The sequence below is a fragment of the Bartonella silvatica genome, from assembly GCF_040545155.1.
GTDB classification, from domain to species: Bacteria; Pseudomonadota; Alphaproteobacteria; order Rhizobiales; family Rhizobiaceae; genus Bartonella; species Bartonella silvatica.
Genome location: NZ_JBEPLI010000006.1, coordinates 1 through 57,671, shown reverse-complemented (window position 1 = coordinate 57,671; position 57,671 = coordinate 1). Strand labels below are relative to the sequence as shown.

At 35.7% G+C, this 57,671-nt stretch carries 36 protein-coding genes, 1 other RNA gene and 5 pseudogenes (1 of these 42 running past the window's edge); 29 read left to right on the top strand and 13 right to left on the bottom strand.

From position 1 onward, the window contains the following. From ABID23_RS04040 to ABID23_RS04005, 8 genes and pseudogenes are all read right to left on the bottom strand, one after another. Nucleotides 1-325 carry the 5' portion of a YeiH family protein gene (locus tag ABID23_RS04040; RefSeq protein WP_354189580.1) on the bottom strand. It extends 686 nt beyond the left edge of the window, so the window shows 325 of its 1,011 coding nt (coding positions 1-325); the start codon lies at nt 323-325; its stop codon lies off the left edge, out of view. 61 nt (nt 326-386) lie between these two features. Continuing rightward, nucleotides 387-992, bottom strand: a complete 606-nt coding sequence (gene recR, locus ABID23_RS04035; RefSeq protein WP_354189578.1) for a recombination mediator RecR — start codon at nt 990-992, stop codon at nt 387-389. Between the two features lie 38 nt (nt 993-1,030). Then, entirely contained in the window at nt 1,031-1,354 is a 324-nt protein-coding gene (locus ABID23_RS04030; protein WP_354189576.1) for a YbaB/EbfC family nucleoid-associated protein, read from the bottom strand. Nucleotides 1,355-1,368: 14 nt separating this feature from the next. Further along, on the bottom strand, nt 1,369-3,288 hold the full coding sequence (locus tag ABID23_RS04025) for a DNA polymerase III subunit gamma/tau (protein ID WP_354189574.1): 1,920 nt from the start codon (nt 3,286-3,288) through the stop codon (nt 1,369-1,371). A gap of 168 nt (nt 3,289-3,456) precedes the next feature. After that, an RNA gene (gene ffs, locus ABID23_RS04020) (signal recognition particle sRNA small type) lies at nt 3,457-3,554 on the bottom strand. A gap of 1,093 nt (nt 3,555-4,647) precedes the next feature. Then, nucleotides 4,648-5,016 (bottom strand): annotated as a pseudogene (locus ABID23_RS04015) (hypothetical protein). 535 nt (nt 5,017-5,551) lie between these two features. Beyond that, complete coding sequence (locus ABID23_RS04010) at nt 5,552-6,415, bottom strand: prephenate dehydratase (protein WP_354189572.1); 864 nt, start codon at nt 6,413-6,415, stop codon at nt 5,552-5,554. Next, nucleotides 6,412-7,143: a 3-deoxy-manno-octulosonate cytidylyltransferase gene (locus ABID23_RS04005; RefSeq protein ID WP_354189570.1), complete on the bottom strand. Its 732-nt coding sequence runs from the start codon at nt 7,141-7,143 to the stop codon at nt 6,412-6,414. The genes ABID23_RS04010 and ABID23_RS04005 overlap by 4 nt, the downstream gene beginning before the upstream one ends. Before the next feature lie 124 nt (nt 7,144-7,267). Here ABID23_RS04005 and ABID23_RS04000 point away from each other — a divergent pair, with 124 nt between their 5' ends. Continuing rightward, on the top strand, nt 7,268-7,858 hold the full coding sequence (locus tag ABID23_RS04000; RefSeq protein ID WP_354189568.1) for a c-type cytochrome: 591 nt from the start codon (nt 7,268-7,270) through the stop codon (nt 7,856-7,858). A gap of 1,985 nt (nt 7,859-9,843) precedes the next feature. Further along, nucleotides 9,844-11,014, top strand: a pseudogene (locus tag ABID23_RS03995) (MFS transporter). A 1,394-nt stretch (nt 11,015-12,408) separates the two neighbouring features. On the opposite strand, the gene ABID23_RS03990 reads toward ABID23_RS03995, so the two are convergent. Then, nucleotides 12,409-13,191: a molybdopterin-synthase adenylyltransferase MoeB gene (locus ABID23_RS03990; RefSeq protein WP_354189566.1), complete on the bottom strand. Its 783-nt coding sequence runs from the start codon at nt 13,189-13,191 to the stop codon at nt 12,409-12,411. An 88-nt stretch (nt 13,192-13,279) separates the two neighbouring features. Here ABID23_RS03990 and gshB point away from each other — a divergent pair, with 88 nt between their 5' ends. From gshB to ABID23_RS03895, 19 genes and pseudogenes are all read left to right on the top strand, one after another. Next, complete coding sequence (gshB, locus tag ABID23_RS03985) at nt 13,280-14,236, top strand: glutathione synthase (RefSeq protein ID WP_354189564.1); 957 nt, start codon at nt 13,280-13,282, stop codon at nt 14,234-14,236. A 136-nt stretch (nt 14,237-14,372) separates the two neighbouring features. Next, complete coding sequence (locus tag ABID23_RS03980) at nt 14,373-15,419, top strand: substrate-binding domain-containing protein (RefSeq protein WP_354189562.1); 1,047 nt, start codon at nt 14,373-14,375, stop codon at nt 15,417-15,419. 61 nt (nt 15,420-15,480) lie between these two features. After that, nucleotides 15,481-16,941: a phosphate ABC transporter permease subunit PstC gene (gene pstC, locus ABID23_RS03975; RefSeq protein WP_354189561.1), complete on the top strand. Its 1,461-nt coding sequence runs from the start codon at nt 15,481-15,483 to the stop codon at nt 16,939-16,941. Then, a complete protein-coding gene (gene pstA, locus ABID23_RS03970) occupies nt 16,938-18,230 on the top strand; it encodes a phosphate ABC transporter permease PstA (protein ID WP_354189560.1) in 1,293 nt (430 codons plus the stop codon). The genes pstC and pstA overlap by 4 nt, the downstream gene beginning before the upstream one ends. Nucleotides 18,231-18,272: 42 nt before the next feature. Further along, entirely contained in the window at nt 18,273-19,031 is a 759-nt protein-coding gene (pstB, locus tag ABID23_RS03965) for a phosphate ABC transporter ATP-binding protein PstB (protein ID WP_354189558.1), read from the top strand. 21 nt (nt 19,032-19,052) lie between these two features. Next, a complete protein-coding gene (gene phoU, locus ABID23_RS03960; protein ID WP_354189618.1) occupies nt 19,053-19,775 on the top strand; it encodes a phosphate signaling complex protein PhoU in 723 nt (240 codons plus the stop codon). 510 nt (nt 19,776-20,285) lie between these two features. After that, a complete protein-coding gene (locus tag ABID23_RS03955) occupies nt 20,286-21,134 on the top strand; it encodes a cell wall hydrolase (protein ID WP_354189556.1) in 849 nt (282 codons plus the stop codon). A gap of 35 nt (nt 21,135-21,169) precedes the next feature. After that, nucleotides 21,170-22,417 (top strand): aminopeptidase, encoded by a 1,248-nt coding sequence (locus tag ABID23_RS03950; protein WP_354189554.1) that lies wholly within the window; start codon nt 21,170-21,172, stop codon nt 22,415-22,417. Nucleotides 22,418-22,471: 54 nt separating this feature from the next. After that, nucleotides 22,472-23,347: a bifunctional DNA-formamidopyrimidine glycosylase/DNA-(apurinic or apyrimidinic site) lyase gene (gene mutM / locus ABID23_RS03945; protein WP_354189552.1), complete on the top strand. Its 876-nt coding sequence runs from the start codon at nt 22,472-22,474 to the stop codon at nt 23,345-23,347. Nucleotides 23,348-23,439: 92 nt separating this feature from the next. Further along, nucleotides 23,440-24,834 (top strand): M20/M25/M40 family metallo-hydrolase, encoded by a 1,395-nt coding sequence (locus ABID23_RS03940; RefSeq protein ID WP_354189550.1) that lies wholly within the window; start codon nt 23,440-23,442, stop codon nt 24,832-24,834. After that, nucleotides 24,827-25,447, top strand: coding sequence for a ribonuclease D (locus ABID23_RS03935; protein WP_354189548.1), 621 nt, complete (start codon nt 24,827-24,829; stop codon nt 25,445-25,447). The genes ABID23_RS03940 and ABID23_RS03935 overlap by 8 nt, the downstream gene beginning before the upstream one ends. Nucleotides 25,448-26,752: 1,305 nt before the next feature. Then, nucleotides 26,753-27,067, top strand: coding sequence for a hypothetical protein (locus ABID23_RS03930; protein ID WP_354189546.1), 315 nt, complete (start codon nt 26,753-26,755; stop codon nt 27,065-27,067). 486 nt (nt 27,068-27,553) lie between these two features. Then, a complete protein-coding gene (locus tag ABID23_RS03925; protein WP_354189544.1) occupies nt 27,554-28,390 on the top strand; it encodes an outer membrane protein in 837 nt (278 codons plus the stop codon). A 337-nt stretch (nt 28,391-28,727) separates the two neighbouring features. Continuing rightward, nucleotides 28,728-29,567 (top strand): porin, encoded by an 840-nt coding sequence (locus ABID23_RS03920; RefSeq protein WP_354189616.1) that lies wholly within the window; start codon nt 28,728-28,730, stop codon nt 29,565-29,567. Between the two features lie 119 nt (nt 29,568-29,686). Beyond that, nucleotides 29,687-29,833, top strand: coding sequence for a hypothetical protein (locus ABID23_RS03915; protein ID WP_354189542.1), 147 nt, complete (start codon nt 29,687-29,689; stop codon nt 29,831-29,833). 1,251 nt (nt 29,834-31,084) lie between these two features. Further along, nucleotides 31,085-31,855, top strand: a pseudogene (locus ABID23_RS03910) (tyrosine-type recombinase/integrase); the annotation flags it as partial. A 1,249-nt stretch (nt 31,856-33,104) separates the two neighbouring features. After that, nucleotides 33,105-33,224: an EexN family lipoprotein gene (locus tag ABID23_RS03905; protein WP_354189540.1), complete on the top strand. Its 120-nt coding sequence runs from the start codon at nt 33,105-33,107 to the stop codon at nt 33,222-33,224. Between the two features lie 145 nt (nt 33,225-33,369). Next, on the top strand, nt 33,370-33,639 hold the full coding sequence (locus ABID23_RS03900; protein ID WP_354189537.1) for an EexN family lipoprotein: 270 nt from the start codon (nt 33,370-33,372) through the stop codon (nt 33,637-33,639). A gap of 2,995 nt (nt 33,640-36,634) precedes the next feature. Continuing rightward, nucleotides 36,635-37,039 (top strand): flagellar protein FlgN, encoded by a 405-nt coding sequence (locus tag ABID23_RS03895; protein WP_354189614.1) that lies wholly within the window; start codon nt 36,635-36,637, stop codon nt 37,037-37,039. 3,791 nt (nt 37,040-40,830) lie between these two features. On the opposite strand, the gene ABID23_RS03890 is transcribed toward ABID23_RS03895, so the two are convergent. From ABID23_RS03890 to ABID23_RS03875, 4 genes are all read right to left on the bottom strand, one after another. Then, complete coding sequence (locus tag ABID23_RS03890; protein ID WP_354189535.1) at nt 40,831-41,076, bottom strand: hypothetical protein; 246 nt, start codon at nt 41,074-41,076, stop codon at nt 40,831-40,833. Nucleotides 41,077-41,465: 389 nt separating this feature from the next. After that, nucleotides 41,466-43,799: an autotransporter outer membrane beta-barrel domain-containing protein gene (locus ABID23_RS03885; protein ID WP_354189533.1), complete on the bottom strand. Its 2,334-nt coding sequence runs from the start codon at nt 43,797-43,799 to the stop codon at nt 41,466-41,468. A gap of 859 nt (nt 43,800-44,658) precedes the next feature. Further along, nucleotides 44,659-47,118 carry an autotransporter outer membrane beta-barrel domain-containing protein gene (locus ABID23_RS03880; protein WP_354189531.1) on the bottom strand — a complete coding sequence of 820 codons (2,460 nt, stop codon included), beginning with the start codon at nt 47,116-47,118 and terminating at the stop codon, nt 44,659-44,661. A gap of 859 nt (nt 47,119-47,977) precedes the next feature. Further along, nucleotides 47,978-51,388, bottom strand: a complete 3,411-nt coding sequence (locus ABID23_RS03875) for an autotransporter outer membrane beta-barrel domain-containing protein (RefSeq protein ID WP_354189529.1) — start codon at nt 51,386-51,388, stop codon at nt 47,978-47,980. Between the two features lie 2,342 nt (nt 51,389-53,730). Between ABID23_RS03875 and ABID23_RS03870 the strand changes: the two genes are divergently transcribed. The 8 genes and pseudogenes from ABID23_RS03870 to ABID23_RS03835 form a co-directional block, all read left to right on the top strand. Further along, nucleotides 53,731-54,126, top strand: a complete 396-nt coding sequence (locus ABID23_RS03870; RefSeq protein WP_354189527.1) for a YbfB/YjiJ family MFS transporter — start codon at nt 53,731-53,733, stop codon at nt 54,124-54,126. Further along, nucleotides 54,089-54,247, top strand: a complete 159-nt coding sequence (locus tag ABID23_RS03865; RefSeq protein ID WP_354189525.1) for a hypothetical protein — start codon at nt 54,089-54,091, stop codon at nt 54,245-54,247. Before ABID23_RS03870 ends, ABID23_RS03865 begins: the two co-directional genes overlap by 38 nt. Nucleotides 54,248-54,308: 61 nt before the next feature. Continuing rightward, on the top strand, nt 54,309-54,608 hold the full coding sequence (locus ABID23_RS03860) for a YbfB/YjiJ family MFS transporter (protein WP_354189523.1): 300 nt from the start codon (nt 54,309-54,311) through the stop codon (nt 54,606-54,608). Nucleotides 54,609-54,615: 7 nt separating this feature from the next. Continuing rightward, a pseudogene (locus tag ABID23_RS03855) lies at nt 54,616-54,906 on the top strand (YbfB/YjiJ family MFS transporter); the annotation flags it as partial. 173 nt (nt 54,907-55,079) lie between these two features. Next, complete coding sequence (locus tag ABID23_RS03850; RefSeq protein ID WP_354189521.1) at nt 55,080-55,274, top strand: hypothetical protein; 195 nt, start codon at nt 55,080-55,082, stop codon at nt 55,272-55,274. A 726-nt stretch (nt 55,275-56,000) separates the two neighbouring features. Beyond that, complete coding sequence (locus ABID23_RS03845; RefSeq protein WP_354189519.1) at nt 56,001-56,336, top strand: hypothetical protein; 336 nt, start codon at nt 56,001-56,003, stop codon at nt 56,334-56,336. 36 nt (nt 56,337-56,372) lie between these two features. After that, nucleotides 56,373-56,600, top strand: coding sequence for a hypothetical protein (locus tag ABID23_RS03840; protein ID WP_354189517.1), 228 nt, complete (start codon nt 56,373-56,375; stop codon nt 56,598-56,600). Nucleotides 56,601-57,355: 755 nt separating this feature from the next. Then, nucleotides 57,356-57,610 (top strand): annotated as a pseudogene (locus tag ABID23_RS03835) (phage tail protein); the annotation flags it as partial. Between the last annotated feature and the right edge of the window lie 61 nt (nt 57,611-57,671).

Below are 57,671 nucleotides of genomic sequence, written 5' to 3'. Positions count from 1 at the left end.
ATATAACGAACATGATGCTCGCAAGTAAATTCCAACCGGTTGAAAAAATAGCGTGTATACTAATACTTGTTCCTAAAAGAACAATAGCAATTTCAAGAAGTGTTTTTGCACAAAAAGTTATGCCTTTTTGAAAATATATTGGCAGAGTAAAACAACTACGGACAATGGAGCCCAAGAGAATTGCTAAAACAAGACTTTCAAGCCAAGTTTCTGTAAAAAGCAGTTTTTCTATGATTTCTAAGCCATAGGCCAAAGCGGATATGAGAAGGCATATGAGAATCCCTGGAGCAGAGCTATTGAGGAAAGAGATTTTTTTCTTAAGCACTTTAATATTTTTCCTTTAAAAGAGAAGCGATTGAAAAAAGAGGTGCTCAGGGACAAAGGTTTTAAAGGTTTGTCCTTGCCTGTAGAGCTGCTGCTAAAGTTCCATCATCAAGATAATCAAGCTCGCCACCTACAGGGACACCGTGAGCGAGTCGCGTCACTTTAACTGAAAAATTGGAAAGCTGGTCAGTAATATAATGCGCTGTAGTTTGTCCTTCAACAGTCGCATTGACAGCTAAAATAATTTCTGTAATTGAACTTTGTACAACACGTTGTATTAAAGGTGCTATATTGAGTTCATCAGGACCTATGCCATCTAAGGGAGAGAGACGCCCACCTAAGACATGATAACGCGTTGCTAAAGTTTTTGCACGTTCAAGAGCCCATAGATCAGCAATATCTTCAACGACAATAATTGTTGTATCATCGCGGCGTGGGTCTGTACAAATCGAACAAGGATCGATTGTATCGACATTTCCACAAATGGAACAAACGCGGACTTTGTCGACTGCAGCTTGTATTGCTGCTCCTAAAGGTTCCAGTAATGTTTCTTTTTTTTTGATAAGGTGAAGTGCAGCACGACGAGCCGAACGCGGACCAAGACCTGGTATACGTGCTAAAAGCTGAATAAGGCGCTCAATTTCAGGTCCTGCAATATATTTAGACATATTCATTATCCAATGGGGATGAAATAAAACTTGGACCATTAGAATGGAAGTTTAAAACCTGAAGGGAGTGGTAGCCCCGCTGTTATACTTTTGGTTCTTTCTTCAATAGCTATTTCAATTTTTGTTCTTGCTTCATTATAGGCTGCCATAATAAGATCTTCAAGAATTTCAGCTTCCTCAGGCTTGAGCAAGGAAGGATCAATTTCAATTGCTGTTATAGTATTTTTTCCATTCAAGGTAATGCTGACAAGACCACCACCTGCAACGCCAATAGCTTCCAAATTGGCAATTTCCCCTTGAACTTTCTGCATTTTTTCTTGCATTTCTTTAGCTTTTTTCATCATGCTCATCATGTCACGCATAGGAATCGGTATCCTTATTCATCATTATTATCATTTTCAAAATTATCAGTATTTTTAAAGCTATTGGAAAGTAAATCAAGATTGTTTTCTTGTTTATTCAGACGAATATCGACAATTTTTGCTTCTGGGAAATGATTGAGTATTTTTGCGATATCAGGATCTGTTTGTGCATTAGAAAAAAGAGTTTTTTGAGCCGCTTCACTTTCCTCTTGTAAGGTCGGTCCTCCTCCTTCATTAACAAAAGTTATAGTCCAATGTTTTTCAGTCCATTCAAAAAGCTTTTTTTCTATATCACGAGTAAGTGAGTGTGGAGCATCATCTGAAAGTCTTAAGGTAATATGATTGGTTTTAAAAGAAACAGGATGAACAAATTCTTTAACAAGGACTTTGAAGGCCATTTCATTATGCTGTTCGGCTAAGTTAACAATATCGTGCAAGGAAGTGACAGTGATACTTTGTGGTTTGCTGACCTCTTGTTCTATTTTTGTGTCAGGGTGCGATAAGGCGGCAGTATTTTCAGCGAGTTCAACAGATTGAACATTTTTAAGAGTTTCTTTTGCTTCAGAGGGGGTATGGGTTTCAATAATTTGTTTTTTGACTAAACCTTTTGGTTGTAAAGAATGGCTATGTTCGTTTTCTAAAGATATTTTTAAATCTGACTGGTTGGGTGATGTGTCTGCAGCATCCGAGGAAGAAGAGGCAGTATACAGAGCTTTTTCTTGCGAAAGTTTTTTCAAAGCTTCTCCAAGTGTTGGGAGATCAGCAGTGTGTGCAAGACGAATAAGTAACATTTCGGTTGCTTGAAGTGGGTGTGCGGTTTGACTAACTTCTTGTAAGCCTTTGAGTAACATTTGCCAGTTTCTGGATAAAACGGGAACAGAAAGCTTTTTTGAAAAATCTAAGCTTCTTAAACGTTCATCTTCCGTAAGTGAGAAATCTTCAGCTATCTCTGGAGTAAAACGCAGACGTGTAACCAGATGATTAAAATCGGCTAATTCTGTTAATATAGCGATAGGGTCAGCTCCTGCATCATATTGGCTGCGTAGTTCACGCAATGCATTTACCACATCACCTTTCATGATAAATTCAAAGAGGTCAATAATACGAGCTTGATCGGCTAATCCTAACATTGCACGCACGGTAACAGCACTGATATGACCATGACTATGAGCAATCGCTTGATCAAAGATGGACAATGCATCACGTGCAGAACCTTCTGCAGCACGGGCAATCATAGAAAGCGCTTTATCTTCTACTTCTACATTTTCATATTTTGCGATTTGGCGCAGATGAGTCGTTAAAACAGCTGATTCAATACGTCGTAGATCAAAGCGCTGGCAACGTGAAAGAATCGTGATGGGAACTTTACGAATTTCTGTTGTTGCAAAGATAAATTTTACATGTGCTGGTGGTTCTTCCAGTGTTTTCAATAAGCCATTAAATGCTTGTGTTGAGAGCATATGCACTTCATCAATGATATAAACTTTATAGCGTGCTGAAACAGGACGGTAACGTATTTGTTCGATAATTTCACGAATATCATCAATGCCTGTATGTGAAGCAGCATCCATTTCTATAACATCAATATGGCGTCCTTCAATGATTTGTGTGCAATGTTCACCAAGTGTATTTAATGCGGTTGTTGGTTGGTCAATATCGTTTGTTTTGTAGTTAAGTGCACGTGCTAAAATACGCGCTGTTGTCGTTTTGCCTACTCCACGAATTCCCGTTAGCATCCATGCTTGCGCAATACGACCTTTTTCAAAGGCATTTGTGAGGGTGCGAACCATTGCTTCTTGACCAATGAGGTCAGAGAAGTTTTGAGGTCGATATTTACGAGCAAGAACACGATAGGCTATTTCTACCGGCATATTTTCCATCGATGATTCCAACTTTGAAGTTATTATGCATACACCTCGATAACACGAAAGCATACGTTAACACTGTAATTTAATATAAAAGGATTTTTTCTCAATCAATTTATTTTTTGAAAAAACATAGGCAATTTGCTTAAGGTCAAAAACTCTATCTTCGCTTATTGCAAATACAATGCTGCTTTAAAAATTAAATATACATCACTAAAAAACAGCTTTCTCAGCAAAGTAGGAGGATGGTACGATGACCCGTACCAGAACTCGTTGGGGCTGCTTCTTTCCAGACCTGACCCGGTTGGCGAGCAGTTCGTCCATCACCAACCTCCCAAGTATATATTGTCGATTTAAAATGAAAAATCAAGCTAAGAAACACAAATATGGCACAAACAACGAAAAATTTTTTCTTTAAGCTTAATTCTTGTACGATCGAACGATAAAAAGGATAGATATCATCAATTGTCATAAAGAGCTTCTTACCAAACCCATTGGGGTATAAACCAAGCATTTATTTTATTGGGTATGAAGGGCAGGTTTATTGGCTAAAGAGTGATAAAATCTTCTCGCGGTAAAAACCAAAAAAGAGCAGATAAAACACTTAAAAATCAGATGTAATTTGATATCAAGTTTCGTACTAAGTTAGAAAAATTATGATTAACAAAGGTTATAATATAACTAATAGCTTTTATTATTCATGAGCGCTTTATATTTACCAAATAATATTTTGATACAAATATGGCTGAAAGTCAGAAAAAAGTGTATTTTAACATAAAAATAAAAAAATGTTTTAGAAATTTGTTAAAAGCTATAAAAAAACTTTGAAATCCCGAAAAGTCATTTTTAAAATTAACTATAGAATAAAGCGGACTTTTAAATGAATCAAAGATATAAAAAATAGTTAATTTATGATAAATTAGAGAACATTACAGCTTATACTTGCAGGTATCTTGAAAAACTTTAAAAAAGCAATTGTTGCAAAATATAGTAATAAACAACAATTATTTTCTTTCAATCTCATTAAATAGATATAAAATGAAATTATATCTTTTAGCATGCATAACCAAATATATTAGAGTTTTTTGTTTATATTGAGATATGCAATGACGATGAATGATATGCTTGTTAGATTATCATTAGATCTAATGACAACATGTGGAATATACGTAAAAATATAAAGTAGGAACTTTTAAATGCTTTAACAATACAGATATTTGTCATGCTTTATCTAAAAGTTGTTCTGGTAGAAAGAATACAAACAATGTAATGAGCTAAAAAAATTGTTTAATACTCAACTTTGCATGAGAGTATAAGATTAAGGTCGACAAGAGTTTATATACGCGTACCTGCCGAACTTGACTTTGAAAAGAGGTACATCCCACCAATCGCATTATTCTACGCAGCTTTAGATGCTGATTGGCAATGTTATGAATAGTCTCCTGTATCGCAATCTACTCCAATAACTCTTTTCTTCATAATATTTGTAAAAATATAACTCCCCGATGGTGGGAAGTTTATATCGAGAGATTTTATACCTTTAAGTGTAAAAAACCTTACGTTCTTTGTCATGTATTATTTTTTCTGGTCATCAGCAACAATTCTTAATTTATTTAAATCAGTAGGAGAGGAATACGATAAAGTAAAAGATGTTGTCTTAGGTTTAAATGATTTACAAGAGTACTCAACACCTTATTGTATTGTATCGGATGTACCGATTGCAACACTTTCACCTGGAGAAAAATCCCATTTTGCCTCACCAAATCCAGCAAAGGCAATGTTGGAGCAAACAAGAATAGTGACGGTTAATAATCCTTTTGTGAGATTTTTTTATTATCTTTCCCTCTTATTTTAAAACACAGCTCAGCGCAACTTAGTTTCTGTAAAATGAAATACGAAGTTTAACGAAAAAATCAGAATTAAATTATATTTGTCATATTGATACAAATATTTTTAAGTACTTCCTAACTCCAAGACAATTAAAATCATTATTCTTAGATGTACACTGACAACAGTTTTAAATAATTTTATAACTGTATTTAAAAAAATCAAGTATTCTCAATAAATATTTTCTTTTGCAATGAGAATGAGATGATCGAAAAATGCTGTTTTGGTATTTGTGTTGTTTTTTGTCTGTTTTGAATTCATATGAGCGTGTTATGAGAATAATTTAAATATTCTGTTTATTATCTCCCCCTTACTTATTTTCTTCTTTAGTATTCATTATGACTATTTTAGCACAAAAGAAGACAATTTTTTCAGACAAGTTGTATCATAAGAGTTTGGGATTATTTTTCGATGTTAATAAAAAATGATGTCATTGAACTGTTCTTTATACATCTGATGTTCGCTCATTTTTAGCGGGATAAATGCCGATAATGCGAACTTCGGCAGAAAAGAAAGATAATTCTTCCAAAGCAAGTTTCATCATGGAATCTTCAGGATGTCCTTCAATGTCAACAAAGAATTGTGTTGCATTAAAGTTTCCACCAATTTGATAGCTTTCTAATTTTGTCATATTGATACCATTGGTGGCAAATCCTCCCAGAGCTTTATAAAGGGCAGCTGGTACATTACGGACACGAAAAAGAAGACTCGTGATAATTTTTTCGCCATTTTGTCTTTTTTGCACATGGCGTTGAGAACGAGAAAGGATAACAAAACGGGTAATATTCTGAGGATTATCCTCGACATTTTTTTCAAGAATATCAAGTCCGTAAAGTTCTGCTGCAAGTAGGGGAGCTAAGGCTGCTTGTGAACGTTTTGCATTTTTTTTAATAAATTTTGCAGCACCAGCGGTATCAGAAGAAGTGACAGCAACCCAGCCATTTTTACGTATGATTTTTCGACATTGTGCCAGAGCATGTGTATGGCTGTGAACAGTTTTAATTTCCTCATGTGTCACACCAGGGAGAACCATAAGATGAAAATGGATAGGCAAAAAATATTCATCAATAATGTAGAGGGATGACTGTGGTAAAAGGTGATGAATATCTGCAACACGACCAGCAAGAGTATTTTCAATAGGAATCATAGCAAGATCAGCTTGCCCGCTTTCTACAAGGTTGAGAGCATCTTCAAAAGTAGCAGAGGGGATCGCATCCATATTGGGAAACATGTTAGAACAAGCAATATGAGAGTTTGCCCCATATTCTCCTTGAAAAGAGATTTTATTCGTTTTTTTTAGTGCTGTCATGCTAAAATCTCGCGTACTCTTTCAAGGTCGTGTTGTGTATCAACACCTAAAGGAATGGTGTTGATTATTTCAACATCAATACGCATATTGTGCTCTAATGCGCGTAATTGTTCAAGTTTTTCACGTTTCTCGAGTGAAGAGGGGGGAAACGACACAAATTGTTCAAGCGCTTTACGTCGATAGGCATATATTCCAATATGATGGTAAAGGGGCCCCTCTCCATAAGGTGCTGTTGCGCGAGTAAAATAAAGAGCACGAAGGCGGTTTTGGGAAAGGGGGGTACCAATAATCTTAACGACATTTGGATCTATTTTTTCATTGTCTTCACTAATGTTAGCACCTAACGTTGCAATATCAGTGAATTTATTTTCCAAAGGACGTAAGGCACTGATGATTTCATGAGGTGTTATTGTTGGTAGGTCACCTTGTACATTTAAAATAGCATTGTAGCGTTGTTCAGGATCAATACGCGTTAAAGCTTCATAAATACGATCAGAGCCAGATTGATGAGTGCCACATGTTATAATACATTCATGCCCATAAGTTGTAACGGCTTTGGCAATGTCAGGGTGGTCAGTTGCAACGAGAGTACGTCCTATTGCAGCTTTTTTTGCTTGTTCAGCAACATGAACAATCATTGGCTTTCCCGAAATCTCAGCAAGAGCTTTTTGGGGGAGGCGCGTTGAGCCCATGCGGGCTGGAATGAGAATAATGGGTTCAAGTGCCATTGCAAAACTCCAAATGCCATGTGTTATGCAATTCATAATTGCATCATACATTTATAATGTTGTGTGTTATAAGAAAAAAGCTTAAACTGAAAGTAGTAATGAAAAGATAAATGTTTAAGTTTTTATGAAGCGCTCAACAGTCATCTATTTTATTTTGTCGTGTTTTTTTGTGCTGGTTATTTTGATAGGAATTTCCACAATCAGTGATGTAATCTATAATAAGTCTCTATCAGTTCAGCATTCTCATATAGCTATAAAAAATGATGCGTTTAAGGAAAAACAGAAGGTATCTGATAATTCTCTGTCATTAAAAGATCGTCTTCAACAAGGCAATATCGAAAATGGGCGTAAAATTTTTCACCAATGCGCTATATGCCATACCTCTGGGCGCGATGAATCTGGTCGTGTTGGTCCACCGCTGTGGGATGTCGTGAACCGCCCTTTTGCAGCGATACCAAATTTTGCTTATTCACGGGTGTTGCGTGCAAACTCTGATAAAAAGTGGGATTTTGTAGCGTTAGATCATTATCTGCGATCACCGCGTGAAGCGTTTCCAGGAACAATTATGTCTTTTCGTGGGATCAAAAATGATCAAGAGCGTGCTGATCTTTTGCTTTATTTACGCAGCTTATCAGATCATCCTGTTCCCTTGTTCATGGAGAATAACAAAGAAGATAAGCAGGATCAGACTAAAGATAAATTACTCCAGAAGTAAATCGTTTGAGAAAGAGATATGAGTGGTTTTTAGATTCTTATGGGGCATTTGGATTGCAGTATGTTTTTGTAATCCATTCATCAATCTATTTTTTTGTATAGTTGCATTCGCCACATAACACAAAAATATGTAAGTCTTTATACTTAAACCCATGAGTTTATTCTTGATATACAGGAGTTTTTTAAAGGATATTTTATTCAAATTTTGCGGTTTATGCCGTTTTATGCCCAGAGAAGAAATTAATGTTCTCAGAATGCGTAATTTCACCAGTCGATTTTCATACTCAATAATAAAAACTCATTCTGATAAATGGGCAAAGGGGATACGTTGAATTTTATAGCCGCTTGAACAGTGCCATTTTAAAATTGTGCATTGATGAAAAAATCTCACCTGCGTTTTTGTTCTTTATCATTGATAATGAGACAAAACATGTCTCTGATTGATGAGATCAAAATAATCTGATTAAGCTGGATGAGAGGTATAAATCAGGAAAAGTTTTATTTAGGACTTTACTGAGAAACTAAATCAATATCATATCCAAATTTAAAGCAATATTATGAAAGCGCATGAATGAATAGCTTTATGGTACGTAATTTGAATCTTGTTAAAGTATATCAACTAAGTATGGTAGGGAATAAAGTCCAACAACAATAAGTTTTACTTAAGGGGGTGCTAATAGGAATGGGGTATTTTTTTCTAGAGAAATTCATGAATATTCCTGTAAAAATGCTCATTTTGCATCATAAAAATATATTGACAATAACGATGTTTTGGCAGATATTTTTCTTCCTCTTATATTTGTGGTGAATGGTAAAAATAGAGAAATGAAGGGGGGAAGGTTATGGATTGTATTACTTCTAACTCATAAGAAAAATTCTTTTTCTTAGATTATTTTTCAGAGAAAAGTTGTTTTAGTGAGTACCTAGAGGGAGAAGTAAAACAGCAGTATATTTCAAGAAAATGCGCTTGTGTTATTGTTCGTAAAGAGGATAAAATTTTTTGATGTGAGATCAAAGCGGTTTTTTATTAATAAGAGAACAAGCTAGGAAAACTTTTTACTCTTTGACGTATGATGGATTGAGAGAACGGTGCAAGAAACTGACGGTTGGTGACCAGCCATTATGTTAAGAGAAGACTTTAACCATACATTTGACTTTCTGCGTTTTAACAATTCCCTTTTTTAGCAGAGATATCGAAGCGTATCTTCAATAATTGCTATTCCAGAAATGACGTCCATTATCAAAGTTATAATAAGGATTCAGGGGCACTCAACAGACTTTTTTATAAAAAGAAATCGTCACTTTAGGATATGGTGGAACGCGTAATCATGCAATAGCAATACTCGTTGCCTTTTGTGTAGGAAAATGAATGCTTATTGATAATGACGAAATAGAGATGACAGTCTTATCAGACAAATTATTTTGACTGAATAAGATAAAAGATTTTCTAAGACCGCTGTTCTTCGATGTGTGCTCATACTTAGGAATAGTCAAATAGAGCTGGGTAAACTACAAATATTGATCATTGTAAAGGAAGATATCAATAAATCGCCTAGAGCGGATTTGTGGATTATTCCAGTTGATCTCCCTGATCAACTGAGCACATGGATAAATGAACGATATGTCAAAAAAAACAACAAGTTTATATAGATTCTAGCGCGTTCAATGAGATCGCTATATTGAAAAAATTTTACATATCAGGAAAAACCGGTCTCTATGCATGTGGCGCCTTTATAGGAAATCTCTCCTCAGAAAATGTTTTTGTTATCCAAGATGACTGCACTGTTATCAATAATAATTTCAAAACTGTGATATTTCCACTCGTTAAGGTTCTCTGGGCAGCAATGTGTGTCAAAGATGCTCTTAAATTCTTGGGCGGTTATCACATTCAGCTTTCCACTGATCATTGTGTAGAGATACGGAGTAGCAAACTTTTCACAGAAGAGCGTTACTTAAAAAATATTGTAAAGTTTTTGGAACAGAATAATGAACAGTCCTCGAATACTCGCCGTAACCTATGGATCTTATCACGCAGTAGGCATGCTTATTGGTGTCTACCATGCGACATTTTTAATGTCTATGGGGGGGTTATTCTGTCCCAATTAGCGCTGCTTCAAGTCGCTTTTTCGGTAACTGTTTTGCTTTTTGATTTTCCCTGTGCTGTTTTAGCTGATAGATATTGGCGTAAATACTCAGTCACGGCTGGTGTCTTTATGACGGGATTGTTTTATCCTCTATCCCTTCAAGCTCCCAATATGATGGCACTTATCATTGCACAAATTATTTATGCGGCGGGAATTTGTCTTATTGCTAGCGCCATTGATGGTTGGATTTACCATTCTCTAGACAACAAACAGGATCGTTTTTCGCATTATGCCCATCTCTCTCACCAGATAAACTCTTTCGGTAGCATTATCAGTGGTATCGTAGGAATTGCAACGATCTACTATTCTGGACAATACTTCATAGGATATATCATTTCATGCTTGATGATGGGTATCATTTTTTTAATATTCCTTGTTGTTCCTGAAGAAAAAAAGTCGGAGAGCGAAGGGATAAAAACAAAAACGATTGTGCAAAATGCTAAAGAAACCCTCTGGATTTTTCAAAATACCATGGGAGGAGCATGGTTTATTCTACTGATGTGTCTGTTCAGTGCTGGGATTCAAGTTATTTATCACTTTTGGCAACCAATCATACTCTCAGATAGCAAATTGATCACCTCGATAGCACACAGATGTTGGTGTTAATGTTTTGCCATATTGGAGCCTTTTCAGCGCAATATTTTTCGCTCTTTTCTGCCTTTATGTGCGTTGCACTTTATTTTTTCGTTTATAGTCATCACACCGCTGCGTCAGTGATTGCCTTCTCGTTAATTCATGGGTTTATTTGTACGGTACCGATAGGCGCAAAAAGTTTGTTTTTCTCTGAACTTAAGAAAGAACAAACTCAACATATTTCCGGCATTGTTGGTGCAGTATCTTTTAGCGGAAGAATATTTTCTGTAGCGGTATTAAGTGTTATTTCTTTTCTTCCTGCAAAAATTTCATCGTCTTATTACCTTATACTACCAACGGTAACTTTTTTCATGTGTGGATTGGTCATCATGAGATGGATGAAACATTCTGGTAAATCTATTCTGAAAAAAATTACGTGAAAAATACAATTGAAAAATGAGCGCTTCTAAAGTCTTCTAGATGAGGAAAATAACCATAGTCAGTCTGTCTCATGAAGTAAGGTCATATACTATCAAAAACCTTTCTATATCATCCATTATTGAATGGAGCGTACTGAAATCATACAGAATTTTATCATGTTCCATTTGTGTTATCTTACCGAATATGCTTTCTCATGTTAAAAAACTGCAGCCTTACTTTTATTCAAGAATAGGAAAGAAGAGGTGTTATCAGAAGTTTTAAAGATATAAAAAAGAGAAGGTCATCGATATATTGAAGCCTTGCATGAGGTTGGTCTTATTTCTATCCTATTCACATAAGTTTTCTAGTGGACAAAGATAATGTGTCACTCACATGTAACTATTTTCAACGTTTTTTATGCGTAAGGAAGCAATGTTTTTTTTGGGTATGAATGTGTAGAAAGTCTACGCATCACCTTCAGTTTGATCTTTATAAATATGATGTGGGGGATAATGTGCGAATACTTATGATAATCAGATGCACAAAGCCAAATATGTTATGCCCATTTTTTACAGAGTATTTTACAAAAAAATCTGAATATTTCTTCAATAGATGGCTTTTCAGTTTTTGACTTTGTTACATTGCTTCACGCTTTCATTTTTGACATTTAAGGGGCCGTCTCTCATTTAAAATAGGGCGCTATTGTGATGCCATTGTGTTGTATATTCACATACTTATTTTAAAATGTGTTATCTCAACTCAATATTTTTTAATCTATCTCATAATGCTGTTTGTAAATGGTGTAGTGCAAAAGCCATTGTGCACCAACATCTGTATGCTTATGGAGAAGTAAGCTGTCATCATCATATTTTCTAGCTCGTGGGGAGTTGCGATAGCTTTTACAGCAAAGTTTTTCATAAGGGATCTTTTTAGTGCTTTCTTTCTTCGTTTTTATCCACACATTCATCCCACTTGTTATGTGCAAATAAGTGGTTTTGATTGATTCAAGATAAGCAGGTTTGAAATGAGAGAATCCTACGTTATTCGGGATTCTCATTCAATATGCAAAACAGTGAATTATCATTATAAATCAATGCGTTGCACACATAGGTAAGCAGGGGAAATTGATTCAATGCGCATAGATTTGCAATGAGAGAATTCTGTGGTATCCGAAACTCTTAGCTTTAATATATGCAAAGGAAGCTTGCCATTATAAATCAATACTTGCATGGTAAAGGAGTATGAGCCCTTTTATGTTCATTGGCAACGAAAGTATCATTTAAGTTATCACTTTATGAGACAAGGTTTAAAAGTTATCACGATGCTTCCCTATGAAGGAAGTGTATGGAGTAAGGAAATAGTTGAGCATAATTTTGCTTATTGTATTTTTTCTTGTCTCCAGAACTCTTAATATTTAAGGTTCATCGATGACTGTATTTACACTGGAATCTGATCGTTTATAGGAAATGGTATTAAATTGCGCTGATAAGCCATTATAAAGAAGAATTTTTCCCACCAACGGTTCGCCAATATTTGTAATAAGCTTAAGAGCTTCCATTGCTTGGAGTGTCCCGATAACTCCTGGCAGAATACCAATGATTCCACTTTCAGCACATGTCGAGAAAGTTCCAGGAGCTGGTGGATTAGGGAAAATATCACGATAGTGAGGGTTATTATCTTTATAAGGCATGAGCACAGTCAGTGAACCATCAAAACGTCCCACAGCGCCACTTATTAAAGGCTTTTTGCATTGAGCAGCATGATCAGCAAGCAAATAGCGTGTAGCAAAATTATCACTTCCATCAATAATGATGTGGTAGGCGTTGAGAAGTGGATCTACATTATTTTCATCCAAGCGTATATTATGTGTTTCAACCATAACATTAGGGTTTATTGCTTGTATCGAAGCTTTAGCGCTATCCGTTTTGAATTGATTAATTGCATTGGTTTTATGAATAATTTGGCGTTGTAAATTAGATAATGAAACGGTATCATTATCAATAATTCCAAGGGTACCAACACCTGCGGCAGCTAAATAGGTGAGGACAGGAGAACCAAGACCACCAGCGCCAACAACCAGAACGCGTGCTGCTTTGAGCTTTTGTTGTCCTGCACCACCAATTTCAGGCAAAATAATGTGGCGTGTATAGCGTTCGATTTCTTCTTTACTTAATTTTGTATCCGCTTCTTGTATCATAGGCTTTCTCTTGTCATAGTTCTTTTATTATTTACTAAGTTTGTCGTGCATAAACTAGTCTATTTTGTAGTATAGGGAGGTTTTTTTGATGAAAATTGCTATTCAAATGGATCATATTTCAACTCTTCGCATTCAAGGAGATACGACATTTGCGCTTGCTTTAAGCGCGCAAGAACGTGGGCACTCTCTTTTTCATTATACACCGGATCGTTTATCTATGTGTGATGGTTGTATAATTACACGATTAGAGCCATTGATAGTACATGATGAAGAAGGGAATCATTATAAGTTAGGACAGTCTATTCGTACACAATTGAGTGATATGGATGTGGTTCTTTTACGCCAAGATCCCCCCTTTGATCTCAATTATATTACTGCAACACATTTGTTAGAACGTATTCATCCAAAGACCCTCATTGTAAATGATCCGGCATGGGTGCGTAACAGTCCAGAAAAAATTTTTGTCACTGAATTTCCTGATTTAATGCCAGAGACATTAATTACGAAGGATGTTGAAGAAATAATGGATTTTAAAGCCACATTTGGTGATATTATCGTGAAACCACTTTATGGCAATGGGGGAGCTGGTGTTTTTCATTTGAAACAGGGTGATCGCAACCTGACATCGCTTTTAGAAATGTTTGCACAAATGTATCGTGAGCCTTTTATTATTCAGCGTTATTTAGATGCAGTGAGAAAAGGAGATAAGAGGATTATTTTACTTGATGGTGCTCCTGTTGGTGCAATTAATAGGGTTGTTGCAGAAACAGAGGTTCGCTCTAATATGCATGTTGGAGGTCGAGCGGAAAATACCGATTTAACAAAACGTGATTATGAAATTTGTGAACGCATTGGCCCAATTCTAAAGAAACGTGGTCTTGTTCTTGTGGGAATTGATGTGATTGGAGATTATATAACAGAAATTAATGTAACATCTCCGACTGGAGTTCGTGAAATTAAACGCTTTGGTGGTGTAGATATTGCACATCTTTTCTGGGATATTGTAGAGAGCAAGCGTTCAAATGAAATTTGTTTAAATAAATAATGAAAACGTTGTTTAGCTAGAAAAGTTGTCAATGATGCTTTATTTATTATTTTCTATGCTGAAAATGTGAATTACAATTCAGATTATGTATGATATGAGGGGGGCTATCTTAGCTCAATTTTTAAGGAGATGATAGATGAGCAAAGTGTTAGCAGGTGGAGTGGCACTGTTTTTTGTAGCACTTTTTTCCGTTAATGTTGGTCATGCACGTGAACAGATTCAAATTGCTGGTTCATCTACAGTTTTACCTTATCAAAAAATTGTTGCTGAAACATTTGGAGAAATTTATCCGCACTTTAAAGTTCCAGTTATCGAATCCGGAGGAACAGGAGCTGGTATTAAAGAGTTTTGTCGTGGTGTTGGGGAGAACACAATTGATATTGTGAATGCTTCACGGGCAATGAAGTCAAGTGAATTGCTCTCTTGTTTTGAAGCTGGTGTAAAAGATGTTGAGGAAATACGTATTGGATATGATGGGATTGTCTTTGCAACAGATATAAACGGTTTTGATTGGAAGTTGCGACCAGTAGATCTTTATAGGGCACTTGCTGCTCGGGTTATGAAAGATGGAAAGCTACAGCCCAATAATGTTTCGAAATGGAGCGCGATCAATAGTGCTTTTCCTGATGGGGCGATAGAAATGTATATTCCTGGAGAAAAGCATGGAACACGCGAAGTCTTTGAAGAAAAATTGCTTGCTATAGGCTGTAAAGCCAGTGGAGCAGTTGAGGAAATGAAAGCTTTAGGAATGGATGATAAAACGATACATGCTGCATGTATTTCTGTGCGTAAAGATGGTAAGGCGGTTGATATTGATGGTGATTATTCTGAAACATTGGCACGTTTGACTTCCAATAAAACAGGAATTGGTGTGTTTGGTTTATCTTTTTATCAAAATAATGCTGATAAATTAAAAGTTGCAAAGATTAATGGTTTTTTACCAACTGTTGAGACAATTTCCAGTGGTGGGTATCCAGTTTCTCGTCCACTTTTTTTCTATGTTAAGAAAGCACATTTAGATATTGTGCCAGGTTTGCGGGAATATGTTAATTTTTTCCTTTCTGATCAAATGATTGGTCCAGATAGTCCATTAGCTGAATATGGTCTGGTCGTTGCTTCTGAAAAGGAGCGCCAAGCGCAACGTTCTGCTTTTTCCTCTGGTAGAGTGATGACTGTTCAATAATTTTCTGGATTTGCAGTGTAGAGGTTTTAGATACTCCTTTTTATAAAAATCGAAAGACAATATGCGCATTCCCCTTGTTCTTTTTTTCTTATTGCTTCTTGGTTTTGTAGGGTTTTGTATTTCTTATATGCGGGCTTGCTATCTTGAGTATGCACAATATAAAATGCATTCTCGTGCTTATTATTACGGTTGGTGGACATTGTTAATGACTGTTATTCCAGCCGTTATTTTTTTAATTTTTTGGGATAGTGGGAGTACGATTTATTTAGAGTATAGGGCTTCTCGAGAGGTTGAGCTATACAGCGCACAGGCGGCAGAGCTTATAAATCATGATCTTATTTTAGCAACTGTTCGAAATATGGTCAAAATGATGGATCACTTTGAAGGGGATCTTGCTTCTGCGTCGTATGAAGATGTACGCGCACAGTTATTAGCAAAAGGATTTTTTTTGCCCCATGGAGTATCAGATGATGTGTTAAGGATAGCACAATCATGGATTCACTCTTCTGAAAAGTTACATTTTTTTGGTTATATTTTTCTTTTTGTTATTGCAGTTTGTAGTTTGATTTGTGGTGTCATGCAAACTTCCCCGCGTCAACGTGCACGTAATAAGGTTGAGTATTTAATTGTCAGTGGGTTGGCTGGCGCCTCTATCGTGGCCATTTTAACGACAGTAGCTATTGCACTTTCCTTATTTTTTCAAACAATGAGTTTTTTTCAATCTGTACCTTTTTCAAACTTCTTTTTAGGAACAGTGTGGGATCCTCGTTTTTCAGCGAGCGGTTCGGGGGGTAATGTGGGACAATTTGGTCTCATACCGCTCCTTGCAGGCACGCTTTATATTGCATTTGTTGCTATGCTTTTTGCTGTTCCTATCGGATTATTTTCAGCTCTTTATATGGCAGAATATGCTTCTGTTCGATTACGATCAATTGTGAAGCCATTGTTGGAGGTGCTTGCTGGTATTCCAACCATTGTTTATGGCTTTTTTGCTTTGAAAGTCGTTGGACCTTTTTTACGTGATCTTTCTGTTTCTCTTTCTGGTGGTGTCAGTTTTATTATGGCGCAAAGCGTTTTAACGGCTGGAGTTGTAATGGGGATTATGTTGATCCCTTTTGTTTCCTCTTTGTCGGATGATGTTATAACAGCTGTTCCGCGCATTTTACGCGAAGGATCTTATGGTTTAGGAGCAACGCAATCTGAAACGATTAAGAAAGTGGTAATACCAGCAGCTCTTCCAGGGATTATGGGAGCGATTTTGTTGACGGCATCACGTGCAATTGGAGAGACAATGATTGTTGTTTTGGCAGCGGGTGTTGCAGCAAACTTAACGTTGAATCCATTTGAAGCAATGACCACAATGACGGTTAAGATTGTGAATCAATTAACAGGTGATTTTGAGTTTAATTCTCCTCAAACTCTTGTTGCTTTTGCTTTAGGAATGACACTCTTTGTTATGACTCTTTTGATGAATATTCTTGCTCTTTACATTGTGCGTAAATATCGGGAACAATATGAATGAATGAAGATTTTTTTTCACAACGCCGCAGTATTGTCCTCAAACGTCGATATTGGGCTGAGCGTCGTTTCCGAGCTTATGGTCTCATTGCTATTTTTATTGGTTTATTTTTTTTATTGGCACTTTTATGGTCTATCATAAGTCAAGGTTATACTGCTTTTTTTCAGAGTGAAATGACATTATCGGTTTATTTAGATGAGAAGGTTATTGATCCAAATGGTCAATGTGAAAAAAATCCACAGGTACTCATAACAGCTAATTACCCGCTGCTTGTACGAAATGCTTTGGCAAAAAAGCTTAATATAGATAAAAATGATAGAGCATCGTTACGGGATGTTAATCGTATGTTTTCAAGCGGCGTACGTGTTCAACTTCGTGAAATGGTAACACAGAATCCAAAATTGATTGGAACAACGCAAAAAATCAAGGTTTTAGCGGCTGCAGATCTTGATTCTGCTTACAAGGGACAGATTGATTTACAGGTAGCAGAAAAAAATCGCAAAGTTTCTAATCGTCAAGTAGAATGGATGAGACGTTTAGCCAGTGATGGTACCCTTTATAAAACATTTAATTTCGGTTTTTTTACATTTGGTGCTTCAAGTCGCCCCGAGATGGCAGGATTGGGTGTTGCAATAATTGGTTCTCTTTATATGATCGCTATCGTTTTCGTGATTTCACTCCCAATAGGGATAGCAACGGCTCTTTATTTAGAAGAATATGCACGAAAAAACAAATTTACAGATTTTATTGAAGTTAATATCAATAATCTTGCGGCTGTTCCTTCGATTGTTTTTGGTCTTTTAGGGCTTTCCGTTTTTGTTAATTTTTTTGGGTTACCACGTTCAGCTTCTTTTGTTGGTGGGCTTGTTTTGTCCCTGATGACGCTCCCAACGATTATTATCGCAACACGTTCTGCTTTGCGTGCTGTTCCTCCCTCTATTCGTGCTGCCGCTTTAGGGTTGGGAGCATCAAAAACACAAATGGTTTTTCATCATATTATTCCTTTAGCCGCGCCTGGTATTTTGACGGGTACGATTATTGGTGTGGCCCAAGCTCTGGGCGAGACTGCGCCTCTGCTTTTGATCGGAATGGTCGCTTTTGTTGTCAATATTCCTGCGACACCTTTGGATCCAGCAACAGCTTTACCTGTTCAAATTTTTATGTGGGCGAATGAAGCGGAGCGTGCTTTTGTTGAAAAAACATCAGGGGCAATCATTGTTTTAATGATTTTCCTTGCGCTTATGAATATTTCTGCTGTTTTTTTACGTCGACGATTTGAGCGACGTTCGTAATTTCGATAAGGCTTATTTTTAAAAGTTAGGTGAGTTTTTGTCATGAAAATTAAAATGCGTGGTCAGGATGTAAAGGTTTTTTATGGGGAAAAAGAGGCTCTTCATGGTATTAGTCTTGATATTCCTGAACATAAAGTTACGGCTTTGATAGGGCCTTCAGGTTGTGGAAAGTCAACTTTTTTACGTTGTTTTAATCGCATGAATGATACAATTGAGGGGGCTAAAATAACGGGTCTTATTACCTTGGATGGGCAAAATATTTATGACTCGCGGATTGATGTTGTAGAGCTGCGTGCCCGTGTTGGTATGGTATTCCAAAAGCCTAGTCCTTTTCCAAAGTCTATATTTGAGAATGTTGCTTATGGTCCACGTATTCATGGTTTGGTTAAATCGCGTTCTGAGTTACATGATGTGGTTGAAAGGAGTTTGAGGCAGGCAGGGTTATTTGAAGAAGTGAAAGATCGGCTTCATGAAGCAGGTACAAGTTTATCAGGAGGGCAACAGCAGCGTTTATGTATTGCACGTGCTATTGCGGTCAGTCCTGAAGTGATTTTGATGGATGAGCCTTGTTCGGCCCTTGATCCTATTGCAACAGCACGTATTGAAGAGCTTATTGATGCATTACGGCAAAATTATACAATTGTTATTGTAACACATTCTATGCAACAGGCAGCACGCGTTTCTCAATATACGGCTATGTTTCATTTGGGGCACTTGGTCGAAGTTGGTGCGACTGAAATGATCTTCACCTCACCAAAAGAACAACGTACGCAAGATTATATTACGGGGCGTTTTGGATAGGTGAATTGAGGAGTATAAATTATATCTATGAATCATATTGTTCGTTCTTATGATGCAGAGCTAAAATATTTACAGGCAAGGATCACAGAAATGGGGAGCCATGCTGAAAAAATGATTGAGCGTTCTGTTGAATCCATTGTGTGTAGTGATCTTCAACTGGCGACAACAGTGATTTCTGATGACTTGTTTTTAGATGCAGTCGAGCGTGATATTGATGAAAAAGCGGTTACTATTATTTGTAAACGTCAACCCATGGCCGTTGATTTGCGCGAAATTATTGGTGCCATTCGTATTTCTTCTGATCTTGAGCGAATTGGGGATATGGCAAAAAATATTGCAAAGCGAACAATAGCCATTTCAGAAACACGCCAACCGGCTACTTTTTATCACGGGCTTGAAAAGATTACAGCTTTAGCCCTCAATCAGTTGAAGGAGGTATTGAGTGCTTACACGAGTCGTGTATTAGAACGTGTTGATGCAGTCCGTGAGCGTGATGGTAAAATTGATACTTTATATACTTCTCTTTTCTGTGAACTTTTGACTTATATGATGGACGATACGCACAATATTACAGTTTGTACGCACTTACTTTTTTGTTTAAAAAATATTGAACGCATTGGTGATCATGTGACCAATATTGCGGAAATGCTCCATTATATCATTACGGGTTATCATATGTCTTCCGATCGTCCACGTGATGATCTTACCTATAAGGTTGGAATAGGTGAAAAGAAAATACATTAAAAATTTTTTAAATGTATCAAGTAAATTCGTTATGAGCGTTTTTTTGCATTGTGGTTGCAAGAGAAGGATAAAAGCTGTATTTACGGATCTGTACAAAGAAGTAATGAAGAGAGAATATTGCAGACTTTGCATCTGTATTTTATACAGTTACAAGATATTGTTTACTTAATTATTTTGGCGATAGTTTTTTCTGAGTGGTTCCTTCAATATTAATGTAGGCGATTTAGTATCCAAGCCTTTTTGTTTGTAGAGTTTTTAGAGGTTTTTTAGCGGATATTTTGTTGCGGTTGAGGTGTAAGGAGTCATATTATGTGTTTATATTTAGCTATGAATGATGATAATATTGATTTGTAAATTAAGAGTTTTTTATTTTTTATTTTGCATAAATGTCTTTTAATTGCTACTTGTATTAAAATTTTACTAAGTGGTACCAATTGGCTGTGTACTTTTTTGAAGATACGTTTAAAACGCTATTGAATACTTCAAAGAGACGGGGATGTGTTGTATAAAATGAAGAAAAGTTGTTGGATTTTTTTTATTTCTTGCTTTTTAGTACCATTTGTTATTGTGGGCTGCTCTGCAAATCGCTTCGTTTCTGGTGAAGTAAATAGTAAGAAAAAAGAGGCTGTGAATTATCCTCTGACCGAGCGCCAATGCCTTATACGTGCTATGTATTTTGAATCAAATCGTACAAGTCGTGAAGGAATGATTGCTGTTGGAACGGTTGTTATGAATCGTGTTAATTCAACGGCATATCCCAAAACAATTTGTGGTGTTGTGGGGCAATACAAGCAGTTTGCTCCCGGTGTTTTAACGCGTCCTATGACAGAGCCAGCATCTGTTGCTCGTGCTAGAGAGGCGGCTGATGCTGTTTTACGTGGCAAACGGGATAAGAAAGTTAAAAACGCTAAGTTTTTTCACACTGCTGGTTTATCTTTTCCGTATAAAAATATGCACTATGTTCGTGTTGCAGGAGGGAATGCCTTTTATGAAAAGCGCTCACGCGATGGATCTCTTCAGGTTCCAACAAATGATCGCCCTTATGACGTTGCTTATGCTTATGCGCAAGAACGCTCTGGCAATGTTCCAAGTTTCATGGATACAGGTGTGGACAATAAAGGAATAAAAACAGAAGAAAGGCAAAGTACATCTTCATCGATACAAGTAGCGCAGATGAAGCAGATGCCTTCCTCATCTTTTTTTACAGTAAAACTTAATAAAGTTCCTATTCCGACATCTTCGCCGCATCGTATAGAGCAGACAGAGGAAAACAAAACAATTATGGCTTATGCCATACCTTCATCAGATCAGTTGAACGCAGTTGTTGCAATATTAGAGAAGCGGTACAGAAGCCGGTAATTTTTAAAAGTTAAAGATAAAGAAGGATATTGGCCATGTACTTTGATATTCAAGATGCCGTTTCTCCCGAAATGCTTAATCGTCTTGCGGAGATTACAGTAAAAGTTGGGTTGAATTTACAAGAGGGGCAGGATCTGATTTTAACTGCTCCAGCTTCAGCTCTTCCTTTTGTTCGCCGTATTGCATATCATGCTTATAAAGTTGGTGCTGGTATGATTACGCCACTTTTTAGTGATGATATGTTATCGCTGGCACGGTTTGAAAATGCACATACTGCTAGTTTTGATCGCGCGCCTTCTTGGTTGTATGAGGGAATGGCAAAGGCATTTGAAAATGGAGCTGCGCGTTTAGCTATTGTTGGTGATAATCCTTTACTGCTTTCTAATCAAGATCTTGATAAGGTTGCGCGTTTAAATAAAGCTACTTCAATGGCTTATCAGCCTGCTCTCAAGAAAATATCAAACTTTGCTATAAACTGGTCAATTGTTGCTTATCCAACAGCGGGGTGGGCTGAAGCTGTGTTCCCTTCCTTGCCGCTTGATGAGGCAATTAAGAAGTTGGCTAATGCCATTTTTTCTGCTTCACGTGTTACAGAAGAAGATGCAGTACAAGCATGGGCTACGCATAATGCGACTTTGAAGAAACGGTCATCTTGGCTTAATGATCAGCGTTTTTCTGCTCTGCATTTTAAAGGTCCTGGAACAGATCTAATGGTTGGCTTGGCAGATGAGCATGAATGGCATGGTGGTGCATCAGTTGCTCAAAATGGTGTTGTTTGCAATCCTAATATTCCGACAGAAGAAGTATTCACGACTCCGCATGCTCATAAGGTTGAAGGTTTTGTCCGTTCAACGAAGCCACTTTCTTATCAAGGAACGCTGATTGATAATATTGAGGTGAGATTTGAAGCGGGACGTATTGTTGATGCGCGTGCTTCGGCAGGTCAGGAAGTGCTGCAACAAGTTTTGCAAAGTGATGAGGGGGCAAGTCGATTGGGTGAAGTTGCTCTTGTTCCGCATTCTTCACCAATTTCTAAGAGTGATCTTCTCTTTTATAATACATTATTTGATGAAAATGCTGCGTGTCATATTGCTTTAGGGCAGTGTTATTCCAAATGTTTTTTAGATGGAGCGTCGTTAACGGCAGATGAAATTTCTGCACGTGGTGGTAATAAAAGCGTGATTCATATTGATTGGATGATTGGATCCAGTGATATTAATATAGATGGCATTATGCAAGACGGCACAAAGGTTCCTGTATTTCGTAAAGGTGAGTGGGCTTAATATTTTTTGTTGGTAGTTTATTGGTAAAGTGCATTCATGATGATAAGAAGATAGATGCCTGAGCTTCCTGAAGTAGAAACGGTTCGTCGTGGATTGGAGCCGCTTGTAACAGGCGCAAAGATACTATCTGTTACGCTTAACCGTAAAGATTTACGTTTTCCTTTTCCTAAGGAGTTGCGTGAACGGCTTACGGGAAGTTCAATTACTGAACTTGGTCGGCGTGCGAAATATTTATTATTTCATCTTTCGCAGAATGAGACGATTTTAAGTCATTTGGGAATGTCAGGATCATGGCGTATAGAGGATGGTCTTTTAAGAAAAAACTCTTCTTTTACAGAGAAATTTTCTAAGCATGATCATTTTGTTATGAATGTTCAAGCAAAGGATGGGAAGGTTTATCGTCTTACTTATAATGATACGCGTCGTTTTGGATTTATACTTTTAATCGATACAAATGCGCTTTATGAGCATTCTCTTTTGAAGAAATTAGGACCAGAGCCTATGAGTAATAGGTTTTCTGGTCGTTATTTACAAGAGACTTTTGCTAATAAGAAGACATCACTTAAAGGCGCTTTGCTTAATCAGTCTGTTGTTGCTGGGCTTGGAAATATTTATGTATGTGAAGCGCTTTGGCGCAGCCGCTTATCCCCACAACGTGGGGCATTTACATTAGCATTGAAAACCGCGCATGCGCGTGAGTCTGCAGATTCTTTAGCGCAGAATATACGCGATGTTATTTCTGAAGCGATTTTGTCTGGTGGGGCTTCTTTACGGGATTATATGCATGTAGATGGTTCGCTTGGTTATTTTCAACATGTTTTTTCTGTTTATGGGCGAGAAGGCAAGGAATGTTTGCAATGTAGAACGCTTATTGTACGCATTTTGCAGTCTGGGCGGTCGAGTTTTTACTGTCCACAATGTCAAAAATAAATAAGGTGTCTTGCAAAATCTTACAAGAGGCTTAAAGTCGTCTCTATCATTACATAAAGTTTATAATGAGAGAAGGATTGGGAGGTTTTTTTATGCTAAATAAAGTATTAACACATCTTGATGAGAATATAGAAAAGAGCCTTGAACGTCTTTTTTCTCTTTTACGTTTTCAATCGATTTCGACTGACTCAGCTTATAAAGGTGAGTGCCGTAAAGCAGCTGATTGGCTAGTAGAGGATTTAAAAACTATAGGCTTTGAGGCTTCCCGCCGTGATACGCCAGGTCATCCAATGGTCGTTGGGCATCATCCGGGGCCTTCAGATGATTGTTTGCATGTGTTATTTTATGGACATTATGATGTTCAACCGGTTGATCCTTTAAGTTTATGGGAGGATGATCCATTTTCCCCTTCTCTAAAAGAAAGAGAAGGCGAGAAAGTTATTTGTGCTCGTGGAGCTTCAGATGACAAAGGTCAGCTTATGACATTTGTTGAAGCATGCCGTGCCTTTAAGGAAAAGACAGGGCAGCTTCCTGTTAAAGTAACTGTTCTATTTGAGGGTGAAGAAGAAAGTGGTTCTTCTTCTCTTGTTCCTTTTTTGAAAGCAAATAAGGATGAGCTTAAGGCTGATTGCGCATTGGTTTGTGATACATCAATGTGGGATACGGATACACCATCTGTTGCAGTTTCTCTTCGAGGAATTCTGGGGGAAGAGGTCATTATTACAGCGGCTAATTGTGATTTGCATTCTGGTTATTTTGGGGGAGCTGCAGCCAATCCCATTCATATTTTAGCTAAGATTTTAGCAGGGCTTCATGATGAAAATAATAGGATAACACTTCCTGGTTTTTATGATGGCGTAGAAGAAACACCTCCTCATATTCTACAGTCGTGGAAAGAGCTTAATTGTACGGCTGAAAATTTTCTTGGTCCTATAGGTCTTTCTATTCCTTCTGGCGAAAAAGGGCGGAGCATTTTAGAATGTACATGGGCGCGTCCTACAGCGGAAATTAATGGTATTAGTGGTGGCTATGAGGGAGAAGGAATTAAAACGGTGATTGCTTCTCAGGCGAGCGCAAAAGTATCTTTCCGTTTAGTGCATAAGCAAGATCCAGAGAAAATACGCCAAGCTTTTCGTGATTATGTGCGCAGCTTGGTTCCTGATGACTGTAGTGTTGCATTTAAGGAGCATGGTGCTTCTCCGGCGATACAGCTTTCCTACGATTCACCTTTCATAAAGTCGGCGCAGGATGCTTTATCGCAAGAGTGGAGCAATCCTGCTGTATTAACAGCCATGGGGGGGTCGATTCCAATTGTTGGAGATTTTCAGTCAATTCTTGATATGGAAACTGTTTTGGTTGGTTTTGCATTGGCTGATGACCGCATTCATTCACCTAATGAAAAATATAATTTGAAATCATTTCATAAGGGGCAGCGTTCTTGGGCGCGTGTTTTAGAAGTTCTAGCAAATAGGAGAGTAAATGACTGAGATTCGTGTTCATCAAGGTGATTTACCAAACTTAGACAATTATCAAGTTGATGCGGTTGCGATTGATACTGAAACTTTAGGGCTGCAACCGCACCGTGATCGTTTATGTGTCGTTCAGCTTTCCTCTGGGGATGGTTCCTCTGACATTGTACAGATTGCTAAAGGACAAAAAAGTGCTCCAAATTTGGTTAAACTTCTTGAAGATAAAGCAATTACTAAAATATTCCATTTTGGGCGTTTTGATCTTGCTATTTTAGCACATACCTTTGGTGTGATGCCAGATGTGGTTTTTTGTACAAAAATTGCTTCAAAACTCACACGTACTTACACAGATCGTCATGGATTAAAGGAAATTTGTAGTGAGTTGCTCAATGTGAATATTTCTAAGCAACAGCAATCTTCTGATTGGGCTGCTGATACTTTATCACGTGCACAAATTGAATATGCTGCGTCAGATGTTTTATATTTGCACCGTTTAAAAGATATATTTGAAGAACGCTTAAGACGAGAAGAACGGGAAGATGTTGCAAAAGCATGTTTCCAGTTTCTGCCTATGAGAGCGAGACTGGATCTTTTGGGATGGTCAGATGTTGATATTTTCGCACATAGCTGAGCTTTAAAGGACTGTTTTAGAGCAGATGAAGAAAAATTATTGATATAATAGAACAGGATGCCCATGATATGTGGGCATTTTTTATTTCTTTCTTGGTTGAGTTTCTTTTATAAAATGCTTTTGTATAATGCGTATGATTGAAGTTACAGATTGCATAATCAAAGTATGTTGGTGGATACAGTTTTTTGTGTATTGGTTGCCACCTTTATTTTAAGTTGTATAAAAAGAGAGACATATGATTTAGAAAGTATGCGTAGAAAAATAGGTTGTAATATTGCTTAGAAGCTTTACCTTACAAGTTGCTCTCAACGGTTTGTATTGCATTAGGCACGTGAGGCGCAGTACTTTTAAGGCTTTCAATATCATTTTGAAGCATGAAGATAGTATACGATTTTACATTTATATATCGTATTCTTTAGGGGGGGCGTACTCCTCATAAAGCAGAAGATATCATTATATTAAAAATTGATGTAATTGTTTAAAAAATTCTTTTAAAAGCCCATTTCATGGGGAGTCTATCAAGTAATATAAAGTGAATGAGATAGTGTATTGATTTATGCGTGTTAATTCATAGACTTTGTATATCGAATGCAAGATTCAAATAATGTATCTCTCATTTTAAAACTGTTTATGTTGAATTCATCAAAAACATTCTCTGGTATATAATAAGCGGGATTAATCTATAGATATATAACGATCAAAGAAAGCCTACAAACGCTTTGCATGAATCGCTTCAATATAGAAACAATCGCAATATCACAGGGTGGCAAAGAGAATGGTGATGTTTTTTTTCACAAGTGTAAAGACGGTGGTGCTTAATAGATTTCCCCATTATACAACATCATTTTTATATCAGCTGTGTTATGAGATTTATCTGCTTGCGATATTGCAATAACTTTTATGTTGAGGCGATTTATGAGAGACAGTTGCTTCTGTTAAAATAGTTTTTATCAAAATTTTAGCCTTGCTTATGATGCACAAGCGAGGAGAGCTTAATTGAAATAGAAACAAGTTTAAAATGAAAAAAATACAACATTTGCATTATATGGCACCATTATACAAAAGATAAATGATGATTATAAATCAATATGCGAGCTTGGTTTGAGAGGTACATTTTACTCTTATCTGAGTACAAGCGATTTCTCCCTTAACTTTAAAATTTTCATTTTTTGAAAAGTCCAAAGACCATGAAGATTTTATTTTTTGGGGGCACTTTTTATTCATTAAACATACCATCTCATATGGAAATTAGAAGAGAAGGCTCTAGATAAAATTCATTATGGATATTTGTATGGAGATAAGTTTATGAAAATAACATATTTGGTGACAGCTTTTACAACTTTTGCTTCAATTCCTGTCGCACAAGGAGCTAGTCTTATAACACATCAAAAGCAGCTTGTAGAGGAAATATCTTCTGCTGTTTCTTCTAAAGTGACTTTTTTGAGTGAAGAGGTGAGTAATGCTTTGTCTGATGTTTTTCAGAAAAAGTTTTCTTGTCTTGATGATGTTGAGGGAGAAGCGGCTATTAAGTTAGTCGCTGTAAAAAAAAGAGGGCCGGGACCTTGGGGGCGGGGGCGAGGGCGCCCAAGTCTGTTTACAAGAAATCCGCTCAGTTTTTAATAAGTGGGTATCTCATATGAGAGTCTATTATTTTATGATCGGGAGTGGATAAAGCCTAAAGGAGGGGGGAGAATTTGAGAGGAAAAGTACGATTTATTTTTTATTGAGGAGGGAAACTGGTGGTGAAAGGAAGATTTAAGAGGGAAGGATGCTGTGTATAAGGAAGGGAGTGGTGAGAGATAGAGGTGTTATTTGTGCCTATTTGAGGAAGCATGGGTGGGTAGTCTAAACACAATTTTCTTAGGGGGTGAGAACGGTATTGTTCGAGCTTTGGGAGTTTTCGTAAAGAACGCAGCCTTCATAAGATGGAGGTACATGAATGTAGCCTATAAATTTGCATTTCTTAAAGGGCGTGCAGTTTTATGTCAGGGTATAAGGAGGGGGCTTTTGTGTTTTTTTTATGAGTGTATCATTTTTGCTACAGATATCTGTAGAGCGGGCTCTATATGAAATTGCGTGTTCAATATTCAGCTATGGAGAGAAAATATGAATATGAAATGGTTAGTAACAGCTTCTGCTTTCGCTTTTGTTTCAGCATCAGCAGCGCATGCAGCAGATGTTATTGTTCCCCCTAGTCCTGCACCTGTAACACCAGTTGTTGTTACCCCTCCTTCATTTTCTTGGACAGGCCTTTACATTGGTGGTCAGATCGGTGGTTTTTCTGGTAAAACAAAGATGGATATCTTGAGTCAAGGAAAAACGATTCCTGCACCTAATGATTTATTGCCGAAACTATCAGGTTTTACGGGCGGTCTTTATGCAGGTTCCAATGTTGATCTCGGTAATGGGCTTATTCTAGGGGTTGATACAGATATTGTTTGGGCTGATAAAGATGATATAAAAACGGGGAAATCGTATCTCATTGCTAAAAATCACGTGGGATATATTAATAGTATGCTGGAAAAAGCTGGTATTAAGATCGGCGATAATAAAATAGAGGAAGGTGATAGACGTACACACAGTTTCACTTTTAAAGAAAAATGGGCTGGTGCTACACGCGTACGCATTGGTTTTGCAGCTGAACGCCTTATGCCTTATGTTGCTGGTGGTATTGCCTATACACAGCTTCAAGATATTGCATCGATATCAATAACAGGAAAAGATTCGGGTAAAATTATCGCTTCTGGTAATTTGTCTGATGAAACAAAGACATTGGTTGGTTATACGCTTGGAGCAGGTGTTGATTTAGCCATGACAAACCATCTTATTGTTCGTGCGGAATATCGTTATTCAGATTTTGGTAAAAAGAAATTCTCGAATGATAAGTATGAAACATCTTACAAAACCAATGATTTCCGTGTGGGGGTTGCATACAAATTTTAATCTATGATCAGCGAAATGACGAAAAATTTCATTTGCGACAGCGCTTTTGGTGATTATCTGTTGCTATATTATCACACATTCATAATATTATGCATCAAGGGTACTGTCACATTTTGCGTTTTGTAAAAGAAATTTGCAAGCGATAATTGAGTCATTTATCTTTAATAACAATAGGTTATGGATTTGTATAACGAAAATAGTTTTGTATAAAACGAAACTGTTAAGAGGTCTCATTGTTAAATGGGACCTCTATTTTGTATAACTGTGTTATTTTTGCTACAGACTTTTTTTCATGAGTGTGTTCTATTGCCGTACAAACAAATTAGGAGCAAAATCTATGAAAATAAAATCTTTAATAACAACTTCTGTTGTCGCTTTAATTTCCGCTTCTGCAGCACAGGCTGCTGATGTCATCATTCCTCGCGAAACAGCACCAGCGGTAATCACGGCCCCTTCATTCTCTTGGACAGGTTTCTACATCGGTGGTCAAATTGGAAACCTCTCAAGTAAAGCTGAGATGTTTGATGCAGATGGAAAAAATAAACGAGATAAAAATCTGACCCCTAAGCTTTCAGGTTTCATGGGCGGTATTTATGCCGGTTCTAATATCGATCTTGGAAGTGGTCTTATCCTCGGTGTTGAAACTGATGCTGTTTGGGCGGATAGAGATGATTCAAAAGTAATCTCTGCAACACAAATTGAAGACGAAAACGGCGGTGTTGATAAGCTCAAGAAATTTCTTAACGAAAATAAAGCTACTTATGTCGGTGGGCACGCTATAGATAATATTATAGATGGCGTCAAACGTAATGACAGTGTGGCGCTGAAAGAAAAATGGTCTGGTGCGACTCGTGTACGTGTTGGTTTTACAGCTCTTGATCGTATTATGCCTTATGTTGCTGGTGGTGTTGCCTATGCGCAGTTACAGCGTACCGATACAACTAAGGTAACGGGAAGTGATGAGGCAGAAATCGCTCATGCTAAAACATTTAATAAGTCAAAAACATTTGTTGGCTTTACCATTGGTGGTGGTGTTGATTTCGCTATGACGGACAATGTTCTGTTACGTGCAGAATACCGTTACTCAGACTTCGGTAAAAAAGCTTTCGAAAAAGGCGCAGACAAAACCAGCTACAAAACCAATGATTTCCGCGTTGGTGTTGCTTACAAATTCTAATTTTGTGTGAAGCACATTCTCTTTGGGTGTAAAATCCCATGATGAGTAAAAAGTAAAGTTTCTAAAAGCCCCGTTTTTAACGGGGCTTTTATTTTTAACCCTCGGTTTTATACCGCTATATGACTTTTATTACAGACAGTTTTTTACAGTTGTATAAAATTGTTGTGCAAAATAAACGAGGGGCAAAACGTATAAACATAAAGTCTGTCATAAAATCTTTCATGGTAACTGCTGTTGTCGCTTTAATTGCCGCTTCTGCAGCATAGCTGCTTGATGGTATCTCGGAAACAGTGCTAGTGGTTATTATTGCCTCTTCAGTGTCTAAAAATTAAGAAAAAGCTCATACATTTATGATACTATTGCAGCCTTTTTGAAAGTGATCTACTTATCTCTTCTTTAAAGAGTTGCCTTGATATTTGAGGGGATTAAGATGACTCACTCCAAATTGAGAGGCAGTATTTTAAATTGTAATTATCAAAACAACTTATGATAGTTTTAATGATATGATGAAAAGGTTTTCAATTTCATAAGAGATAACGTGACAACTTTTTTCCCGTTGTAATGATCTGTCTCTATAATATCTGCTTACTGTTTTCTAAATTTTTAGAAAGTGCTTTAAAAGTGGTTTTGCTTTTAAATGCTTTTGTGCAATCTTGAACACGTTCAGTGTTATGATGATACTATCAGCTCTGTATTTTCCACTTCTCAACTTTAAGAACTGTAATTTCATTTTTTATTATCATATTAAAAAACCAATCATGAAAACAAGATATGATTTTTAAACCTGTACAATGGATGTTATCCACAATCGCAAACAGCTAAATCTTTTACAATATAATTTTTTGAGTGATACAAACATAGCATAAAGCCTATGAATTATTATGAATAAAGAGCGGCTTTGTATTTCATTTGAATGTTTACATGCTTTGTAACATTGGCATTATAATTTGCTTCTTATGCTCTGTTTATGGAGGGGGCATTTTTATAAAAAATGGACAATTGAATCATACATAAAAATGTAGATTTTAAAGTGGGATCATATAAAATTTCTCTATCAGCAGATTGATATTATTGTTTTTTTATAAAATATTACATTAGGAAAAACTAAATACAATACTGGATGTGTCATGATGATTATTTTACTCCATTTTGCATAAGAAGTCGTTATAATCTTTTTGCTTTATCGCTGGTGTATATATGGTTTTATAGCGTTGTTTGCCTAAGAGAGAGTGTATTTTTGCTGTTGCCTATAAATTTATAATTTCAATACAGCTGTATGTCTGAAACAAGTCCTAATGTAATTCAAGCTTTTCTCTGTTGTGATAGCTTTTGTATGGCCGATACAAGATATTGATTTATAATGATAATTCACTGTTTTGCATATTGAATTAGACCCCCGAATAACGTAGGATTCTCTCATTTCAAATCTGTTTATCTTGAATCAATCAAAACCACTTACTTGCACATCACAAGCGGGGTTGATGTGTGGGTAAAAATTGTACAAGAAAGGAGTAAAAATGGTTCTTATGAATCGTCTTAATGCAAGGGCTGTCGCAACATTGGGAGCTGGTAAATATAATGATGGTGCCGGCTTGCTTCTTCACAAACGTAAAGATGGTGGTGCTCAATGGCTTTATCGTTATACCATTCACGGTCGGCGCCGCGAAATGGGCTTGGGTGCCTTGCGAGATGTTTCTTTAAAACAAGCCCGTGAATTGGCAACTAGGTGGCGGGCTGTTTTACGTGAGGGGCGTGACCCTATTAAAGAACGCAATAAACAAAAGCGTGAGGCAATAAGCAATCTTCATTATTTAAAAGATATTGCCGTAGATGCTTTTGAAAGTCGTAAAGCTGAATTAAAAAATGATGGAAAAGATGGGAACTGGTTTACACCTTTACGCCTTCATATTCTCCCCAAATTAGGTTGTCTACCCGTTTCAGAGATTACACAAACAGAAATACGCAATGTTCTTGCTCCTATATGGCATACAAAAACTGGAACTGTTCGAACAGCATTGATGCGTTTTAATCTTTGTCTTAAATATGCAGCTACACGAGGTTTGGATGTTGATTTACGAGCAAAGGAAAAAGCGCTCTCTCTTAGGAAAACGACGTTATAAAAAATCTTACCAGCTATGAATTGGAGAGAGGTGCTAAATTTTTACCAATTTTTCTGCAAAACAACAACTATAAAATATTGAGCTTTGCGTCTCCTTATCTTAACAGGGGCATGCCGCAATCCTTTGCATCATATTCGTGAAGATCAGATGGGGGAGATGTATGACGTATATTTGTTTGGGTAATTTCTGAAACAGGAAGACAATTTCATTTTTGAAGAATATAAAGACGTTAAGGTACCAATGAGCTTCCGTCTTTATCGTCATTCTTGAAACGTGATAACTTTCAAAAATCTCTATAAGAATATCTTATAAATAATGGAGAGAAACGCATCGCCTCACGCTTATATTTTTTATGTTTTTTAATAGGGCATTTCTCTCATAAAAACAAGTACCATTGTGTTGCACATTCACCTGTTTTAGAGATATTCATTAATGTTCTCATGTGCATTTTACGACAGCGTCCGTCAATGATATAGAGATACAACCATTGAGCTCCATCTTTATAGTTATAAAGGTAAGAGCCAGCACCATCATTCTATTCGTCAGTTCATATATTGCATCCCTCTTGCATTGAGATGCTTCATTAAAAGCATTTTGATTTTTTTCTTAAGTTTTATCCATACAACCTCATTTGTGATGTACAAGGGGTAGCTTAATTGATTTAAGAATAGGTTTGGAATGAGAAAATTCTGCAGTATTAAGTCCTCTCATTCAAAATACAAAATAGAGAAATGTATATAAATTAATATGTTATACGATGGTTTGAGTGTATGGTGATCAAACAACAAAATATACGGATCAATATTATAGGATTTTATAAGATGGACATCTTTATTGATGAAGCCAATAACATTTTTAATTTTTAGCAATGGATCATTATAATGATGGTGTATTTAAAGAAGGGATCTTAGGCAAGAAATATTAGTGCCTTCTTTATTATATCAATGCATTAAAGATATGTTGTTTTGTTGTTTGAAAATTTGCCAAGATAAAAACAGTACATATGCAAAAGGTTATCATAATGGAATACGCGCATATTGAAGTTAAAAATATTCGTTAAAAAGAAGTATTGTAAAAATGCGATATAGAGATTTAAAAATACTATAAAATACAACGATATCGTTATGAAGTTTTTAAAACAAAAAAGGGATAAGGCTATAAACAGAGCCATTATCGTCACCGCTCTGCTGTGGATTTTTTGTTACTGGTTTTCATAAAAAATGCCCCTGTCAAAGAAGTTTAATAAAAATAAAAAGTTAATCAGTGAATAGATAAAAATAAGAGAAGATAAGATCATTTTCTGCAAAGAAATATAAAATTGTAAAAATACTCAACAAACCTATATGGAGTTTTGTATAGGCGTTGAAAAACTATACTCAAACTTTATCAATATAAAAGGCAAAAGGGGTGTTTATTTATGAACAGAATTATTATAGTAATGCTCTTTCTTTGTATTGGATTCATTGGTTCTGGTTGTTATAAAAAAAACTATAGTGTGGAAGAATTTAAGAAGGATAAAAAGCTATTGAGTGAATGAATCAGAAAATGTGAACAGTCAAAGGAATCTGTGAAGTTATCTCAAAATTGTAAAAATGCTGGAGAAGCATTTAGTGAGCTCCTTTTGGGGTATTAGAGATAGTATTAAAATTTTTTAAATTCGAAAAGTAGAAGGGGATTTATTTATGAAGAAATTTATTATAACAGCGTTGCTTCTTTGCACAGCTCTTTTTGTTGTTGGTTGTAAAAAAAAAGAACATAGCGTAGAAGATTTTAAAAAAGATCAGACATTACTCGATAAATGGGTTAAAAAATGTGAAACTGCAGAAGCATCTGTAAAATCATCTCAGAATTGTCAGAATGCACAAACAGCTGCGAGTGAACTTATGTTGCAAGAAAGAGATGAAGGATTCAATGAATCCGATTCAAAACCTGTTGAGTCTGAGGAACAGTAAAACAGTCGTAAAATGGATAAATAAAAGCCAGCTATGTTTTTTCTGTAATAGAGAAATCATTCTGGCTTGAATATAAAAGAGATAGAATTCAAAAAGCGAGAAATCTCCCATCTGTTGTGGAGGTTTTCTCTGTCTTAGGGTATAAGTATATAGAAAATTGTATGTAAAGCATAAGAAAGTGTCATAAACCTTATTGAGAGTTAAAATAGGTTTTGTGGTTGTTTTCCTTTCTATAGGAAGAGATATAAACAAATAGTCTGTCATCGTATTGCTCTCTAGGGTGGTGGTAACAGAACCCGTGTATACCTTAAAATTAATGTTACTGATGGTGGCGTTTATTTCTTACATGGAACAAGAGTATAAATTAAGGGGGGTATTAAAATAGGTCTTTCTTGGTGAGTTTAGAAGCTGAAGTATGTACGTTATGAAAGCTCTCTTTCACCCTAGAGAAATCAATTTCTGTATAGGCAAGTGGGTGTAAGAATCTTCATTTTTTAAGGCAAAAAAACAATCTAAAAGAATAATTACGCTGCAAAGTAGAATGTGCGGATTAAAATACATACAGGATAAAAGATTCATGCAAAAAGAGTTATGAAAATATGAGAGGTTAGTAGATTATTTATTTTCCGTTTTAAATCTCGCTCACCAGTTTCATAAGAATATGGGCTGTTTATTAGGTTGTTATAAAAAGCAAAGAGATACGTCTCGTGTATTTCTCGGATGATATCTTAACAAATTGAATATCCGCTCATGGTCCGAATTCTTTTTCATAAATTGCAACACGTTATACTCATTGTTTATATTTGTCACTGCTTTATAGAGCGCCTAGGTTATTGATCGTTATATCTAAATGGTGGGATATTTTTTCAAATCTTTAAAACGAAATATTTTCGTATTTTACTTGTACGATAAAGGGCTATCATTGAAAATAGGCGCGAAAAGATAACAAGCAATGACATTCCTCGCTTCTTCATAATATGACTATAACAACAACACGAAAGTTAGAACCACAAAAGCATTCATGGTAACAATCAATGTTGAATAAAGCGTGGCGGTTTTTATAATATCAGCCATAAGAACTTCTCCCTGTTCTTTGTGGTATCGATTATTACGAATAACATTATGTTACATAATGTAATATATGCTGATATAACACGCTCGGCAAGTCTAAAACTTTTCTTTTTTTGTGGGAGTTTTGCATTTTAGGGTATGAAAAAAATTAAGGTGTATTTCGTTGTTTTTTGTATAAGCAGCATTCATGTAGAAAAAGTTTTGTGTAGTTTAACATGAGGTTTTGTATCAAGTGGGAAGAGGTGGGATTAGGTAGGAATACGTAATAATTTTTTGTTTTTATGTATAAAATTTAGCATGAAATGCGTGTTTTGTTAAAATGGGTTTTGACACCTAAAATTGCCAAAAAGAGTCAAAAACTGTCAAAATCGAAGCTTGACAGTAAAAGTGAGAGCAGGCTTTTAAAATTCTTTGAATATTTTAAAAAAGTCTTTGAAAGCCCAGAAAACCGCCTTTGAAGATCCTTTGAGACCCCCTTTAAAATCTTTCGAAAAAAAATGAATTAGTACAAAACCTGCTGGCAAGTTACATTTTTTTAACAAGAGTTGTATTTGTGCTCATGTATCAGAAGATTAGCTTAAGTTTCTAAAATTTATGCAATTTGAATATTGAAAAAGAAAAGAAGCAGTCTTTATTTTACTTCTTTACATGGGGCTTTTGTGATTGGTTTTTAAGAGAAACATATAGCGTAGAAGATATTCAGAAAAATTAGAAATAGCAGGGAAATAGGGTAAAAATGTGAACATGGAGATGGCTGTAAAATGATATCATAATTACCAGAACGTATGAATAGTCATTCGTCAATTTATGTTAAAAGGGTAAAACGGATTCAATAAATAGGGATTTAAAGCTCAGTGAATCTGAAAAATATTAGGATAGCGGTGAAGTTATAAACAAAAACGATTTATTTTTCTTTAATAGAGAGGTTTTTTCTGTTTTGAATATGAAAGCGGTACGCTGAAACAATATGAGGAGTAAAACAGGGGGGGAGAGGGAGCTTAATTTTTCCGTAAAGAGATTATTTCTTTATTTTTTATTGGGTTTTTGTGATCATCAAGAAGCGATATAAATGAAGAAATGATGCATGATTTTTTATACATTATTGAATGAAGTCATATGCGAGAAGATGATTTTATCTATAAAATTCTGAAAACATTGGCGGGAGGGTACAAGAATTTATGAGATGGAAAGATAACAGAATTTTAGATTGTTTAGAACCTCTTGAAAGGATTTAAAAAATCCTATATAATCACCCGTTGCAAAGAAAAGCGAATGATAATTGAAAAAGGAAAATTTATAGCAGTTTAGCAAGGAAGGGTGTGTCTTTTTGATATTGCTATGTGGTTGATATGTGCATGAGAATGCTCTTTTTTATTGTGTTCTGTTTGTGAGAAATGGAGCGTGAGAGAAAAGGAAACTTTTCCGGATGGGAGAGTAAGTTCTCTAAGACGTCAGAGATTTTCGGTGTTTTTATACAGAATATGCGGCTTTGGGGTGCACAGAAAACCAAAGGTTATGGAGGATGAAGTATTGGAGCCTTTAAGCACTTAAGCTTTTATATCCTGTAGGCTTTGCGTGCTGTGTCCTGTATGTTGCTTGCTATATATTATTGGTGCCACCACGTTATCATTTCTTTCCAGAGTAAGACGTGTAAGGAGTTTTTTTGTCTCCACTACATATTGATTGGGTCATTTATTGTATTTTAGTAAATTGATACGACGTCAATGGGTTGTTGAGAAGCAGAAATATTTCATATGATACGTTGAAAGTTGAACAGATATACACTTTTAAGGGCTTTTGTACTGTTATTAGAGCAATCTTGGTGCAATAAACCCAGCTTAGTGTATCAGCATTGAAGAGGAGCTGTTTAATCTTCTTGTATTAGAGAGAAAGATTGAACAATACTGTTGAAGGGGAAATAAAAATGCCTGTCATACAATGTGGTGATGATAGTTTTGCTTCAAAAGCAAAAAATCTTAATAATAATCTTATTGATCGTGATTGGGCGATGACAAAGTTTGTCGCTGCTGTGAAAGGGTTAGCGCAAGTTGTCGAGTATGAAAGCTCTATGTTGGAAAGCAGCGGTATTCCAGATTACGAAGAAATAAATTTATGCAAAATACGGGGCTTACGTGATCTCAATAAATCTATAAGTGATATAAAACGTTATATGAATGAAGATATTGAGAATGAAATTGAAAGCTTGTTATCAGATCTACAGAAAAAATTACACCATAATAGTGAACTGTTGCAAGAACATCTAGGAGCAATCAATGATCTTTCGCAAGCTATGAAAATAGCTTCTCGTATCAAGGAAACAGAGATCTGATTGGCAAGCGAGTTTTTTCAATATTGAGCGTTCTAAGTGATGAAAATAATTTAAGTAAGATAGAAGAGTACTTAGTGGGTGTGTATCTTTAAACCTCTTTTTGTACTGAGATATTTAACTTTATAAGTTATGCAATTTTTATTTATAGAGTAAAAGATCGTTTCTTTAAAAAGAGGAATTTTGGACAAGGGGAGGGCGTGATTTCTATTTTTTGATTGGATGGGTGTTTTCTAAACACTGAGTAGTTTTATTGAGAGTTTTTGATAAATTTTTTGAAAAGTAGAAACGAGATGAATAAAGGACAGCATAAAAAGCTGTCTTTTTGTCTTAAAAAAACATAAAAAGTTTTTATTCTCATTATAATAGCGTATACTAAGAAAAAACTGGTTTCAGTGACATTGGTTTTTGAAGCTTTTGTCGAGCTAACATCACCTTGAAGTGCGATCTTTCGAGGAAGATAGACATTAATCCCACCCACCCACACTCAATGGAAGATCCGTTAGGAGAAAGGGAAAATATATCAGTAGCTTTTATTGTTTTACCATCACAAAAGGTCTTGGTAACTTAGTTTACTTTATCAAAGAAAGAACATTATATTTCTGTTCTGTTGTAGGGGGTTACGTCAAGTAACCACTAGTCCGTATCAACCGCTGATATAGATTGTTCATATCAATCTTTCAGTTATGGGCATTTAAGATAACATCGAGCAAGAGATGCTGATAAATGAACTGCACATTTAGCTCAAAGATGAAGCCAATATAATAGGTTGCTCGTTTTCCCCAAATCATAGCAGATGCACTACATATTTTTGTGCCATCTAGAATTGTATTATTTCTAGTGAGAGCCGTAGTTATATTTTCCTTTAAAGTACTGTAGAAAAATAGTGTGTTTATAGATATACCATTTTATGCTGGAGGTAGCTATAAGCTGTGAGGAACTGTTTATTAAGTGTTATTTTTTCAGCATTTCCCATACTCTTGGGAGCAAAAATTAAGATTTCTATATGTTTCTAAAATACCAAGTATGTCTGTAATATCTTTACCCTTCAGTATAGATTGAGTGATGCTTCATTATAAGGCAATATAGCTTATATTAGCATTGTAGTCATAGTGTCCTAGGTTATTGTTGGAAAATAATATTAATCTTTTATTTTAGGAAGATAAGAAGAATCCTTGTGTTTTATAAATTCCTAACTCTAATACCGTTGTGTGCACATTGTCTAACAACGGATTTTGATTGTTTATATCGGAAAATTCAGCAGAAAATAAAGCGTTAGGTATAACCAAATAGCTCGACATTTATAGTCAAAGCGTCTTAATTTTTTTCCTTATTAAGAGAGGTATGTTACGATTGACAATCTCAGAAATCATTCTTCCAAGAGATTTTGATGAGGATGGGGAGGTCTTAGTCTATAGGCAATTAGTATATATTTATAAGGTACATTGCTTATTATCACATAATTGCCTACTCATTTTAAGGCGTTGTCATTTATTAGTTCACAGATTTGAATGACTGAAAATTTCATGTGTTTCTTTAGACCTATGCTTATCTTTTCGTCCTATATAGAGCCTCCATTTGTTGTGTTACTATTATTATTCTATGAAGCTGATGCAGACTACAGTCGTTTCTAATACATCGCTATGAATGAGAATGTGTCCAGTTCTTGATCCTATCACTGAAGGAGTCCATTGAGAGTTTAAATAACAGTACTTTTTGCAAGGTAAATCGCTGTTCCGTTTGGAAGAAGTATTTTCTTACTATTGAGGATGTCCTATAAATAAAGTTTGGGAATGTTTTGCTGTTCGTTTCTTAAACATGATGGAGTTATCTTTGATCACTTGTGATGAAAGGCTAGAGAATGATTATTCATCATTGCTAAATTGCACATGGTCAGAGAGATCTTTTATCACTGTTATTGGCGTTTATGCCCTCTTAAAAGCCATTTTGTATCGCTTTTAAGATTGAAAGTTATTATATTGTCTTTGAATGTTCTTACCTACTTTTCTAAAGTAGAATGATTTGCAGTTAATACAAGAGTATTGGCAGGTGTGTTTTTTAATAAAACGTGGATATTAAACTTCTGAATTATCGAGTATAACTTCACTATTTACATGTTTTTCAAAAAACACCAAAGCCGTCTTTGACGAAAAGCTTTGTGTTCTCTAGGGTTATTTTATTGGTAATGTTTTTAATGCCTGTTATTATTCTTCAATAATGGGAAAAGATAGCTGTTTTTCAGGCGTAAATTACGGGGGTATCCCTGAAAATAAGACCAATCATTTCATAGTCACCTATAATGTCTACTGCGGAATCTTTAAGATTAATTATGCTATCTATGTTGAGTAAATCTGTTAAAACAACTGTGACTGTCATTTCTGTCACATCAATCGTTCCATCATCTGACGCATTGAACGCAACAATATCAGATATTGTTTCTTATAGCTTTAGCAGTTGAATTTCTCTCCTGTGTATAGACAGAAAAATCTTTCCCTTGAGTTTTAACATTTTGTGTAGTTATGGTCTCAGTATTTTGAACATTAACTTTATCTGATCTATATTGAGGTGGTTGTGCATCTATTGTCTGTTATACTTTCGGTTATTCAGTGTTTTATTTTTTAGGTTCTAGCAATATAGACAGGGAAAGTGATTGCATTGCACTTGTGATGGGAACTGATGAAGAGAAGGAGATATCTTGATGTTTTCTAGATTGAGCAACCATATTTACGCTGGTAGATTGTATGCATTGTTCTCTATTTAAGCGAGATTTTCGGATGAAAACCGTTTATTTTCCTTAGACATATGAGGTTTTGAGAAGGCAGTTTTTAGGTATTTCTCGTTAAATAGACTGTTTTTTTCGTTTTGTCTCACATGTAAAAAAATTGAAACTGTTATAATTACAAGTACATATTCTTTAGAATTTTTGCTATTTTTTCACTGCATACCGATTGTACAGATAAAGCGCTTATACTTGGCGATAGAGACATTGTCATTGTGTAAGAAGTATGATATAGGAGCTGATAAAAGCAAAGTAAACTGCTCGAAACTTTGTGTAGCAAAGTTTTTTCTCATATGAATATATTCCGAACTTTTCATTTCTCCTCTTTATCAAATAAAAACATTTCATTCATTATATTTTTTATTCAATTATCGTGGAATATATTGAAGGTATGTTCCATTTCAAGCTATGAGTACAGTGTTTTGAAAATTGAAAATGTGTTTCAATTTTCATGATAGCCCTTCATCTACGGATTGTACTTGAGAGGTATTTTTATTGGGAGTATATTGATTAAAAAGACAGTTTATGCATTTTGCATGTCTCATGATAGTTTTAAATATTGAAAAGTTTTTCATTTCAAACCTATGTAAAAATATACCTATTAGCTTGTGTGCGATCATTGGAGTTGATACGCAGATAAAAACCATTTTAGAAAAACAAAAAAGTTTTTGTGAATGTTTTGTGCCGGATCTTTTGTCAACACGATGAATTTGTAGGTATATTAAGAGCTGGAAATCGAAGGAGGGTAGGTTTTTTATATATGAAAAGATAAAACTCTTTAATGGATTTTCATGATATCTTTCGTGGATGATATTATAAGAGAGAGATACTGCTCGTAGAAAGAGTATAATAGATAAGAGAATATGTCTGATGTATTGTTTTCATTTTTTTAAATATTGCTTTAGATATTTTTGAAAACCATAAAGCTAGATGCAAAAAAATGGTTAAGCGGGGGAGTTGTTTATTCGTATCAAGAGTTATTTTTGGTACAATATTTGAAATATTTTTTCATATTTCATAAAGTATTCATGACTGCTTTTAATGGAATTTGATTGTTTTTAGGTAACTCATATTTTCTTTTAAAAGATGCTGTGGAGTATGAATGGTATAATGATAAAGCCATTGAGCCCCCATCTTTACGCTTATAGAGAAGAAATCTGGCACCATCACACTGATTTGCCAGCTCGTGGGTTGCGACAATCCTTGCTAAGATAAGTTCATAAGAGCCATCTTTATTCCTTTTTCTATAGTTTCTACTCACACGCCAGCCCTGCTTACGACGTGCAAGGAAATGGTTTTGATTGGTTCAAGATAAACAGATTTGAAATGAGAGAATTTTACGAAAAACAATAAATTATCATTATGAATCAATATATTATATGATTTGTATCAGTTTTCATAATGCTTATAGGCTGTCAAGGTTATGCATGTGTATTCATTTTATGCGTGATGAGTATGAGTAAGTAGTCTTCATTAAAATCAGAAAAGTGATAAAAGTTTAATCATTTACATTTTTTACGCATAGAGACATTATTTCACTTTTTGATACAATTTCATTATTTAGTGCATAGTACTTTTGATAGCATAAAATAAGCAGCGCTGTTAACATTTCAACGCTGCTTCCACTTCAAAAATAAAAATCAAAGATGTTTAAAAATGGTAACGCATACCAGCAGAGAGTTGCACTCCAGATACACCAGCTTTTTGAAGCTTATGCTGATAATTAACATCGGCATGAAGCGCGAGACATTGTGATAGCTGCGCATTTACACCAAGCCCACCTTCAGCGGATGCTCCCATAGAATCAAGATGGAAAGTATCACCAATTTCTATCGTACTATTTTTATCAAACACTCTGATGATGTTGAATTTCCCGTAGAAAGAAATGTGATCACCATTTTTAATGGGAAGAGCCGTTTGTGTTAAGCGTCCACCAATACGCACTAACCATTGATGAGGTGTTCCCATGTTGACGTTAAATCCATCAATATCAGAAAAAGTGCTAAGCATGAGACGTTGATAAATAAGTTGTGCTTGTGGTTCAAAAATTAAACCTTTCGTACCAGTCTCTAGCTTTTGTCCGACGGCTGCCGATGCTTTGAATGTACCAGTGTTATCCAATTTTGCAGTGTTTCCAATGAAAGATGAGGCGATGTTTCCCTTGATGGATCCGTAAGAAAAGAGTGCATTGAAATACATTCCACTATTATGCTTCATACTTGCAAAGGTTGTAAACGACCATTTATCAAGTATACTTTTGGCAGCACCTTCTATATCTTTTGGGGTAAAAGCAAGTTTTCCATATGTGCCCAAAAAACCAAAACTTGTGACACTATTTTGATCTTCTAGCGTTGCTAATGTAATACCTGCTCGCAAGGCAGCATAGCGAATATTAGCACCATAACCATATTGTAAAGGATTACGACCAGAAGATAATGCTATTTTACTACCATATGAGGAAAAGAAAAAGCCTCTTTTTACTCTGTTCTTTGTCCCAATTTCCGTTGTTTGTATATTATCTAACAATGTATTTTGATTGTTGATATCAATAAAACCAGCAGAGAATAAAGCATTCGGCATAACCAAATAACTCGCTACTTGTGGTACAAGAGCTTTAACTTTTGACTCACGGTCAAGAGTAGCGCTTTGTAAACGAAAATCCCAAAAGTTTTCATTATCTTCTAAAAGGCTTTGTTCAGTATTTGCTTCTCCACGGCTCGCTCTGGGCCCATAGGCATTGAGCACATATTTGTAAGGCAACCCACCCATGGTGGTATAGCCATTTGCAAGTCTGAACGCATTCTCATTGACTTCTCCAAACACTTGAACGAGTGAAAGCCCACGCATATTTGACGGAACAGAACCTTCTACAGGGGCTTCATCACCTTTGAGAAGATTGTTAAAACGAACTGTTGTGGTCCCTGACACATTACCACGAACAAGAAGACGGTCAGTTTTTTGTTGTTCTTTTGATAGACCATCACTCCACTCAGTATTAAAATGAATTTCTGCATTGCCGGTTGCATTGTAAACGGCTGAAACATTAGGAGTTTCATTTTTTTGCGGTTGGGAAGTCTCAGAAACTTGTCCTATACTGAGGATTTGGTAGGTGCCTTTTTTCTGTGTATGCGGTTCTTTAAATATAACAGAACTATCATTAAGGTTTAATATTGAAACAACAGAATATGTTTGTTGATCCACATGAGAAAATTTTTCAACTTGATAGAGTTTATTTTCTCTTTCTTTGTCCATGTCAAATTGATTAAGCTTTAAGTACCATGTGCTGTTATTATTGAGAGTAAAAATCGTGGTATTTTGGGGATAAGCTTTCACTTTTCCTTCCAAAATTGAATGATCTGCCGTTAAGGAAAGCTTACCAGGTTGTGCGCCTCGTTCTTCGGTTTTATTTTTTAATAATAAGTCAGCACGAATTTCTGAATCTTTCAGGTGAATCTCAGCAACAACACCTGAGTAGTGTGGTCCTAAAATACCAATACCATTTTTTACATGAAGTTTTGTATTGTTAAAAGTTACTTGATTAACAACCTTTTCCCCCTCTTTGGGGTTGGAAGCTATAATGTGATCAAAAACGATACCAGAGCTTTTATGATGTCCAGAGACAGTTATAATTGAATCTTCAACATTGATTCTGCCATTTGCAATCAATAAACCTTTAGAGTTTGATTTTCCAATAATATTTTTAGCGTGAATGCGCCCATGAGTGGTTGCAGAAAATACAGCTGAATCAGAACGCAATATTGAATTTGTGATGATACCAACGCCGCCCTCATAAGCTACCGCTGTTGTAAATACATTACGCACAAAAACGTTATTAGAGGATTTTTCTTCTCCTTTAGACGCCCGAAACATAGAAATTTGAGGAGGTGATGTATTTGCATAAGTTGGATGGGAATAAGAAAAAATCAAAGTTCCAGCAATTGTACATAACAAAAAGTTTTTCTTATAAATAGATTTCTTACACATAGATATGCCTTTATTATTGGTATGCCTTTGATGCTTACTTCACTCCCCCTATGGCGCAAGTACCAAGGTAGTTTTATATCATTATATTTTTATTGTAAATAACAAAACGAATTATATAGAAGTCTTCTATAAATCGAAAAATTAATTTAAGAAAACCCTTTAAAATAGTTATACAAAGCAATAAACAAATAAATTTCAGAGAGTTCAATTTGGCGCATTTATGAAAAAAACTAATAAAATATGGTAGTTAAGAAAGATCTCTCTTGGGAAAGGGTGGAGAGAAAAGCAGTTTGTCAAAAAATATTTACAGCATTCATACGGAGGGAGCTGTTTTGTGTCTATATATCTGTCCTCAACTTTTTACACATTTTTATTAAGCAAAGTTATTCACTATGTAGTTTACTTATAAAGTAAAAATACCCTCTTATTAGTAAATAATAAATATGATATGTCTCTTTAAAGAGACAGTTATCAATGTTTCTCAACCCATTTCACAATGGTATTCGTGAATTTTATGATGACAAAAAGCCATTGAGTACTACCATTGTACAGCTATAAGTCCGCATCATCATTATATCTACCAGCTTTTTGGTGGTGCTATAATCCTTGCATTGCGTCTCTTTCATAAGAGGTACTTTTACTGATTTGGGTTCGGAGTTTTTATTCAACATACAAAATGATTAATTATGATTGTTAATCAATGCATTGCCTATACACAATAGAGAACAGGTCTTTTGAGTAGAAGAGAGCAGGGCTTCAATATATAAAAGGGCAGCTTAATATGCTACCCTTTATATTATGGTGTTGTTCTTTGTGTTAAAGTACAGAATAACACTACACTTGTTGTTAAAGCTTTGCTTTAAAATTGATAGCGTATTCCACCAGAAAAACTTGCTCCAGATATACCAGCTTTTTGAAGCTTCTGTTGATAATTAACATCACCATGAAGTGAGATGTTTTGAGACAATTGTGCACGGACGCCAACTCCACCTTCAAGGAAAGATCCCATAGATTCAAAGTGGAAAGTATCGCCAATGCGTATTTTACCATGATCACTGAAAGTTTTTACTACGTTGAGTTTTCCGTAGAGGGAAACGGCTTTGCTTTCTTTCGATGTCGATATATTCTGTATTAAACATCCACCAAGACGAATGAACCATTGGTGTGGATGTCCTATATGGACATTTAAGCCATCAACATCTGAAAGGGTACCAAGAACAAGACGCTGATAAACAAATTGTGCTTGTGGTTCAAAGGTCAACCCTTTCGCATTGGTTTCTAGCTTTTGTTTGATCGTTGCTGAAGCACTCAACGTATTTGCGTTATTTAATTCTGCAGTATTTCCTCTGAGTGCTGTAGAAATATTTCCTTTGAGAGCTCCATAGGAAAAGAGTGCATCGACGGAAATGCCACTGTTATGGCGGAGGCTACCATATGCAGCGATTGACCATTTATCCAGCTTATTCTCTTTCACATCTTCTATATCTTTTGGAGTGAAAGCGAGTTTTCCGTATGTTCCTAAAAGACCAAAACTTGTCGTTACATTTTGTTCTTCTAATGCTGCTAATATAATACCTGCTTGTAAGGCAGCATAGCGAACATCAGCATTATAGCCATATTGCAATGGAGTACGGCTAGAATATAGTGTGATCTTATTGCCATAGGATGACAAAAGAATCCCTTTCTTTTTATTATCCTTCTCCTCATTGTGTATCCACATACTGTCTAATAATGTATTTTGATTGCTTATATCCGCAAAACCAACAGAGAATAGAGCATTCGGCATGGCCAAATAGCTTGCTACTTGAGGAACAAGAGCCTTGACTCTTCCTTCATCATCAACAGTGGCACTTTGTAAACGGAAATCCCAAAAGTTCTGATCTTCTCTCAATGGATTTTGCTCAGCGTTTTCATCTTCTGGAACACCCACAACGACTTTATCAGATATAGTATACTTTGTGTAGTCTTTGAGGGTGTTTTCTTCTGATTCCTGAGATACATCTTTCAAGTGACTTTGGTTTTCATCTGCCTTTCCGTGGCTTGATGTTGGTCCATAGGCATTGAGCACATATTTGTAAGGTAATTCCCCCATGATGATATAGCCATTTGCGAGTTTAAAAGCGTTCTCATCCACTTTTCCGGACACTTGAATAAGTGAAAGTCCACGCATATTTGCGGGAACAGAATTATCTTTATTGGACGTTTCATCTTTCAAAATGCCATTGATATGCACAACTGTGGTGCCTGATACAGAACCATGAACAAGAAGACGATCAGTTTTTTGTTGTTCTTTTGGTAGGCCATCACTCCATTCGGTATTAAAATGAATTTCTGCATTGCCGGTTGCATTGTAAACTGCTTTATAAAGGGGCTCTATATTAGGAAGTGTGCTGTCGGACGGTCTAGAGACTTCAGCTGTTCGTCCTACGCTGAGGGTTTGATAATAGCCCTTTGCTAGTTTATGTGGCGCATTAAATATGATGGAGCTATTATTAAGGTTTAATATTGAAACGGTGGAAAGCGCCCGTTGTTTAATGTCAGTGAGATCATAGTTATAGACACTAAAATCAATATCGGCATCTTCTTTAGCTACATTTAAATACCATTTGCTGTGGTTGTTCAAATTCAAAACGGTCGTATTTATTTTTAAGGTTCTCGTCCTTCCTTCTATAATCGAATTGTCTGCAGTTAAGGAAAGTGTGACAGGAAGGGTGTCGTCATCATAATATCTACGTTTTGTTTTATTTCTCAGTAATACGTCCGCATGAATTTCTGAATTTTTAAGCTGAATCTCAGCGACAGCCTTGGAACAGTATGGCCCCAGAATACCAGTACCATCTTCTACAAAAAGTTTTGTATTATTAAGAACGACTTTATTGAGGACTGTCTCCCCCTCTTTTATATGATAATCTTTGGTTTCATAAACAACAATACCTGCTCCTCCTCCCCTTTGGACGGTTATGATTGAATCTTTGACATTAATAATACCATTTGTTGTATCTAAACCTTTGTATATTGTATTTGCTACAATTTTTTTAGCATTAATGCGTCCACCTTTTGATGCAGAAAGGACACCTGATTCTGTGTGTATTGTTGCGTTTGTAATCGTGACAACTGCTTTATCAACGGCAGATACTCCCGGACCTTTATCACGTACAAAAACATTATCAAAGGATTCTTCTCCTTCTTTTAATGTAATAGATTCAGAAATTTGAGGAGGTGATATATTTGCATAAGTTGGATGGGAATAAGAAAAAATCAAAGTTCCAGCAATTGTACATAACAAAAAGTTTTTCTTATAAATAGATTTCTTACACATAGATATGCCTTTATTATTGGTATGCCTTTGATGCTTACTTCACTCCCCCTATGGCGCAAGTACCAAGGTAGTTTTATATCATTATATTTTTATTGTAAATAACAAAACGAATTATATAGAAGTCTTCTATAAATCGAAAAATTAATTTAAGAAAACCCTTTAAAATAGTTATACAAAGCAATAAACAAATAAATTTCAGAGAGTTCAATTTGGCGCATTTATGAAAAAAACTAATAAAATATGGTAGTTAAGAAAGATCTCTCTTGGGAAAGGGTGGAGAGAAAAGCAGTTTGTCAAAAAATATTTACAGCATTCATACGGAGGGAGCTGTTTTGTGTCTATATATCTGTCCTCAACTTTTTACACATTTTTATTAAGCAAAGTTATTCACTATGTAGTTTACTTATAAAGTAAAAATACCCTCTTATTAGTAAATAATAAATATGATATGTCTCTTTAAAGAGACAGTTATCAATGTTTCTCAACCCATTTCACAATGGTATTCGTGAATTTTATGATGACAAAAAGCCATTGAGTACTACCATTGTACAGCTATAAGTCCGCATCATCATTATATCTACCAGCTTTTTGGTGGTGCTATAATCCTTGCATTGCGTCTCTTTCATAAGAGGTACTTTTACTGATTTGGGTTCGGAGTTTTTATTCAACATACAAAATGATTAATTATGATTGTTAATCAATGCATTGCCTATACACAATAGAGAACAGGTCTTTTGAGTAGAAGAGAGCAGGGCTTCAATATATAAAAGGGCAGCTTAATATGCTACCCTTTATATTATGGTGTTGTTCTTTGTGTTAAAGTACAGAATAACACTACACTTGTTGTTAAAGCTTTGCTTTAAAATTGATAGCGTATTCCACCAGAAAAACTTGCTCCAGATATACCAGCTTTTTGAAGCTTCTGTTGATAATTAACATCACCATGAAGTGAGATGTTTTGAGACAATTGTGCACGGACGCCAACTCCACCTTCAAGGAAAGATCCCATAGATTCAAGCTGATAGTCTTTATCAATGTGGATTGCTTTATCATCACCAAAGGTTTTGATTGCATTTAATTTTCCGTAGAAGGAAAGAGAACGACCTTTTTCAGTGGTCAGAACGGTTTTGGTCAAACGCCCACCAATGCGGATTAACCATTGATGAGGGTTGTTCATATCAACTGTGAACTTATCAGCATCTTCAATGGTTTTAAACGCTAAGTATTGATAAGCAAACTGCACTTGCGGTTCAAAGGTTAATCCTGCAACATGGGTTGCAAATTGTTTTCCAATGGTGGTGGAGATGCTCCACATCTTTGCATGTTTTACTTTTGCGGTTTTCCCAATGATAGCATTGGTGATATCTCCTTTTAGGATTCCATAAGATAAAAGTGCATCGACATAGAAACCATTGTTATGTTGGAGACTGCCATAGGCTGTGAGGGACCATTTATTGACGGTGCTCTTGCTGGCATCTTTCATATCTTTGGGGGTAAAAGACAGTTTATTATAAGTTCCCACAAGACCAAAACTTGTTGTAGTGCTTTGTCCTTCTAGCAATGCTAATGTAACACCCCCTTGTAGAGCGGCAGAGTGAATATTTGCACCCCTGTAACCATATTTACGAGGACCACTTTTAGAATATAATGTACCAGTACTTCCATAAGTGTACAAGAAGAATGCATTCTTTCTTTGCTCTGTTTTTCCTAAGCTTGATGCTCTCATATCAGCTAACAGCGCATTTTGCTTAGTCATATCAGTTAATCCAGTATAGAAGAGAGCACTTGGCATGATCAAATAGCTTGCCATTTGTGGAACAACAGCGTGCACATTCGGCTTTGAACCAGGCTTTGGAAAAAGAAATTCAGGTTGCAAACGGAAGTCCCAGAAACTATAGTCTTTTTCCTCAAACAGGCTTTGTTCAGTATTGGCTTTGCCATGGCTTGATTCTGGTCCATAGGCATAGAGCGTATACATATTTGGTGATCCATTTTTCGTGGTATAGCCATTAACCAATTTAAAAGAATCCTCTCCGGCTTTTCCAGACACTTGAATAAGAGAAAGACCGCGTATATTATTAGGAATAGAAGTGTTTTTCTTAATATTGTTTCCGTCAAAATTTCCTGTAACATAAACTGCTGTGGTTCCTGAAACATCTCCATGAATGAGAAGTCGGTCAGTTTTTTGTTGTTCAACCGCAGCACCATCACTCCATTCAGCATTGAAGTGAATTTGTGCATTGCCAGAGGCATTATAGATACTCTTCTCTTTATTGTCCTCTGTAGTTTCTGACGGTTCAGGCTCTATTTGTTCTGATTTTTTAAACCCTATATGCAGTGTGTGGTAATGATTTTCTGTTGGTTTACTAAAAACAATAGCGCTATCACTCAGATCAAGCATAGAAATATCAGAACGAGACCTTTGAGCGATATCAAGGAGTTTTCCGTCATTATCTTTATCTTGTGTGCTGTTTTTTAAGGTCCATATTGTACCATTTCTCAGATCAAAATGGACAGTTTTATCTTCTGAAATTTTGCTTCTACCTTCTAAAGTAGAGCCATCGGCGGTTAATATGAAGGTGCCATTGGATATTGCTTGAACTTCTTGAGCTTCTTTCTCTGTCAATAATCCTTTATTTTTCAAAGATTCATTGTCTTTTTCAAGATCATCTCCCAACAAAACATCACCACGGATGTGCGAATTATTGAGATTGATGGTACCAATGAGAGGATCTGTATTATTTTCATCGTTTTTTCTTTTTTCAGGATTTTCTTTAGAAAAGGCACCAATGCAAATCGCTGTTCCATGTTGAACTTGAAGAGTTGCACCAGTCAAATGGATCTCATTTGACTGTGGATCAATTGAATCGCTGAGACTGCCTGAATTATTTTGATGAGTTTCAGAGAGAGAAAGAAGCTGTAAACCAGAAACTTCTGCGGTTGCAAGAACGTTTTCGAGATCAATATATCCACCGTCTTTTGCAAGCAGGGCACTTTCTTTTGCATTTACTACTCCTCCTGTCATGATGACACTGGATTTTGAACCGTCTGCAAGTAGGGTAATACCATCAGACGACGTAACTGTAGCACTGTTTTCTAATTTAATCGTGCTACCGTTGGTCGCATAGAGTCCTCTATTTTTTGCATAAAATGATCCCCCAGCTATTGTTATTTCAGAGTGATCATCGGCCCATACTCCGTTGTTTGTTTCCGACAGAGTTACATTGTTCAAAGTGAGCGTGCTGTTTGTCCTAGCTCTTATTCCCTCGTCCATAAAGGCTTGACCTTTACCGCTCGATATCTTTACATTTTCTAGCTTGTTTTTATTGTCTTTACTACTTTCACTGTTTTCGAGAAAAACAGCAACTTTAGGAGCTGTAATAGAGCCTCCAGTCATTGTGACTGTTCCACGATTTGCATGAATTGCAGCGTTCATTTCGTTTGCTGGCATTTCATTTTCAGGAGTTTCCGATTTGCTCAAAACTTTTAATTCATCTGGAACTAATGTGACGGCAACATCTGTCAGATCAATATGTCCACCATTCTGGGAGATAACTGACTCATTTTCTCCCCTTATACGACCTCCTTCCATTGCAATTTTTCCACCATCTGCAAGTAGTCCAGTTGCACCTGATATTTTAACGCTATCTTGTAATGAAATAGTGGAGTTGCCTTGAGCTTTCACTGCTGTATCGCTTACTGTATATTCTCCTTTTGTTATGTACAGTTGACCAACACCTGTTGAAAATACACCGTTTTTTGCTTGAGTAACTGTTACATAAGTCAAAGATAATATGCCTGAATTTACAGATACTCCCATATTGATTTGACTTCCATTATAACCTGATATCTTTACATCAGTTAGCCTGTTGTCAAATGTTGTAACGTTTTCTAACTTTACGCCAGTTCCAGTAACGTTTATAGAACTATCATTCACCGTTATACTGCTATAGCCCTTTAGTCGAATGCCATTAGTGGCTTCTTTAATAGTGGTGTTATTGAGTTCACCTTCAGCTTTCTGATCTGGATTTTCTCCATCTATAAGAGAGTTATGTATGTCTAGAGTTAGAGGTATATCATTCCCACCTAGAGTTAGTCTTTTTGCTTTTAGGGTGCCGCCTCTAATTATTTCAATCGTATCGATACTTCGGTCACTGAGTATTTTATAGGTTGAAACTAGAGTGCCTCCGAAAGCATGTGTACTACATTGGATATTAAAAATTATGATTGTTGCTACAGCTGTGTAGGATAAAAGTGATCTCTTATACATTGATATTTTCCTTGAAATAAGCCCCCAATATTCTCCCCACTGATTTCATGAGAAAAATAGATAATAGATACTTATTTTGAATTTCTTTGATCTTCTTTAGAATAAACTATTTCAGTTTATCTACAGTGCTTTTCATTCATATTCAATAGAATATTATTATATTGAAAATATACATTAAAAAAATATTATTAAAAATAACAAAATATATTTTACTTTAGTTATAATAAAACATTTTGTGCTAATTTTTATTTTTTTTAACAGAAAAAATTATGTGTATATAATATGTATTACCTATAATTATAAAGTGTAAACATTATTATATATAGATATATTTATACTTTTTAAACAGATGATATTATTATATCTATATATTTTCTTATATATATCAGATGATAGGCAATGAAATATATGCCTCTTTATAAGAGGAAAACTTGAAATATATTATCTAATTTATATTTTTGTTGGGAAATTATCACTTTTATTTTCTATTTTATGATGTTTTTCGGTGTGCTTATAAAATATAAAATTGCACATATGGTTATTACCGTTGCAGTGTTTACCTTTTGGGTTGTTGTGATCTTGTACAGGAGGTTTTTCTACAAAAACTTAAGATTAGAGCAAGAAAAACCTCGATAGTGCATGCAAAAATTTTTCTAGTAGATCCTCGGATTGGGCGTGAGAGATTTATACAATCAGTTTTTTATAAAAATCTTTAAGATGTCTTGCTGGTGTAGTGCGATGGCTACATAATGAATCAGGATGGTATATTTTTGCAAGCGGTATTGGGTTGTTTCACAAAAGAGATAAATAAAGAGAACAATTCAATCAAAATGTGATAGACCTGAAACAGAAGGGGTGCAGTGATCAAGCCATCCGCTTTTGTGTATATAATCTTAAAAAACTTTATGCGGGGTTAACAAACTCTAAAACTCTATACTATTCTATCGGTGATGCTGTGATCTAGAGACAAGGGAATTTGAAATGAGACAGATTAAAAGATTATGACAGGGGTTTGAGTATTAGAAGAAAAAGGAAGAAGCACAAGATAGAAAAAAATGAGAGAAATTTGCAATAAGGGGGGGTATAATAAAACAAGCCTAACGATGCGTAAGAAATACCGTAAATAATGTATAAGAATTTGGTGATAATACCTATGAGGTTGGATATGTGCCAAATTACAAGAGCTATTCTTAGGAGTTACATTATAAATAAAAGTACAATAAAGTTAATATGTTATGTATTTGTTTTATATGAATCTTCTGAAGGTTTCACGCTTTTATGCATGACTTAAGTGATCAGTTTTTATAGAAGTTATTATTTATCAATAGAGCATAAAAAAAAGCAGATCATGACGCAAATGTTATGACGCGTGTAAACATTTAAATGAAATGCAAAACAATTATCATTCATAACAGTTCATAAATTGTATGCGTGTAGATTACATTTTATTTTAATAATTAAATCATTCGTTTCATAATTTATAAGATTAAAATTGAGAGACATAAAATGGAGAGTTATTGTAGTATGATTACAATCCTTTTGAAATTTACCTGCTTATCTTAAAATATCTGCTCTCAAATTTGAAAAAATTAAAATCATGTATTCCAAATTTGGAGTCGTATTTCTAAATTGTAATTATCAAAAAAACTTTTGATAGTTTGTACCGATCATTAAAAGCGCTTTCAATTTTATAAGACATAATACGATAATTTTCATACTTTTTTAATGAGCTGTATCCAGAATTCTTTGCTCGCCGTTTTCTAAATTTTTAGAGAGTGTTTTAAATCTTTTTATGCAGTCTTTAAAGCGCCCACTGTTATGCTGCTTTTATTATAGTTTTTTATTTTACGCTTCTCAATTTTGATAGATAATAGCTTTAAGAAACTGAAGATATGTACTGTGCTTTTGATGTTTTATCAGAATATATTGTGAGTCATTATGATAATAACGGCTCTGAGATATATGAACATTATATTTTATACCATGATTTCTTTTTTGTGTTCTGTTTACAGACGGTAATTTTTTATAAAAAATGATCAACTAAATTATGTATAAAAATGTGATTTTTTAAAGAGATTCCTATGAAATGAATACACATACCATGATAAATTTACTGGTTTTTATGTATAGTGTAGTACTTATTGTGGAATAAAGAGCATATATGGTGCAGGGTACAAAATGAAAAAATACATATAATTGTTTCAGTAACATGGACAATAATCGCTCAATTGTTTCTCTGATTTCTAAACAAATAACCAGATTTTCTTTTATTCTATGAAGTTAATTACGAATACGATGAAATAGAATACGGATGAGAAAATGCTCAGTTAAGAGAAAGAATCATGAGGGGAAAAAGTGATCGTCAGGATTTGCATTATTTAAAAATAGCTGTATTCGGTATGGTTATTATAAGTTTGGGGATTGGGCAGTTTTTCTATACACTAGTATTTCTAGTTATATTGGATGAAGGATTGTTTAGCTTTAATCAACTTTCTTATATAGCGAGCGCTAATTGTGGTGGTTATTTAGTTGGGTGTCTGTTTTTTTCGCTTTGCAGATTTGGGAATATATCTCGTACTTCCTACATGTTATCTGGTACAGCCATAGTAACGAGTGCGCTTAATTTTTGCCGTGGCGTTAACAATAAAGTTTTATTTGGTTTTCTTAATCCACTTTTCTGCTGGTATTGCAAGTGCAGCAATGATGATTTTTTGTTCTATTATGGTTATACAGCATAGTCACAATATACGGGTTATTGCTTCGCTCTGTGAAAGTGTAAGAGTTGGTATTCTATTGGGTGATGAGTATGTTATAATCGGTTTGAGTAGCTCATTAGATACGAAAAATATTTGGTTTTGAGCTGCCTCAATATCTATTGTATTGTTGTTCTTATTGTTTATTTTATTTCCACGTTGTGTTGATGCGTCTCAATTTGTTATTAATTAAGTCATTGACACACGAAAATATCGTTTGGTGGGAATTCGTTCTGCTTTATGTGCTTGCTGGGTTCGGTTATATCATTGTCGCAACATATCTTCCTTTGATGGCGAAAACATTTAATTTTCAACTATTCACTAACCACTTATGGTTGTTTGTTGGAATAGCTATTGTTCTCAGCCGTTTCATTTGGTTATGGGGAGAAAATCGATATGGAGTATTACGTTGTCGAACGCTCAGTTTACTTATTCAAGGAGGATATGTATTATTGACAATTATTTAGCCAATCTCCTCTACTGATAGTCCTTAGTTGCATAGGGTTTGGATTTACCTTTATGGGGACGACTTCTTTAGTTATGCCGTTAACTAAGCGTTTGTATGCACCGTATGGCATAAATCTGCTCGGGTTAGCTACCTTAACTTACGGTTTTGGCCAAATATTAGGATTTCTATCGACGAGTTTTCTAAAGTTTGATTTATACACTATTGCACTTTCCGTTATTTGTAGTGCTTTAGCACTTTTTGTAGCTGCTGGGATCTGTCAATATTGCCTTTGTAAAAAGATCGTTAGCGTTTCATAAACTTTGCAGTCTTCAATCAAAAGCCAAGAAAGTTGATAAAGTTCTTTCTAAAATATTTCATGAAAGTCAAATTATTCTAATAGGCGGATTTACAGCATGATTCACTCTACAGTTGTTCTTTTGAGTATTGATCTTCGTGGGATAAGTGTTCTCGAATAATTTGTTCACGCTTTATGGCGTTTATCCATTTTCTGGTAACATTGATTATTTTATTGAGTGATTCTAATGAGAGGAGGATTGGTACCCATAGTGTGTATCAGTCAGATCATTTATTGGGTAATAGTGTAGTTTGCCGGATTACTTTATTTGGTGATGCTACAGTTAAGAGTGTAAGTCTTATTCGTGAGGGACCGAATTTTTATCAATAAGTTACTCAACAAGGTTATCGTAATATGAACGGTATTTTTTCTCGGACAGAGCATAATGGGAGAGCAATCAAAGAAAATGATTATTTATCACTTTGTTTGTGAGATGAATACTATCTTAGGTTTACCGAAAGCTCACACAAGACTTACCGTCCGGTATTTGTATTAAGAAGGTCTGACGGAAAGCTATCAGTTTCCATATTCACCAAGATAATAAGACGGATGTTCTCTTGGAAGAAGGCTGTCGTTACAGTATAGATTTCGTTTATATTACAACTGGTCACGATAAGAGTATATACTGATCGCATAATAAAATTCTGCAACAGTTTTTAGATGCTCACCAAATCAAAAACGCATTTTTGAACTATTATTCGCTTCCTTATCTAATCGAACAGTTAGGCTCTATCCAAGCTTTGTCTCATGTGCTGGTACAAGGAATTGGATTAACCATATGATGTTTATCACAACTGACTTATGGTTGTGGTGGGACTTTTACTGAGAAGGCTGGACAATTGCACTATATACCAAGTGGCAAAGAATCTACAATAGCTTTATTTTGCTGTCAAACATTGCCTTGTAATAGTCATGAGATCAATCAAAAGAATAATATATACTATCACTTATTACTCTTGAGGCAATAAACCATCCGCATAGGCAGTCCAGCATTTCTACCAGTTCTTCATAGTTGGTTTTTGAAATGCCGTTTTTATCTCTGTTACTTAAAGAAATGTGCTATGTCTATCGAGTACGCAATTAGGGTACTGGCTAGACCCTGAATCCTATGTTGTTACTTCTAAAGATGAGCAGAGCATTCAAGTGTTGCTATATCCTCATCGAAATAAAACATTCATTTCTCTCATTGAGTATGTGAGGGAAGATCTTCATTCTGCCGCTACAGGTCATGTTGATGACCTGGTGAAAGCTGCAGATGTGATACGAGATGTCCGTGATATTTTACATGCAGCAATCGGTTTTTGCGGGTTAACATCTTCATCTCGTAAGTACTTTATTGAATATTTCAATCCAAACTTTAACCGTATTTCTGCTGGTTCACCGATGCAGTGAAACTAAGAGTTGAAGGCAGTAATGTAGGCTGGTATCGTGACTTTAGCTGGTGGGTCTAATCCCCAATTTTTCTCAATGTCATTACCAGCCGTTTCGAAATTCAGCCTGTTTTCGAAGATGAAAACAAGTTCAGTTGATGGAGATATGCTGATTAAGGTCAAGATTGATAGTTTTTCTTCATTGCGTGATGAATCTCTTTTTATCCAAAATTGGATTGCTCAAGGGTATTATCAGGTCATTCATCAACTAGGGATCTTATCCTAGTGGTATTGATTATCAGCAGCATCCTATAGATATTAAAGGACAAGTACAAAATAAATGATGGGTGTTGGGTAATCCAGTAGAGGAGCCTAATTTTATACATATATTTTGCTGATGCCACTCGTGAACTCACGTGCACTGACAGGATGCGGGGCATTGTGTTATTGACATGTATGAGCAATTTCTTAGTCGTCACTAGATTCAACAATGAATGTACATTGATGATATAAAAAGTTACTTGATACGCATATCCTCTGTATTCGCTATAATAGCGATACTGATACTATTTGTTTTTCTTATATTTATCTCAATAAGAACTTGGTTTCTTGTTCCATTGCGTGGATTGATTGTTATTGGTTATTTACTTTTAACGATGCCATACTGATGATTTAAGGGTAATGCGCGCAGTGGTGTGGTCATACTGTTGGTTTTACTTTAGTGCTGATATGGCATTGGCAATTTCCTGATGTTAGTACTGTGTTTGTGCGTTTTACCGATGTCTTTTGATTATTGTTCGCCATGGGGGTATTACGCTATGAGATGAATGTATGGCGTATTCCAGAATTTCTCTCTGAACGGTTAATGCACTATAGAACGGGTTCATTTACCCTGTTCATTGCAATACTGACTGCCTTTCTAATTTGGCTGATAAGTTTGGGGTTTATCCCCCTAGTGATTGATGCCTTGAAGCAAAGTGTTTTTCTCTCTCGCTATTTGGTTGTTACCATGAAGCGAATGATAAGCATCACAATGATACTGATGCCATCACCACCACTATCAAAAGAGCCAAGCCGGTTCAGATGATCCGTTGGCTGAATAATGACAGCTATAGTGCTCTCATGCATGGAGAAGTGATGATCACAAATATCACTAAAGACCACGACTATATAAGCCGTTCTGGTCAATCACAGCGGATCCGTTATTCCATGCGTCTGTTGCCGTTTTTTGAAGGGGGCAAACCACAAGGTCAATACCAACAGGGATATGATCAAAGGGGGGAACAAAGTCGATGAAGATCCCAGAAAAGCAAGTGATTGTCACCTTAGAAGATATGAGTTTAGGTTTGATCTGCTT

Coding starts and splice junctions, on each gene's coding strand:
- recR (WP_354189578.1), bottom strand. CDS start 992: ATGTCTAAATATATTGCAGGACCTGAAATTGAGCGCCTTATTCAGCTT.
- ABID23_RS04030 (WP_354189576.1), bottom strand. CDS start 1,354: ATGCGTGACATGATGAGCATGATGAAAAAAGCTAAAGAAATGCAAGAA.
- ABID23_RS04025 (WP_354189574.1), bottom strand. CDS start 3,288: ATGCTTTCGTGTTATCGAGGTGTATGCATAATAACTTCAAAGTTGGAA.
- ABID23_RS04010 (WP_354189572.1), bottom strand. CDS start 6,415: ATGACAGCACTAAAAAAAACGAATAAAATCTCTTTTCAAGGAGAATAT.
- ABID23_RS04005 (WP_354189570.1), bottom strand. CDS start 7,143: ATGGCACTTGAACCCATTATTCTCATTCCAGCCCGCATGGGCTCAACG.
- ABID23_RS04000 (WP_354189568.1), top strand. CDS start 7,268: ATGAAGCGCTCAACAGTCATCTATTTTATTTTGTCGTGTTTTTTTGTG.
- ABID23_RS03990 (WP_354189566.1), bottom strand. CDS start 13,191: ATGATACAAGAAGCGGATACAAAATTAAGTAAAGAAGAAATCGAACGC.
- gshB (WP_354189564.1), top strand. CDS start 13,280: ATGAAAATTGCTATTCAAATGGATCATATTTCAACTCTTCGCATTCAA.
- ABID23_RS03980 (WP_354189562.1), top strand. CDS start 14,373: ATGAGCAAAGTGTTAGCAGGTGGAGTGGCACTGTTTTTTGTAGCACTT.
- pstC (WP_354189561.1), top strand. CDS start 15,481: ATGCGCATTCCCCTTGTTCTTTTTTTCTTATTGCTTCTTGGTTTTGTA.
- pstA (WP_354189560.1), top strand. CDS start 16,938: ATGAATGAAGATTTTTTTTCACAACGCCGCAGTATTGTCCTCAAACGT.
- pstB (WP_354189558.1), top strand. CDS start 18,273: ATGAAAATTAAAATGCGTGGTCAGGATGTAAAGGTTTTTTATGGGGAA.
- ABID23_RS03955 (WP_354189556.1), top strand. CDS start 20,286: ATGAAGAAAAGTTGTTGGATTTTTTTTATTTCTTGCTTTTTAGTACCA.
- ABID23_RS03950 (WP_354189554.1), top strand. CDS start 21,170: ATGTACTTTGATATTCAAGATGCCGTTTCTCCCGAAATGCTTAATCGT.
- mutM (WP_354189552.1), top strand. CDS start 22,472: ATGCCTGAGCTTCCTGAAGTAGAAACGGTTCGTCGTGGATTGGAGCCG.
- ABID23_RS03940 (WP_354189550.1), top strand. CDS start 23,440: ATGCTAAATAAAGTATTAACACATCTTGATGAGAATATAGAAAAGAGC.
- ABID23_RS03935 (WP_354189548.1), top strand. CDS start 24,827: ATGACTGAGATTCGTGTTCATCAAGGTGATTTACCAAACTTAGACAAT.
- ABID23_RS03930 (WP_354189546.1), top strand. CDS start 26,753: ATGAAAATAACATATTTGGTGACAGCTTTTACAACTTTTGCTTCAATT.
- ABID23_RS03925 (WP_354189544.1), top strand. CDS start 27,554: ATGAATATGAAATGGTTAGTAACAGCTTCTGCTTTCGCTTTTGTTTCA.
- ABID23_RS03920 (WP_354189616.1), top strand. CDS start 28,728: ATGAAAATAAAATCTTTAATAACAACTTCTGTTGTCGCTTTAATTTCC.
- ABID23_RS03915 (WP_354189542.1), top strand. CDS start 29,687: ATGACTTTTATTACAGACAGTTTTTTACAGTTGTATAAAATTGTTGTG.
- ABID23_RS03905 (WP_354189540.1), top strand. CDS start 33,105: ATGAACAGAATTATTATAGTAATGCTCTTTCTTTGTATTGGATTCATT.
- ABID23_RS03900 (WP_354189537.1), top strand. CDS start 33,370: ATGAAGAAATTTATTATAACAGCGTTGCTTCTTTGCACAGCTCTTTTT.
- ABID23_RS03895 (WP_354189614.1), top strand. CDS start 36,635: ATGCCTGTCATACAATGTGGTGATGATAGTTTTGCTTCAAAAGCAAAA.
- ABID23_RS03885 (WP_354189533.1), bottom strand. CDS start 43,799: ATGTGTAAGAAATCTATTTATAAGAAAAACTTTTTGTTATGTACAATT.
- ABID23_RS03880 (WP_354189531.1), bottom strand. CDS start 47,118: ATGTGTAAGAAATCTATTTATAAGAAAAACTTTTTGTTATGTACAATT.
- ABID23_RS03875 (WP_354189529.1), bottom strand. CDS start 51,388: ATGTATAAGAGATCACTTTTATCCTACACAGCTGTAGCAACAATCATA.
- ABID23_RS03870 (WP_354189527.1), top strand. CDS start 53,731: ATGAGGGGAAAAAGTGATCGTCAGGATTTGCATTATTTAAAAATAGCT.
- ABID23_RS03865 (WP_354189525.1), top strand. CDS start 54,089: ATGATGATTTTTTGTTCTATTATGGTTATACAGCATAGTCACAATATA.
- ABID23_RS03860 (WP_354189523.1), top strand. CDS start 54,309: ATGCGTCTCAATTTGTTATTAATTAAGTCATTGACACACGAAAATATC.
- ABID23_RS03850 (WP_354189521.1), top strand. CDS start 55,080: ATGGCGTTTATCCATTTTCTGGTAACATTGATTATTTTATTGAGTGAT.